Source organism: Loktanella sp. M215 (assembly GCF_021735925.1).
Classification (GTDB): Bacteria; Pseudomonadota; Alphaproteobacteria; order Rhodobacterales; family Rhodobacteraceae; genus Loktanella.
This window is the reverse complement of record NZ_WMEA01000001.1, coordinates 3,361,189-3,418,859: the sequence shown is the minus strand read 5'-3', so window position 1 is coordinate 3,418,859 and position 57,671 is coordinate 3,361,189. Positions and strand designations below refer to the sequence as shown.

The window sequence follows — 57,671 nt, the reverse complement described above, 5'->3', positions numbered from 1 at the left end:
GGATCGGCGTCGATCACGGCCACGCTCGGGGCCAACACCCCGGCTACGTTGACGGCTAGGGTCGATTTCCCGACCCCGCCTTTCAAGTTCGCCAGTGCGATGATTGCCATTTGCCGCCCTCTTTTTCCGTTATCTGTAACGGATAGCGTAGGCAGGCTGTCAACAGTTATTGGGACTAGGCTTGCTGGTTGCTGGCAGGCGTATGGTAACTGCGTCGTATGTGATGGTGGCCCCAAGGCTTTCCATCACGGCCACGGCGCGGTCGTCTCGTCATGGTCATGGTCATGGTCATGGTCATGGTCATGGTCATATCCTAGCTTGCAGCATTATGCTGCCGTTGCGCGGAAAATACACCTATCCATGCTGTTCAGTTTTTCCGAGCCACCTCTGATAGAATCCTTGCGTGAGTGTGGGTTTTAGTCAATACTATTATATTAATAGTATAATCAGTAAGTTATTCCTAAACCGCTATTATTGATAAGGATCTGATTGTGACAAAATACTACGTTCAGTATTCAATATATGACTGGAATGATGAAAATCCGATTCCGACAGAATATACCTCATTGGGCGGCGTTCAGGTAAAATCGCAATTTAGCAGTACAACATACTATAATGGCGACTATTCTGGACCTATTGGATATAACTACGTCCGGTTATTAGGAATTACACCAGTAGGTGAATTAGTTACGAATTCAGAATTTGGGTTTTCTAATGAAAATGTAGGCACCACTTACTATTCATATAATACGATTGAGATAAGCGATGGAGCCGAAATCGACCCGGCGTATTTGATAACAAAAACAGATGTAATTTCGAGCGGAAATCTAGGTTTTGAATGGTCTTTGAATTCGGGTGAAGCGACGGTAAGTTGGGCTGACCTTTCGGCTAGTGCCTCGCCGAATTTTGATCTTCGGGATGCCATCTCTTATGTAGTAGACTATGCCAGCAATCGTCTGGGCTATGATTTCCGACCTCTATATGAGACCTTTGATCGGGTCTTAGGTGTAAAAGTTGCCCTTGACGAAGTTATGCGAAATTCATTTACGCTTCTGGAAGACGGAATCGCGAACTTTGAAACAATGTCCGCTAAGGAATTTTCGGCTCGTGCCGATGCGCTACTTGAGGATAGTTATCAGACTTTTGTCAATGAGCTAAGTCGACAATCCGAGATTGCAGGTGATGCGATTGATTTACTTCAAGAGACCAATATCCTTTCGGGCGGAGAAAATATTGATATCACGTTGAGAGCCAGTGCCCCAATTCTTGGAGGGGTTGCGATTTTAGGCGTCGATGTTCGCGGATTTCATGGAAGTGATGTCAGAGATTTAGTCTTGGCTCGTGCACATTCTGGACAATTAAGTGAAAATACTATGCGAGTTTACAGTCTTGGTGATGGTAACGACGTATTTGCCGGATCTGACAATGCCCGCGAAAAATTGATAGGAGGAGAGGGTGACGATGATGCTTACATGGGTGGCGGAAGTGATGTTGCTCTCGGCGGACTCGGAAATGACAAGCTTGAAGGTGGTGATGGCAACGACGTCCTTAGGGGTGGTAGCGGACGCGATACATTGCTTGGCGGTGGCGGACGCGATCTGATATTAGGTGGATCTGGGAATGACCGTTTAGAAGGGTCGCAGGGCAAAGATGTACTAAAGGGCGGTGGCGGACGCGATAATTTGCTTGGCGGTGGCGGACGCGATAATTTGCTTGGCGGCGGCGGCAATGATAAGCTAAATGGCGGACCGAACAAGGATATCTTGACAGGGGGCGGCGGTGCCGATGATTTCATCTTTAATGATGGGCATACTACAAAGTCGAATTTTGACATTATAAAAGACTTTTCTGGAAATGACGATTTGGACCTTCGCCAAATGGATGCAAACACGAACACGAGCCGCAACGACGCTTTCTCTTTCAATGGGCAAGTAGCAGCTCCACATTCAGTGTGGTACTATAATAGTGGTGACAGCTTAATTATTTTGGGAGATTCGGATGGTGACGGGATTGCTGATTTTAAATTAAGATTACTGCATGTTCATGAGTTGGGTGTTGACAATTTTTTACTTTAAAATAGCAGCTGCTGCACGCCAGTGAACGGCTGCCTTTTTAGTTTGGATTTTTGCGAGTTTCAATTTCTCGAGTGAGCCTGTCGCGAGCTTTAATTACATTTAAGGCTGTCTTCCACACAGGACAATCGCGTTTTGCATCAAGCTTCTTGTAGCCCATTGAGAACGCTGCATAAGAATGCCTCGTCCCAACCAGCCCGCGCCAAGTCGGCATCGCTCTACAGGCAGAACTCTACGAATATTTCGGATCAATAGGCTTCGATCTCAAACCACGATTTCCGAAGAATGATCCCCGTCCTGATCGCTTGGAGACTGACGCCTATAAGGCGGCAATGGACGCGGCCTTGGAAAACAGAGCAGGAGAGTTGCAGCATCAACTGGATGCAACAGCTGAACGCCCAGAGGACATGTCAGAACCCGAAGAAGGCCATAGCGGTGGCCCCGGCATCTAAGGGTTAGGGCGCTGCCTTCGGAGGGCATAGACCGGCTGAAAAAAAAAGCGATTACCCCCTACGCAGGGGAGGGACACACACCATGAAAGCAATGATGATTATGGCGGGGTTAGCGGCGGGACCTGTTGCGGCACAAGACGCAATGGATGCCGTCTTTACCAGTCCGTGCAGCAATGAAGAACCTGCAGAAGGCTCTTCCGAATGGTCCGCTAAATATGCCTACAACATTGGCCTTGCTGCAGGCATAGCCGGATCCCGAGGGCATAGCCTAGACAGTCCAGAAATGGTTCAAACCATATTGATCGTAAATTCCCAACTTAGTCGGTTATGCGAACTATCTGATGGCGACCTAAGCCAGTTTGAACTGAGCAATGAGCTTATGAAGTTGATCAACGAAGGATTTGAGCTGCCATAAAACGCCTATTCTTTGTCATAACGGGACAGACCAATCACCCTACCAATATATTCTGATAGGATATTAAATAGTGACCCCGATATCCTTTGAAATATGGCAGAGGTGACAGCCTAAGCCATGCCTTTAAGGCCTGACAAAATTGCCTGCGCCGCTATCCGCCGCGCCCGTGCTGCCCGCTTGCGGCATCCCTCGCAGCAGTACTGCGCATCGGCCCTGCGCCACACCGGCAGATCATCATTACACCACACGCAGCGCCACGTCCGGGCCTTCAGCCGCTTAGCTATAGTGGCAACGCGCACGGCGCGGTGGCCAGCCTTTCCAGTCCAAAAGTACCTCTCAAAATAGATCGAGAAGCCTCCGTTTGTGCAATCCTCGATCCATATGGCTTGCGGGTCAGGTCCAGGCACGGTTTGAAATCCTTTGATTAAATCGGGATCCACAGACGGGCTATCCCATTGGCGTTGCATGTCGGCTGTTAACTAACTGGTCCGTCGATACCATGAATTTCCATGTGCAGATCACGCGCCGCCTGTGGTCGGGCCTGCCGAAAAGCCCCGCGTCCTTATGTGCGGGCGAAGGTGGTGCAGGGAGGCGTTGCGGTTGCACATCTCGGCCATGTCAGCGGGTGCGCCGGGGGTGTAGATGTGGCGCAGGCTGTATGTGCCGCGCACGTCCGGGTCCAACCCTACGGCAAGGTAAGGGTGTGCGCCTTTCAGATCCGCTCCCTTGCGCGGGAAAGCCTCGGCCTCGGCAAGGGTCAACCGCATTACCTGGGGTTCACCCCCGTTCTGCAATAGCCGGTGGAAGGCCCGTTGCAGCGCCGCTACCGCCTTGGGGTGGTCAACAGGGGTAAGCTGACCATCCGGGCCATAGTCGGTGCAGACGCGGGCGAACAAGGCGGCGGTCTTTGCTGCTGTCGCCTTCACCTTGCGGCGTTCCTGTCTGGTCATGGTCTGGCCCTTTCATAATGGGGCAAATAGGCGGTCTGACTGTCAGCATTGGTCAACACCCGCGCGGCCTGTTGCTGGCGATAGGTGGCCCATCTGGCCCGCTGTGCGGCGGCGATCTTGGCCTTGCCTTCATCAGTGCGGGGTCCGGTCGATTTACCGCCGTGAAACTTGCAGCGGTTACGGCCCGGTTCGGATTTCAGACGGCACGGCTGGCCCTTGCGGGTGCGGGCTGCGCAGATCACGCGGCGGGTGGCGTTGTAGTGTGCGATCCGTTCGGCAACGCGAGCATTGCAACGATCGAGGGATGCTTGTTCCAGACCTTGCCACGGTAAGACCCCATCCCCCCGCGCGCGCGTATGGGTCCGATAATCCGGCAACGGGTGGCCCATCGCTTGCAGCATCTTTGCGGGTATGCCCCAACGGACGGCATGACGGGGCAACAGACCCTTGCATTCCCAATAGCTGACACTGTGCCGGGTGCAGCCGATCTTCGTCCCCATGTCGGCCTGATTGATCCCTGCGGCGCGGCGTAGCGCCTGCAACTCTGCTCCGGTCATGTCTCCACCCAAGTGTTCGCCACCTGACATAAAATTCCCCTCGGAAGCAGGATATAGAACACCGACCCTTATTCCCGCGCGAAACCGTCAGATGACGGCCCTGAGCCCCTTACTTGCCCTCTGGCAAGGTTGCGAAGTATTTGCTGCCAAATTCTTTGACCGTGTCCAAAATCAGAGTGTTTGAGTTCTCTGTACGCAAAAATGGTCTGTCAAATCCTAACAGTTCAACGTAGGCGCGACCGTCTTTCCAGTCTACCCAGCCTTCCAAAGAGACTTTAACATTTCCATAACAAGCCCCGTTTTGCATTCGCTCCGACAAGACTTCCACTGCAAGGTAAGTTCTTGCAGCATGAGGTGCCCCCCGAAAACTGGACACTGACGTAAGCTCCGATTTGCTGTCTGTTGATCTTCACCACGAAGGAGATCGAAGATGTCGAAACGAAAGCAGCACGCCCCTGAGTTCAAGGCGAAGGTGGCGCTTGAGGCGCTGAAAGGTGAGGCGACGGTGTCGGAGCTGGCGAGCCGGTTCGGCGTGCATCCGACGATGATCAACCAATGGAAACGTGCGCTGCTGGATGGCGCGTCCGGTGTCTTTGAACGCGGCGGCCGCAAGACGCCGGTCATCGATGAAGACCAGGTCAGGGATCTGCATGCCAAGATCGGGGGAGCTGGCGGTGGCCAACTCTTTTTGGAAAGAAAGCTCAAACCTTGGGGCGGGAAGTGAGGCGCAGCATGGTCGAGCGCGACCATCCGGACCTGTCGATTGGCCAGCAGTGCGCGCTGCTACAGGTTTCTCGGTCGTCGTTTTACTATACGCCGCAGGGTGAGACGGAGCAGAACCTCGCGCTGATGCGGCTGATCGACGTGCAATTCCTGGAGACGCCCTTCTTCGGCGTGCGCCAGATGACGTGGCACCTGCGCAACGAGGGACACGCGGTGAACGAAAAGCGCATCCGTCGGCTTATGCGCCTGATTGGTTTGATTCCAATCTACCAGAAACCCAACACCAGCAAGCCGGCGAAGGGGCACAAGACCTATCCCTACCTCTTGCGCGGGCTGCGCGTAGAGCGGCCCAATCAGGTTTGGTGCGTGGACATCACCTACCTGCCGATGCGCAGAGGGTTTCTCTATCTGGTGGCGATCATGGACTGGCACACCCGAAGGGTTCTGGCCCGGCGGATCTCGAACACGCTGGACGCCGACTTCTGCGTCGACGCGCTGAACGAGGCAATCTATCGGTTCGGGCCACCTGACATCATGAACAGCGATCAGGGATCGCAGTTCACATCGTTTGCTTGGACAGACCGCCTGCGGCGGTCGGGCGTCCGTATATCGATGGATGGCAAGGGCCGCTACTTGGACAACATCTTCATCGAGCGCCTGTGGCGCACGCTGAAATACGAGTGCGTCTATCTGCATGTCTGGGAGACCGGGTCTCAGGCCCGCGCGGGTGTCCGGACATGGATGGGGTTCTACAATCACCGCCGCCCGCACAAAGCCCTTGGCGGCCAACCACCGGCCGTAGTCTACTCGCTGAAAGTCGAAGCAACGCAACCCGATCAGCAGGAGCAGATCAGAGCTTAGAAAGCGCCAGATCCTGTCCAAGGGAAGGGGAGCACCTCAGGATTCCGCTTTCGTCACTGATGCGGTGCCAGTTTGTCCTTGCCCGCTGTGTTCAGAAGAAGCTGGACGCAATCTATGAAGCTGAAAGTGAAAAGTCTTATCAGTTGAACCTGTTTGGCAATGAAGCTGCTCCAAGCATCAGCTTTGACGATGGTTTCAGGTTCTTTGACGGCATGTTTCAGGGCGTGCGGCTGTATCGCGGGCGGCAACGCTTTTCCAAACACTTCACAGGAAATGATCAAGTCCCGGCGTTCGATGGGAAGGGCGAAAACGGCAGTGAAGGTGAAGAGCTGCAATGTGCCATTGTCTTGGACAGTATCCCCGATGTGAAACACTGGATTCGAAATGTCCCTAAGCATCACAATGCATTCTCTCTGCCACGGGCAGGTGGCTTTCATTATCCTGACTTCGTGGCGGAGCTGCACGACCGACGGGCACTGGTGGTCGAGTATAAGGGGCAGCGCGGCAAGTCAGACCCGAAGGAGATTGAAAGCCGGAACATTGGCAAGAAGTGGCAAGCGGTGTCAGGCGGAAAGGCGATCTACTGCCGGGTTGAAAAGGAGCTGGATGGCTTGGATATGCGAGAACAGATTCTACGGGCGATCAAGTGAGGTGTGACGAAAAAAATAAGTAAAGGGTGGTATTTTATGTGGTACGATAATCCTATATCTGTATAAAATCTAATAAGAGCAATGCGTTGTATTGTTAGTTCGGGGGACTGATCCTCCGCCATACTAGCATTTCATAGCATTTCATAGCGTTTCACCGGGCCGCCTCTGGCGGCATTTTTTCTTTTTAACATTGATGCTTGGTGCGATTCGCGATTAGTTTTGTTTGTCTTTTATCCGTTCATTGCGTCGTATGAATGGTGGTCCGGATGTGGGCGCTATCTGGCAAATTCACAAGACGCTTGGGAAAAACCTTGGCCCCGGTCGCCACGGCGACGGGTGCGGTCTTTAACTCGTCGTCGATCGGTCCGGTGCGCGGCGCTGGGTTGTGAGGGTCACGGTGAAGGGTCAGAACACTAAACTCGGCGCGCCGCTCTGCACTGACTTCGGTTTGGGTGGTGCTGATGCCCGCGACATCGCGAAGACGGAGCAAACGCCGTCTCAATGCGGCTTTAGGAGGAGCTGGGATTCATGTGACCTTGAAACCGGGTTTTTCTCTGCACTGCCGTAAGGCCGTTGAGCGCCTTATTTCTTCTCCTTTTTTAGAGCAACCAATGACTGTTATGCGAAATAGCGATTATCTTACATTTGGGACCGACGCTGCGAACTGTGTTAAGCTTGTGTGTAACGGAGGACGATCAAATGAGTTTTGTTTCAATCACAACCTGGCGCATGGTAGGCGAGACCGAGACCCTGCAGCATGTGACGAATCTGATGGTGCAGAAATACTTTCCGGGACTGCTGGCTTTGGGCGCGACGCATTCCATGCTTGTGGATGCTGAACTCGACCGTTTTGCCATTGTGACGGTCTACCCCAGCCGCGCGGTACGTGATGACGCGATCGCCCATATCTCAGCCCTCAGGAGCGAAGGGGCCGAGGAATTCGGAGCGGAGCTGATGGACGCTTGCGGCGGCGAGATGTTGGCCTCGTCCGACGGGTAGACGGCCCTGATTATCATGTGCGCACGGCATGCCCTGAGGCATCGTAAAACGAACGGCGGCTTGCTGATCCTATGCACCGCAGCGAAGGTCCGGTCTTGGGGTGGCGTGTTAGTGATTGCGCCAAATGCGCGAAGTATGCGAAGGGCTCAGTCGAAAACTTGAGAGCCAAGCTTGTGCCATATAATCAGGCACAACGCAGGGGCGATGCCTCTCATCGCCCATGGCTCTAGCCAAGAGTGTCGTCTCGTAGAAAGTGCCCATCTTGCAAACACCTTACTATCTCATCGACAAATCCCGACTGCTTCCCAATCTTGAAAAGATCGATTGGCTGCGTGACGCATCGGGAGTCAAATGCTTGCTGGCGCTCAAGTGTTTTGCGACGTGGTCGGTCTTTGACTTCATGGCAGCGTATATGGACGGTTCCACGTCTTCATCCTTGTTTGAGGTTCGCTTGGGTCACGAGAAATTCCCGGGTGAAACCCATGCCTACTCTGTGGCCTATGCGGATCACGAGATTGATCAAGTGCTGGAATGCTGTGACAAGATCATCTTCAACTCTATCGGCCAATTGACCAAATTCGCCGACAAATCCAACGGCCATATCCGTGGATTGCGAGTCAATCCGGGGGTGTCGACGTCTGAGTTTGATTTGGCCGATCCCGCACGCCCGTTCAGCCGGTTGGGCGAACATGATCCGGCGGCGATTGATGCGGTTGCGGATCAGATCAGCGGATTGATGTTCCACAATAACTGCGAAAACGACAGCTTTGAGCGGTTTGACGACATGCTCACGCTGATTGAGCATCGCTTCGGTGCGGTGATCGGCAAGATGCAATGGGTCAGTCTGGGTGGCGGCATCCACTTTACGGGTGACGGGTATCCGCTGGAACGCCTTGCCGCGCGCCTCAAGGGTTTTGCAGAAACCTTCGGCGTTCAGGTCTACCTTGAACCCGGTGAGGCCGCCATCACAGGGGCTGCGACGCTTGAGGTCACCGTCCTGGACACCATGCACAACGGCAAGAACCTTGCCATCGTCGACAGCTCGATCGAGGCGCATATGCTGGATCTGTTGATCTACCGCGAACCTGCTAAGATATCCCCCGACACTGGCGATCAGGAATGGATGATCTGCGGAAAGTCCTGCCTTGCTGGCGATATTTTTGGCGAATTTCGATTTTCCGCGTCATTGAAATCGGGCGATCGACTTTCGTTTCAGGACGCGGCAGGCTACACGATGGTCAAGAAGAACTGGTTTAACGGCGTGAAGATGCCAGGCATCGTGGTTCGTGAACTTGATGGAACGATACGCATGGTGCGCGATTTCGATTACAGCGATTTCGCGGCGGCGCTGTCTTAATTCACACGCGAAAGAGGCCTATTCGATACATGAAACGCAACGTTCTGATCATCGGCGCCGGTGGTGTCGCACAAGTTGTCGCGCATAAATGCGCGCAGAACAACGATGTTCTGGGCGATCTTCATATCGCAAGCCGGACGATCGCGAAATGCGATGCGATCATTGCCAGCGTGCACGACAAGAAAGCGATGAAACAAGACGGCGTTATCCAATCCCATGCGGTTGATGGCATGGATACGGATGCCGTCGCGGCCCTGATCACATCCACAGGCGCGCAGATCGTGATCAACGTCGGCTCGCCTTTCGTGAACATGACCGTGCTAGAGGCCTGCATCCAGACAGGCGCCGCCTATATCGACACCGCGATCCACGAAGACCCGGCCGAAATCTGCGAAACGCCGCCTTGGTATGGCAACTACGAGTGGAAGCGCCGCGAGGCTTGTGCCGCTGCTGGCGTGACGGCCATCTTGGGTGCCGGCTTTGATCCGGGTATGGTCAACGCCTTCGCCCGCTTTGCAGTGGACGCGTTCATGGACACGGTCACATCGATCGATATCGTCGACATCAATGCAGGCAGCCATGGCAAATATTTCTCGACCAATTTCGACCCCGAAATCAATTTCCGAGAGTTCACCGGCACAGTCTACAGCTGGCAGCAGGGCGCGTGGCAGGAAAACAAGATGTTCGAAGTTGGCCGCGAATGGGATTTGCCCGTCGTCGGCAAGCAAAAGGCGTATATGTCGGGCCATGACGAAGTCCATTCGCTTGCCGCCAACTATCCAGAGGCCGACATCCGGTTCTGGATGGGCTTTGGCGATCACTACATTAATGTGTTTACCGTGCTGCAAAGCCTCGGGCTATTGTCGGAACAGCCAGTGACCACCGCAGAGGGCGTCGAAGTTGTGCCGCTCAAAGTGGTGAAGGCCGTCTTGCCGGATCCATCCAGCCTTGCACCCAATTACACCGGCAAGACTTGCATCGGTGACCTTGTGAAGGGCATCAAGGATGGCGAAGAGGTCGAAGTGTTCGTCTACAATGTCGCGGATCACAAGGATGCCTACACCGAGGTTGGCAGCCAAGGTATTTCCTACACAGCGGGTGTTCCCCCGGTGGCTGTGGCGATGCTGATTGCCGATGGCACCTATGACAAAGGCGTAATGCTGAACGTCGAAGAGCTTGACCCCAAGCCGCTATTCACACTGCTCGACACCATCGGTCTGCCCACGCGCGTCAAAGACGCAACAGGCGACCGCCCATGGAATCGTGCATAGCCCGAGGGCTGAGTGGCCGACCGACAAGATTTCTTGGACTGCAAGGAAGACCCTTGAATTGGCCTAAGGTGATGATCCGACATGAGTGCAACGGTTGCGAACGAGGGACACGTCCTGCTCAGCAGCGCTTCGGCATCCTTTGGTCAGCGTCTGCAATGCTTTGCGAAGCGGATAATGCGTGACGGGTCGGGGGGTTAGACCTTCAGTTTGCTGGCATGGTATTCAATGGCGCTCGCCAACCCCTTGAAGGACCTCTTTTCTTCGTCAGTCATATCGCCGATGGCGGCTTCCGTTTCTTCAAACAGGACCTCCAGCTCTCGCATCTTGTCCTTCAGATGAGCAAGTTGCACCGTTCGTTCTGCAAGGTTCATCATCTCAATCCCCCAAAAATGTGGTGATCATTGCTGACTTTGAATTGTAGCTGACAAACCGGTGCCCGTCATCCAGCTTGAGACCTGACGTCTGCTGCCACGCGAAAAGGTCCAAGGCGATCGTGAGTCTGACTTGGTGCGGCAGGTTGGCCGAGGCTTCGAGCCCCGCCGCATTCCATCAACATGTCAGCTTTCAATCACGGCGCTTCTGGGGGGAGTGCCCATAAGAATAGGCAAGCGGCCATTGGCGTGCTTGTAGCGAAAATACATGTTGCCCGCGCTTCCGTCATCAGCACCTTGAAAATTCTGCGCGGTGTACGCTTGTCCGCTGTGGGGAAATTACAATGCGGCACAGCTGGGTCGGATGGACGGGGCAGGGTGACCGTATTTTCCAGCCGATCAACGGCGCATGAGACAGGCCATCATGTCGGCGCTTGCGTCCGGTCGAACTGGCCATAATCGCGCAGGATTCTGTAAATTGCGCCTTCGTCCAAACCGGGGGCGTCGATATTGTCGTTCAGCAGGGTCTCGGCCGCAGCATAGTCGTCCGTCGTGGCAAGTGCGACGAACATGCCCTTCGTGTTGACGCTTTCGAACGTAACAAATGCGGGCGCTATGATCGGAGCTGTGCTGTAGAGCGCCAAAACATGGGCGGCGCCACTGACAACCGGCTTGGCTGCCGCGGCATCCTGGTCTGTGGCCGTCCAGTGCAGAACGCGTTCGCCGACACGGATGCGGTAGTCTTCAAAATGGACTTGACGGCCGGCCGATTGAGAACGGCGGTGTGTGGTATCCCGCCGCCAGGCGATGATCGAGTCTTCGCTATCCCACAGCTGGTGCGACAGCAGCAGATCGGGATCGTTGCGTGCGGTATAACGGTCCAGAAATTTCAGGCCGGTGTGCCGAGCAAGCACCGGCCGCAACAGTGCAACGTGTTCGAAGTAATTGTCGAGATGTCCGGGTTTAGGGCGAACTTCAAAAAACAGTGCATGCATATCGCATTTCCCTCAGAGAGTGGCCTTACGGCAGAATCGAACCCGGTGGCTGAGCGATAGCCAGAAATCCAGCCAAATGGAATTGCCGGTTCGTCTGGCAATGTGCGTCGACATATCTGCGCGCAACTATGCCGCCTGACCTGCTGCCCGGAAGTTCCCTCGATCTGATGTAGTTTCTGCCCAACCTGAAGGAGCAGACGAGATGAGGAAAAGCTGTTTCACCGAAGCGCAGATAATCGGGATGATCAAAGAGCAGGAGGCTGGTTTGCCGACGGCTGATCTGTGCCGGAAGCATGGCTTGGGTCCTGCCACGTTCTACAAGCTGAAGGCCAAGTATGGCGGGATGGATTTGTCTGACGCCAAGCGGCTGAAACAGCTCGAAGATGAGAACGCGAAGCTGAAACGCCTGGTGGCAGATGTCATGCTGGACAATGTTGTGCTGAAGGATCTCTTGGGAAAGCCCTGACGACGCCGATGCAACGGCGGGACGCAGCGCTGCGGGATCATCAGATCTCTCAACGCCGGGTCTGCGTCCTGATCGGTGTCGAACCGAAAACCGTGCGGTGCGAAAGGCCGCCCGATAACCCGGAGATCCGTCTGGAAATGAACAAGATTGCTGAGAAACGTCGCCGGTTCGGTTATCCCGCTGCCCGGCAGGCGATTGCGCAGCAATCTGCCGAGAGGGGCGCATTGGCGTCCTGCTGGAGCGCGTGGGCATGATTATGAACGAAAAGAAGCTCTATCGGATTTACCGGGAAGAGGGCCTGTCAGTGCGCCGCCGTAGAGGCCGGAAACGGGCGCGAGGCAGCCGCACACCAATGCCAATGCCATTGCGCCCGAACCAGCGCTGGTCCTTGGACTTCCTGTCCGACACTTTCGGGGCCTGTCGCAAATTCCGCATCCTGGCGGTCGATGACGATTGTTGGCGCGAAAACCTATGCTTGGTCCCCGACACCAGCATCTCCGGGGCCAGGGTCGCACGAGAGTTGGATGCACTAGTCCGGATCTATGGGAAACCCGCTTGTATCGTTTCCGACAACGTCCTAGCTCGGGAACAAAACGCTGTTTAGGGCGTCAGATCACATGGCATCCGAGCTACCGGATACCTTTTGAATTGTTGCCCAGGCGGGCTCCGCCGTCAAGAAGTGGTCTCTCCCATAGCAAATACAGGGTCGGCCACGATGCCGCCCTCACCGTCCTTAAGACGAGATCCTAAATCCCAAGCGGAAGGCCCGAACATTATCTACGAGGTCAGGAACCTGCCTCCACGGCTCTACAGAGAGGGGTCCTTCCGCCTGGGCTCGTCCCCTCGAAGAAGGGACGATAGGGTTCGCCGGATTTGATCACGGCGTGAATGGTGCGGGCCATCTTTGCGGCGATGGCTGTGTAAGCCTTGCGGCGCAAATCCGGGTTGTGACGATCTTGCGCAATGTAACGCTCGAACTTGTCGCGGAAGCTGTTGGCCTTCTTCATGACCGCCGTCTGCCCTGCAAGCCACAAAGTGCGGCGCAAACGGGCGTTGCCGTATTTGGAGATCTTGCTTCGACCGCGGAACATGCCGGACTGGACGGTTGCCAGATCCATGCCGCAAAACTTCAGAAACTGCCGGTGATGACGGAAGCGGCGCAGGTCACCGGTCTCGGCCAGGATCGTCAGGGCGTTGATCGGCCCGATGCCGGGAATGGTGCGCAGCAGCAGGTAATCGGGACGATCGCCGAGCAGTTCGACGGCACGGCCTTCGATGGCATTGCGTTGGCGGATCAGGCTTCTGCCTTCGGCCAGCATCATGCGGAACATCCTGATGGCGTCAGAATCCGGCGACACGGGCAGCCCCGCGGAAGTCTTCGCCGTCTCGTAAATATCTGACAACATGAGGGTCTTCTCGACCTTGCGTCCAACCACTTCCCGGAGCCGCCTTGGTGAACTCATCCTTGGTCAGGGCAGATATCATGTGTGGAGACGGGAACATCTCGAGGAAGGCCGGGGAACCAGTCGGTGCGCGAGCTGCGGTGGAAGCGGTCGGCCTCGGGAAAATAAAGTGGCAGATAGTGGGTCAAAATCCGATGCCACAGCTCGGTCTTGGACCGCGACACCGCATCATGAGTCTTGGACAATTCCTGAATGTCATTCGTACCGGCGACCATCGGGTCCTCGGAAGATCTGCACCGCGCCGATTTGCAGCATGTGCAAGATGACTTGCGCATCCTTCGGATCATTCTTGTCCCAGCTGTTGTGTAGCGCCTCGCGTGTGCGGGCGAGGGCGACCGAGGATACCAGCTTCAGGTCGAACCCGGCGACGCCGAGATGATACATCAGCACACGGTGATAGTTGCCGGTGGCCTCAAACCCGATCCGGACCGGCAGGCCATATTCCCGCAAGATCGCGATCAGGCGCATGAAGTCGTCGGTGGAATTGGTGATCGTCATGCGCCGCCGCCGCGTCTTGCCCGGGACGGCAATCAGCACCTCGTGCCGGTGTTTGGAAATGTCGATGCCTACCAGAACGCGGGCATCCGAAGTATGTTCAACCTTGGCCATGGCCGGTCTCCTCTGTGGTGTGGTTCGCAAAACCACCATAGAGACCCGAGACCCGGTTATGGCCGCCTGCTGCGCAATTTTGGAGGCTGCGCAGGCGGCCATAACCTTGAACGGCACTTCATTCCCAACATGCTACGGAACGGAGTTCACCAGCAAAGCGATCCTGAAATGGGCAAACGACAACAAGGTCGAGTGGCATTACATCGATCCCGGCAAGCCACAGCAGAATGGTTACATTGAATCATTCAACGGCAGCTTGCGCGACGAATGCCTCAACGAGGAAATCTTCGACAGCCTGACCGACGCACGCCGAACGCTGGCCATCTGGCGCTACGATTACAACAACGTCAGGCCGCATTCATCACTCGGCAACAAGACCCCCGCAGAAGCGCGCCGAGCGCTTGAGCTACTTGATGGCACCGCGCCCGGCGCGCTTGCCACACCCGAAACCGACGAATATCAAACCCTAGGAGTCTCGTTATGAACGAGGGACGAACGGGGGGCAGGTCACCTAGAATAAGCATCCATCTTGTCGTCAACAACATGCGGTCTGGCCAGTGGTCCGTCGCGTGGGGGGCAATCCCGGTCGCCCACACCAAACAGGAGAATTCGATGACGACGCCTTCCAATTCCGATACTGTCAAATCCGGCGTCCCCGATCTGGCGACACTGAGCGTGGCGGTCATTCGTGATGGGCTCGATGCCGGGACATTCAGTGCCGAGGCATTGACCGAAGCCTGCATCGCCCAGATCAATTCATTGAATGGGACGTATAACGCCATCATTTTCCACAATCAGGATGCGGCGCTGGAGACGGCTCGTTCGATTGACCGCAGGCGCGCGGCAGGGGAAACCTTGGGGGCTCTGGCCGGGGTGCCTGTGGTGGTCAAAGATCCGATGGATATGAAGGGGTTCCCTTCGACGGCAGGGTGGCGGCTGCTTTATTCTGGCGCCGGAGGCATAGATCTGATGCCGGACCGTGACAGTCCGGTGGTCGCCAGATTGCGTGCGGCCGATGCCGTCATCTTGGGAAAGACCAACGTGCCGATCCTCAGTTGGACAGGCACCCATGCCAATGACAGCTGGGCCGGTCCGACGATCAATCCTGCGATTGAGGACCGGGCACCTGGTGGTTCGAGTGCAGGCACGGCAGCGGCAGTGGCGACCCATATGTGCGTCTTCGGGCTTGCTGAGGAAACGGGTGGGTCAATTCAGAATCCCGCATCGGCACAAGGACTGGTCGGGATCAAACCGACGATTGGTCTGGTTCCAAATGCCGGTGTTGTGCCGTTGTCGGGCAATCGGGATGTTGTCGGACCCATCGCCCGCACGGTCACAGATGCAGCATTGGGATTGGATGCAATCGCGGGGTTTACGACCGAAGATCCCAAGACTCTCGCGTCGGTCGACAAGATCCCGGAAGGCGGCTACGCCGCCGGGCTCACCCTGGATGGCTTGAAGGGCAAGCGCTTGGGCCTGTATGGCCCTGGATGGCGTCAGGACAAGTTGTCATCCGAAGCCGCGACGCTTTACGGGCGTGCCAAGCCCGAGCTGGAACAGCTTGGTGCGGTTCTTGTCGAGGATCCTTTTTCAGGAACCGATTTCGCGACGCTCCGCCAGATCACGCCTGGCACGCCATTCTTCGATGGGCGCGGATTGGAATCCATCGCCTATGACATGACCTGCTATCTGCAGCGGCTTGGACCGAACGCGGCGATCAAGACATGGGCAGAGTTCATGGACGCCACGAAGGCCGAAGATCCACTCGCGGAGGGGGCGATCCTTGGCTACCTCAACGCGCTTCCGGACTTCGTCGAGGCCGTCAAATCGCCTGGGCTCCCGCCAGATTTACCCGAGTTCACCGCGATCAAGCGAAAATACCTGCGCTTGTTTGAAGAGGTCTTTCAGCGGCACCAGTTGGATGGTCTTGTCTACCCGCAGATGCTTCAAGAATTGCCCGGCTTGCATTCGGGTGACGCCATCCTCGAAACCACCGTCGGCGAGCTGAACATTGCGGGGATTCCAGGGGTGACCGTTCCTGCGGGATACTACTCTTCTGGCGCACCATTTGAATTGATCTTTCTTGGGCTCCAGTGGAGTGAAGCGAAATTGATCCAATGTGCATATGCGTATGAGCAGGGAACGCAGCATCATAAAGCGGCCGTCTGATCGGAAATTTGGAATCGCCGCTTTATTTCGGCGCGCAAAACGGAGGTGGCTGGGGAAAATTGAAAATCAGGCGATAGATTGATTTTCTGGACCACAGCAGTATGACGCGGCCAGCGTGGCGGTGGTCATGACGGCGCTGAAAAGGAAACCTATTGAAGGCGAGCGGGAAAAACGCGTCGTGTTGAAAAAAATCCAGTCTCTTTGGGGCCTTGATGTCCTCTGAGATCATGGGCGCTGCAATTAAAGATTACGCGCCGTTCCCGCTTGCGTTCCGAAATGTCGAGGATTTGTTGCACGAATGCGGTATGCAGATCGGCCGCGAAACCGGTCCGTTCTGGTGAAAACAGATTCGGTCCACTGATTATCACAATCGCCTTTGGCCGTTTAAGAACAGCCACTGGAAATTTCGAGATGAGCCAATCCAGGCCAATCTGGAATCAAATCTGAATAAAATTTATGACGGCCGATAGGTCTGCAAACTAAAAAATGCGAATAAATACTGTCGTGTCTTGACAGTCAAAAATTTCATCGACCTACTGCAGTTGAGCGGCCATCCTTTCAGCCTCACTGCGGCAGGAATGGCCCGAGTCGGCGACCCATCTGGAACAGAAAAGGTCCGTTTATGGCATGGTTCTTCGTGATCGTTGTGCTGGTCATCGCAGCCGTTCTGATCATTCTGTTCCTAAGCAGCTACTATCGCAAGGCGACGCGCGAAATCAGCGTCGTCCGGACCGGCATGGGGGGGCAAAAAGTCGTTCTGGACGGTGGCTGCGTGGCCTTGCCCTTTCTGCACAAGGTGTCGGAAGTGAATATGCGCACCTCGAAGCTGGATATAGAACGGGCGGGTGCAAAATCCATTATCACGAAGGATCGTCTGCGGGTTGATGTGGCGGCAGAGTTTTATGTGCGCGTCAAGGACACTGTCGAAGGGGTCGCGACGGCCGCACAGGCGCTTGGTGGTAAATCCTTCCGCGCGTCTGACTTGGAAGAAATCCTCGAAGGTAAACTCGTGAACGCCATGTTGTCGGTCGCGGCGGGTTACACGATGGACGACCTGCAGGACAATCGGGCGAACTATGCCCGCGAAGTCAGTGCGATGCTGGACGATAACCTGGGGCAGAACGGCCTGATGCTGGAATCGATGTCGCTGACGCGAATCGACCAGACGCCGTTTCACGCGCTTGACGAAAACAACGCCTTCAACGCTTTGGGGATGCGGCGGCTGGCGGAAATCATTGCCGTCAACAAGAAGGAGCGTGCGGTCATCGAGGCGGATGCCGATGTGTCGGTCCGGCAAAGTCAGCTGGAGGCGACCAAGCGCAAGCTGACGATCACGCGCGAGGAAGAAGAGGCGATGATCACGCAGCAGCGCGAGATCGAGATCGCACGATCCCGGTCGGCCGCCGAGACGGCAGAAGAACAGGCCGTGTCCGAAAAACGACGCGAGGCGGCGAGGATCAACCGCGATACGGAGGTCCGGCGCCAGACGCTGGAATCGGAATTGAACTCCGCACTGAAGAAATCCGAAAATACCGTGGTGCTGGCCCGTAAACGTGGTGAAGAAGCCCTGGCCGAAGCGGACGCCATCGCCGCCAAGGGCGGAGAGGCCGAGGCTGAAGAGCGCGTGCGCACGATCCGGGAGACTGCGATGGCCGAGCGTGACAAGGCGCTCGCCCTGATCCGCGCGGCCGAACAGGCGCAGGTCGACGACACGCGCGTCAGATCCGAAGCCGACACCATCAAGTTGCTGGCTGAGGCACAGGCGAAGGCCACGCTCGACCGGGCCGGGGCGGAACGCGACAGGATGCTGTCAGAGGCCAAGGGCCGTGCCGCCATGATTGAGGCAGAGAATGCGCAAAGCCCCGCATTGATCGCAATGAAGATGGACGAGGCGCGTCTGCGGACGTTGCCGCTGGTTGTCGAACGCATGATGAAACCAGCCGAAAAGATCGAAAGCATTCGCATCAATCACATGACCGGATTCGATGGCGCCAAGGGCGGCCGCAAGAAGGGCGTAGCGTCCGCGGTCAATCAGGTCGTCGATTCGGTGTTGAGCATGGCGCTGCAGCTGCCTGCGGTTCAGAAACTGGGCGAAGAAGTCGGTATGAACATCGGCGATGGCGTGCGCGGCCTCTCGAAATCGCTCGACAGGAAAACGACCGGTGGCAAGCCGGACAAGGCAACGGACGCAGGCGCGTCCGACAAGAAACGCTGACGCCAGGCGCGTCGTTCATCACCTCAAGGAGATACTCACATGACGCTTTCCCGCAGACAGTTCGTCATCGGCTCTTCCGCTCTTGCCCTTGCGGCCCCTGCGACGATCGCACGCGCACAGTCGGATAACATCAAGTTCGCCGCGATCCTCGATCTCTCTGGCGGTCTCGATATCTACGGCGCGCCGATGGCCGAGACCACCAAGCTTGCGATCGATGACATCAACGCGGCGGGCGGCCTGCTGGGCCGCGAGGTCGAGCTCAAGATGTATGACGCGCAGTCATCCATCCAGTTCTACACCCAGTATGCCACGCAGGCCGCCGCCGGGGACAAGGCGGACGTGGTCCACGCCGGCATCACATCGGCGTCCCGAGAAGCGATCCGCCCCACGCTGGACCGGTTCAAGACGCTGTATTTCTACAATACCCAGTACGAGGGCGGCGTCTGCGATTTCAACACCTTCTGCACAGGATCGACACCCGCCCAGACGGTGGCCAAGGTCGTGCCCTATGCGATCGAAAAGTGGGGCAAGAAGGTCTATATCGTCGCCGCCGACTATAACTACGGCCAGATCACCGCGCAGTGGATGCAGCGTTTCGTCAAGGAAAACGGAGGTGAGACGCTGGACGTCGAATTCTTCCCGCTCGACGTCACCAACTTTGGCCCGACCATCAACAAGATCCAGACCGCAAAGCCCGATTTCGTCATCTCGGCGCTGGTCGGCGGCGCGCATGTATCCTTCTACCGCCAGTATGCGGCGGCTGGCATGATGAAGGAAATTCCGATCGCATCCACGACCTTTGGCGTCGGCAACGAGCAAAAGCTGATCTCGGCCGAGGAGGGCAACGGCATCGTCGCGTCCTACAGCTACTTCGAAGGCATCGACTCTCCGACCAACACGGCGTTTCTGGAACGCATCACCGCCAAACTGGGTGCGGACCGCCCGGACATGAACGAATTGGCGATCCGGACCTACGAGGGTGCGATGCTGTGGGCCGAAGCCGTCAAGGCCGCGGGTACCGCTGACCGTGATCCGGTGATCGAGGCGTTGCGGTCGGGGCTGAGCTACGACGGCCCGTCCGGCATCGTGTCGATCGACCCGCAGACCAACCACTGTTCGATGAACGTCTACATTGCCGAACTTCAGGACCAGACCTGGAACATCGTCGAGTCGTTTGAAAACCAGCCGCCTGCCGATACGCAGATGGTTTGTGACCTTGTGGCCAACCCCGATCAGGCAACCTTCCTGTTCGAAAACGGGCTGGAAGCGGCCGGCATCAAGTAACCCGATTGGCCCGGCGTGTGCCGGGCCACCCTTATCCCCCGCTGGAGAACGCCTTGGACCTGGTCGTCGCCGTCTTGTTTCAACTGATTTACGGTATCGCTAACCTCGCGCTGATCAGCCTCGGGCTTGCGATCATATTCGGCATGATGCGGGTCATCAATCTGGCGCATGGCGAGTTCCTGATGCTGGGCGGCTATACCGTGCTGGTGGCGACGAACGCGGGCGTGAACGTCTGGATCGCGATGCTGATCCTTGCGCCACTGGTCGTGGGCATCATCGGGGTCATCGTGGAACGGCTGTTGATCCGCTGGCTGTACGGCCGGATGGTCGACACGCTGCTGGCGACCTGGGGCCTGTCTTTGCTGCTGATCGGACTGGTCACGTCGATCTTCGGGGCATCGACGGCCACGACCATCTCTGCACCGCTCGGGATCATTCGCATCGGTTCCTATTCCGCATCAGGCTATGAACTGTTCCTGATCGGCGTGACCGCCGCACTCTTCGCTGCGGTCTATGCGACGTTGAAGCTGACGAAACTTGGTCTTGTCGCCCGCGCAACCATGCAAAATCCCGAGATGTCATCGGCTTTGGGCGTATCCACGACACGGATCTACATGATCACCTTCGGGCTGGGGGCTGCGGTGTCGGGCCTTGCGGGGGGACTGCTGGCCCCGGTCACGGGCGTGCTGCCCACCATCGGGTCGATCTACATCGCCAAGGCCTTCATCACGGTGATCTCTGGCGGATCGGCGATCCTCGCGGGAACGGCGGCGGGGTCCATCCTGCTGGGCGGGATCAACGGCATCTTTTCATTCATCACCGGCCCCACCATCGGCGAGGTTGCACTGCTGGTCGCGGCGATCGTCCTGTTGCGCCTGATGCCGCGCGGGATCACGGGCCGCTTCTTCAGGAAATCCTTGTGATGGGGAACGGCACGCTGACCCAGATGCGGCCCGTTCTGATCTTTGCCCTGATCGGCGTCGTGTTCATGGTCGCGGCACCCTATGCGCTACAACTCTTCACGATCATCAACCTGACGACTGCGATCTCATTGGCCGTGCTCGCGCTCAGCCTTGCGCTGGTCTGGGGATACGGTGGCATCCTGTGTTTCGGGCAGGTCGCCTTCTTTGGCCTCGGGGCCTATGCCTATACTATCGCTGCGATCAACTTCGACGGATCGACATGGGCGATTCTGGTGGCTGTCCTGGTCGCGGCGGCCTTTGCGTCGCTCTTGGGGTATTTCATGTTCTTCGGGCGGGTATCTGACGTGTATCTGGGCGTCATCACCCTGACGGTCACATTGATCTTCTTCTCGTTGATCCGGCGCACCTCTGGGCCGGAATACAAGATTGGCAAAGCCCTGATGGGGGGCTTCAACGGTATCACGTCACCACCCCTGAACCTGCCGTGGGACACCTCGGCGTTCCTGTTTCCCGAAGATGTCTTCTATGTCGCGATGGCGGCCCTGATCCTGTGCTACGTCTTCAGCGGCTGGCTGGTCACGACCCATTTCGGCAGGGTCTGCGCTGCGATCCGAGAGAACGAATTGCGCGCCGAGCTTCTGGGCTACGATTCCCGGCTCTACAAGCTGGGCATCTTCACGATTGCGGCGGGCATCGCTGCAATCGGCGGGGTGCTGTTCTGTAACGGGGTCGGGCGGATCACGCCGGATGTTTTCAGTCTGTATAACGCCGCCTTGACGATCATCTGGGTGATTGTTGGCGGTCGCGGAACCCTGATCGGGCCAATCATGGCCACCTTCGGGTTATTCTATCTGACCTCGGCTTTGGGTGGGCAGTCCCTGTTGAACAACAACCTCGTGCTGGGGATCATCCTGATCTTCTTCGTTCTTCTGGTGCCACGCGGGGTCGCACCGACCATCACCGGCTGGTTCAAAACACGCCGCAGACCGGTGTCCGGCACGCGTCGCAGGCGCCGCCGCGCCGGGGCGGGCCACTCATGACATCGAAACGCGACAGACGCGAAGTGATCCTTGAGACGCGCAGCCTGTCGATGCATTTCGGCGGGGTCAAGGCGGTCGATCAGGTCGATTTCACCCTTTACGACAGGGAATTGCGCTGTCTGATCGGGCCCAACGGGGCGGGTAAATCCACGTTCTTCAAATGTCTGACGGGTCAGCTGTCACCCAGCGCGGGCGAAATCATCATCCGCGGCCAGGACACCACCGGGATAGAGCCGCAGCAGGTGGCAAGCCTTGGCGTCGGGATCAAGACGCAGGTGCCCAACGTCTTTGACGGGCTGAGCGTGGACGAGAATATCTGGCTGTCGGCCCGGCGCTGGCACGACGCGCGGCGCGCGCGGACCCTGACGACCGAGACCATCGAACGCCTCAAGCTTGGCGACATCCGCCGCGCACTGGTCGGTCAACTGGCCCATGGCCAGCGGCAGTGGGTGGAACTTGGCATGGTCGTGGTGGCGGAACCCTGGCTGGTGCTGCTGGATGAACCCGCAGCGGGTATGACCCATGAGGAGACGGCCCGGACGGCGGAGTTGATCCACGAGATCAACGAAACTGCAGCCCTGATCGTGGTCGAGCATGACATGCAGTTCATCCGCATGATTTCGAGGCAGGTCACGGTATTTCACGAAGGTCGCATTCTGATGGAAGACACGATGGACGCGATTTCCAAGGATAAACGTGCGCGCGAAGTCTATCTGGGACACCGGGCATGAGCGCGCTGCTGAAGGTTCAGGGCTTGCAGTCCGGGTATGGCCGCGTGCCGGTGCTGCACGGCATCAACCTGAACGTGTTCGAGGGCGAAATTCTGGGCGTGCTGGGGCACAACGGCATGGGCAAGTCGACGCTGCTCAAGACGTTGATGGGCATCGTGCCTGCGACCGCGGGACAAGTCATCTTCGACGGGCAGGATCTGATCCGGACGAAGGCGTCCGGCCGTGCCCGCGAGGGGATCGGTTACGTGCCGCAGGGCAGGGGGATCTTCCCCAACCTCAGCGTCCGGGACAATCTGCGGATGGGTGTCGCCGCCCACGATGTCGACGAGACTGACGCCATCGATCGCGTGCTGGCCAGCTTTCCGCGGCTGGAACGACTGCTGGACCGCGACGGTGGCGCATTGTCCGGCGGCGAACAGCAGTTACTTGCCTTGGCGCGTTGCCTGATTTCGGAACCTGACCTGATCCTGCTGGACGAGCCGACCGAGGGGATTCAGCCGTCGATCATCGACGAGATCATCGCGCTGTTGCAGGACTTGAACAAACAGACGGGCGTGACCATCGTGCTGGTGGAACAAAGCCTTGATTTCATCTCTGCGCTGTCGGACCGCGTGCTGCTGATCCAGAAGGGTGCGATCATCGGCGAAGTCTCGGGGTCCGAGGCGTCCAACCCTGAACTGATCGACGAATTTACCGGTTTCGGGTCGTCCAGTGGCAGCACCGCCAAGCCCGCTCAGCCCAAGCGCCCCGGGGTCTCAACGCCCGCCGCAGCCCCCCTTGCACCTTCGCGCGGCCCCGCGCCGGTGGCCCCTCTCATCGAAAGGATGTCTTACATGACCGTCCAGCGCCCGACCCTGTCCCAGATGAAAGAGGTCGTGTCCGAACTGGGCATGAGCATGTCCGATGCCCGCGTTCAGGAATTTCTGGATGTGATGCAGCCGACGCTCGATGCCTACGATCTTGTGGATTCGCTGCCCGACTACCTGCCGCCGGTGCTGTACCCCCGCACATCGGGCTACCGCCCGACGGCAGAGGAAAACCCGATGAACGCGTGGTATGTCCGCACCGAGATCAAGGGCGCGCCGCGCGGACCGTTGGTCGGGCGCAGCGTCGCGCTGAAGGATAACGTCTGCCTTGCCGGTGTGCCGATGATGAATGGCTCTGCCACGCTCAAGGGCTATACACCTGATCTGGATGCGACCGTCGTGACGCGGCTGCTGGATGCGGGCGCCACGATCATGGGCAAGGCGCATTGCGAGGCATTCTGCCTGTCGGGCGGGTCCCATACCAACGCGACCGGCCCGGTGCACAACCCGCACAAGCATGGCTATTCGGCGGGGGGGTCATCGTCGGGTTCCGGTGCGCTGGTCGGTGCGGGACAGGTCGACATGGCCATCGGCGGCGATCAGGGCGGATCGATCCGGATGCCCGCGTCGTTCTGCGGCTGCTACGGGATGAAACCGACCCACGGTCTGGTGCCCTATTCCGGCATCATGCCGATCGAAACCACCATCGACCATACCGGCCCGCTGACCCAGAACGTCATGGACAACGCGCTGATGCTTGAAGTGATCGCCGGGGCCGATGGTCTTGATCCGCGCCAGTATGACGTGAAGACCGACAAGTATACCGCCGCCGTCGGGCGCGGGGTGTCGGGGCTGCGCATCGGTGTGATCAAGGAAGGCTTTGGTCAGGTCGGCGCGGAACAGGACGTCAACGACAAGGTCCGCGCGGCGGCGGAAACGTTGCGGCGACTTGGGGCTGTGGTGGACGAAATATCGGTGCCGTGGCACCTGCACGGTGTAGCGATCTGGACGCCCATCGCGCTGGAGGGGCTGACCCAGCAGATGATGCTGGGCAACGGCATGGGCACGGGCTGGGAGGGGCTTTATACGACGTCGCTTCTCGAATTCCATTCCAACTGGCGCACGCGGGCGGACGAGCTGAGCGATTCACTGAAGATTTCGATGCTGATCGGGCAGTACCACCTGAAGCATACGCGCGGCCGCTATTACGCCAAGGCGCAGAACCTGTCGCGGCAGTTGCGGGACGAATTCAACAAGGTCTTCGCCTCTTATGACCTGCTGCTGACGCCCACGACTCCGATGAAGGCGCCGCCACTGCCGCCCGCAGATGCCTCGCTCGAGCTTTATATCCAGCGCGCGTTCGAGATGATCACGAACACCGCACCTTTCGACGTGACCGGTCACCCGGCGATGTCCGTGCCCTGCGGCATGTCCGACGGGCTGCCCGTCGGTCTGCAGATCGTCGGGCGGCGCTATGACGAAAGCACCATCTACCGGGCGGCGTCGGCCTTCGAACAGGCGGGCGATTGGCGCGGGATGTAGGCTGGGGGCTGCGATGACAAGACCGATCGACGGGCAATCCCACGTCAGGGGCAGCACAGCGCGCCCGCTGATCGACGCCACGATCCCCGGCTTTCTGGCCGAGGTCCGCAAGCGGCACGGCGACCGGACGGCAGCCGTGTTTTGCCAGACGAAAGAGCGCTGGACCTATGACGATCTGGCGCGGCGGGTGGATCGCCTGGCGGCGGGGTTGCTGGCCATCGGGGCCTACAAGGGCGATCGGATCGGCATCTGGTCCCCCAACCGGCCTGAATGGGTGCTGGCCCAATTCGCCACGGCGCGGATCGGGGCAACCCTTGTCAACATCAACCCGGCCTATCAGACGACCGAGCTTGAATACGCGTTGCGGCATGTCGGTGTCAGCACGCTGATCATGGCCCCTGGATTTCGCGACAACGATTATCTGGCTAAGTTGCGTGATCTTGCGCCGGAACTGGCGCAGGCGCAGCCGGGACAATTGCGCAGTGTCAGGCTGCCCGATCTGCGCCGCGTGGTGCAATTGGGTGCAAATCCGATGCCCGGCGCGCTGTCCTTTGACGCGGTCATGGCGCGCGGCGGGCAGGGCCCAAGTCCCGGCTGGATGCCATCTGCGCGGGGCTGAAGCCGGATGATGCAATCAATATCCAGTTCACCTCCGGCACGACGGGACGTCCCAAGGGCGCGACGCTCAGTCACCGCAGCATCCTCAACAATGCCATTTCGACGGCGCGGGCAATGCGACTATCGCCGCAGGATGCGCTGTGCATTCCTGTGCCGCTCTATCATTGCTTCGGGATGGTTCTGGGTAATCTGGCGGCGGTGGCCTACGGTGCCAAGATGGTGTTCCCGGGCGAGGGGTTCGATCCTCTGGCGACGCTGCAGGCGATCGAGGCCGAAGGCTGCACGGCCGTCCACGGCGTGCCGACGATGTTCGCCGCAATGCTGGATCATCCGCAATTCGACAGCTTTGACCTGCGCAGCCTTCGGACGGGGATCATGGCTGGATCGCTGTGTCCCGCGCCGCTGATGCGTCGCGTGATGCAGGACATGCATTGCCGCGACATCACCATCTGTTACGGTATGACCGAAACCAGCCCGGTGTCGTTCCAGACCGCTCCGGACGATCCCGTGGCCCTGCGGGCCGAAACCGTCGGGCGGGTGCAGCCGCATGTCGAATGCAAGGTGGTGGACGACGCGGGCCAGACGCTGCCGGTGGGACAACCGGGTCAATTGCTGACGCGCGGGTATCTGGTGATGAAGGGCTACTGGAACGACCCGGCCTTCACGGCAGAGGCGATCCGGGACGGCTGGATGCACACCGGCGACATCGCGACCATCGACGCCGACGGTTTCGCCCGCATCACGGGACGCGCGGGCGACATGCTGATCCGGGGCGGCGAGAACATCTATCCGGTCGAGATCGAGGATCTTCTGCTGGGCCATCCCGACATCGCGCAGGCGCAGGTCTTCGGTCTGCCCGATGCCCGGCTGGGCGAGGATGTCGCGGCGTGGATCATCCTGCGCCCCGGCGCGTCCCTGACCGCCGAGGCGCTGCGCGACTGGTGCCGCGACCGGATCGCCCGGTTCAAGATCCCGCGCCACGTCCGTTTTGTGACGGACATGCCGCTGACGGCCACCGGCAAGCCGCAGAAGTTCAAGATGCGCGATGCGATGTGCAAGGACCTTGGCATCGCATCCCCGACCTGACCCGCAAAGGACGCCGCCCATGCACAGCCTGACCGCGATCATCCGTGCCCGCAAAGCCGATGTGGCGACGGTGCGGGCCGCACTGCTGAACGTGGGCGCCTACGCCCGCGATCATGAACAGGGCACCGTCGCGTTTCACGTGGCCCAGGACCCGGAAGACCCCTGCCTGTTCACCACCTACGAGCGGTTCACGGACAAGGCCGCCATGCAGCGGCACAATGACGGTCCCGGATCACAAGGGTTCTTTGCCGCGGCCGGGGCATTGCTGGACGGTCAGGTAACCGTTGTCATGGCCGAGGAAATCTGGCCCGACGCGGGCGCCTAAAGCTGCACGCCCTTCGTCAGCGCACCGTCGATCACGAGGTTCGTCCCGCTGGTGAAACTTGATGCGGGGCTTGCCAGAAAAACGACGCCACGCGCGATCTCCTCCGGTTTGGCCATGCGGCCCATCGGATTCATGCCAAGGGCTTCGGCAAAGAGGTCGGGGTTGTTCTGTTCGATATTCTCCCAGATGCCGCCCTGAAAGTAGGTGTTTCCCGGTGAGACCGTGTTGGCGCGGATGCCTTTCGGCGCCAGTTGCAGCGCAAGGCCCTGCGCATAATGCACCAATGCGGCCTTGAACGCGCCGTAGGCCGGACCGGTGAAATCGATTTCGCGCCCCGACACGGAAGAGATCAGCGTGATCGACGCTGCCTGCGACTTTTCCAGAAACGGCATCGCGGCATTCACCAGCCGGACCGAGTGCATCATGTCCACGCCGAACCCGGCTTGCCATGCCGCTTCGTCGTCGGCCACGGCGAGGGCGGATACGTTCGCAACCACCATGTCAATGCCGCCCAGGCTGGCGGCGCTGTCGGTGACCCAGGATTTCAGGGCGTGCTGGTCTGCCACATCGACGCCGCGTCCGATGGCAGTAATCCCCTTCGCCTTGAGAGCCTCGACCGTTTTGGCCACGCCAGCACTGTCGCGCGCGCAGACGGCGACACTTGCGCCTTCATCGGCAAAGATTTCGGCGCAGTGGCGGCCGATGCCCTTGGTGCCGCCTGTGATCAGTACGCGCAGTCCCTTCAGTCCCAGATCCATGATGGCACCCTTTCTAGCTGATGTATGATTTGAGCATCGACGCGCCCATGGTGTATTTGGGATCGACCATGTTCCCGACCCGCATCTTTCCGGCTTGGGTCGCGAGGAAATAGGCCTCGCTCTCCTCGAAGCCGTAATCTTCGACCAGCCAGCGCACCAAATCGCGGTAGGCCATGCGGGCCGCGTCCTCCATCGGGCGGGCACTGCCGAGCGACATGATGAAATCCTCGGTCTCGATCCGCACGCCGGGGATGGACCAGCTCTTGATCAGGTCGATCTGCACCGTCACCGTTGCTGCGATTTCGACGGCCACGCCGCACAGTTCCCCGTCGCCCTGCCGCCCGTGGCAATCGCCGATGAAGAAATGTGCCTCGTCGCGCTGCACCGGGAAATAGATGATCGCGCCGGGGGCCACGTCAGGGCAATCCATGTTGCCGCCCCAGTAATCGGGTTGCAGTGAACTGACGGCCTCCAGTTGCGGGCTGACGCCCATGGTGCCCACGAATGGTTCGTAAGGCAGAGTGATTCGGTCGGAGAATTTGACGCCCCCTTCGGGCGTCACCTCCATCTTCTTGACGCGTTCGGTGATGTGCGGGTTCAAAAACAGGTTGGGGTCCGCCACCAGCGCGCCAAAGCCGGGGATCAGCGCGGTCGTACCCGCCGGTTGTGGCCCGCGTGGCAATACGGCGTGGATATGCACGGCCAGCACATCGCCCTTCTGCGCCCCCGTGACCGCAATGGGTCCGTTCTGCGGATTCACATAGGGAAATTTCAGCACCTTGCTGGGCAGGTCGTCTTCGGTCTTGATGGCACCACCGAAGGCATCCAGCGTTTCGACCGCGACCACGTCACCGGGCGCGATGGTCAGAACCGGTGTGGCGTAGGGGCCGTAGACGTAGTGGTATTCGCCCTGCTCTTCTTCTGTCAGCGTGTGATGCTGACCCGCCTTGCCCTTTGCTACCGCATTGCGGGCCATGAAAGAGTGATCCGTCCAAGCCATTTGTCGTCGTCCCGTCACTGAATAGGTTGCGTTGCGTCAGGTCATCGGTGGTTCGAGCGTGTGCCACGCCGTCGCGTTCTGATAGGCGTCTGCCGCGCGGATGATCACGGCCTCTCCAAGATGGGGTCCGACGATTTGCATGCTAAGCGGCAGACCCGCGCTGTCGATCCCGTTGGGCAGCGTGATCGTCGGAGAGCCGGAAAAATCGAACGGCGCGGTAAAGCGCATGATCTCACTCAGGACGCTGGGATCTTCACCGTATGTCGCCATGGCGGACAGGCTGGGTGTCGGTGTCGGCATTGTGGGGCACAGCATGCAGTCGACGGTGCCGAACATCGTCGCCAGCGCCTGCGTGAATGCGATGCGCAGGTGGTGACCGTGTGCTGCATCCATCCCGGTGGCGCTGCGGCCCTCCTCGATCAGCTGGATCAGGTCGGGGCCGTAGGCATCGGCCTGCGCCGGATAGGTGTCGGCGTGGGCCACGGCGGTTTCGATGGCGCACATGCGGATCCACGCGTCCGCAAGGGCCGTGTACGGTGGCATGGTTACGTCGATGATGCGCGCGCCGAGCGTTTCGAAGACCGCGATGGCGTTTTCCAGCGCATCCGAGACCTGCGGGTCGATCCCGTCCATGGCATAGGCCCGGTCGACCCCGATACGCATGTCACGTGCGCCTTTGCCCAGTTCGGCAAGGTAGTCCGGCACGGCAGCGTCGATGGACGTCGGATCGCTGTGGTCCCAGCCCGCAATGACCTGCAGAACGGCAGCACAGTCGCCCGCTGACCGTGCCATCGGGCCGATATGATCCAGCGAATCCGCCAGCGCAAAGACGCCGTGCCGACTGACCCGACCCCAGGTTGGCTTGATACCGGTCAGGCCACAGGTGGCACTGGGATAGCGGATTGATCCCCCCGTATCGCTGCCCAGTGAGGCGAAGCATAATCCCGCAGAGGTTGCAACGCCCGATCCGGTCGATGACGAGCCGACCCAGTGATCCGCGCTCCACGGGTTCGGTGGCAGGGGGATGTCGGGGTGATGGCTGGTATAGGCGCCTTCGGTCATCGTCAGCTTGCCAAGGATCACCGCGCCCGCCGTTTCCAGCCTGTCAACGACCGTCGCGTTGTAGGGTGCGGCGAAATTCTTGTGGATCATCGTGCCTGCCCGGGTGGGCGCATAGGTGGTGTAGCAAAGATCCTTGACCGCGATCGGGACGCCATGCAGCGGCCCCTTGTGCAATCCCTTGGCTATCTCGTCGTCAGCGGCCTGCGCCTGTTGCAAGGCGCGATCCTTGCACACATGGATGTAGCTTTCGAAGTTTCGATCGACCTTTTCGATCCGGTCCAACATCGCGCGGGTGACCTTCAGCGACGTCGTTTCGCCCGACGTGATCTGGCGGGCAATATCCAGCAATCCCATGAAATGCAGATCCCGTGACGTCATCGACCGCTCCGATCGTGGATATCGTTCCTGCGATGGTAAGTCTTTATGATCCAGAGACAACAACTATGCGGGCCATGCGCAACGAAACCTGCCTGTCGTTTTGTTGGCGAGATAAATATCGAGGCGGGCAGGGCGGACCCGTCGCGTTGCGGAATGGAACTTACAGTCCCTTTCGCTTCTTCACCACATTCTCGAAGATTATGTGCCCGGCCGTGATGCTGGGCATCCGGTTCCAGCTTTCGCTCCGCATTTCGGAGGGTCTGTTGCAAGGACGCAGCATCGAAATCAGCTGCGAAACTGTTCGGTTCTGGTGGAAGAGGTTCAAGTACCAAAGGCGTGTCCTCTGCACTGAATTGTAAGCAAGCGAAGACGGTTGCAAGCTCCCGCCAGCAAATATCGAGACTGAAGTTTTGCTCCACATCGTGTTACCCAAGGTGTGAGGGGTTATCACGTATCTAATTGAATTTGCTGTGAGAAGATGTGTCGATTTAGATCCATGGCTGACGATGCCTCCGCCAGATCAAATCGACTATATTTCCAACTCATATATGAAGATCAGTGGCTTAGGGTCTGTCTTGTTATTGGCGTTGATGCTTCTGTCATGATCTGCCACCATTTCTGTCCCCACATTTTTGCGATCCGACGCATTAGCGTAGTCGAGGTCATCTGGGACAGCGTGAAGACCAATTCCCATGACGAGGCGTGCCGTCCCCGTTGTCGATCGGCCACGACGACTGCGCTGCCGGTTTCCTGGATGGACAGCGTCAAGGCTCGTGTGAGGTCGGTCGAAGGGTGTTGGCCTGCCGCTATGTCGCGAAGACGGTCTGCGGTGTCTCGATAGGCCTCCGAGGTTCTGTCGCTGCCGGGGCAGTTGCCTGATGCTGTGGGGCCCGCGCACGCGATCGCATGCGCGGCCAGTCAAAGGTTGGCATATCGGGATCGTCCGCCCGGCGCGCGGGCGCAGGTCAACAGGTCGCGGTGGCCGCCCGAACGGGATCAGGCCAGACTTCGAAGGATCTCGTTTTCGGCATCCCGGATCGCCTGTTTCGGCGATTTCCCATGGAAGACAGCATCGTGGATTTCGCGTCCCAGTGTCCGTTCGATGAGGTTGAATTGTGGGACGGGCGGCCGGGACCACGTGACCAGTTCATTTCGGCGTGCCATCTGGTCGACCATGCGCACGATGGGGGACGACGCCAGCGCCTCTGGATCGGCGCAGACGGAAAAGCGGGGGGCGACGGGAAAGCCGTTCTTGACGTGGGCCTTCATCGCCTCTGGCGACACCATCCAGGCGATCGCGTTGATGATCTGCTTTTGCCGCGCGGGGTTCACATGCGCCGGAATTGTCATCAGGAACCCGCCGATGGGGGCCGCGATCTTGCCCAGTCTGCGGGCGGGGGGCGACAGGTAGGCCACGCGCCGCGCCACGCGGGAACTGAGTTCGTGTTCGAACCGGGCCGCGCGCATCGTCCAGCAATAGGCCATGCCCGCCTGACCGGACATGAAGCAGGCGATCCGTTTTTCCCAATCCATGTTGGCGATGTCGGGCGGCGACACCTCGGCCAACTGCTTCATGTAGTCGATGACTTCGAGAGAGGCATCGCTATCGATCTGCAGCTTCAGCCGTTCGAACCGGTCAAAGCGCCAGCTGTCCTGATTGTGCAGCGGCATGTCGATGATGGTTTTCTGACAGGCCGCCAGAAAGAACATGAAGGAATTGGCGATCGGCATGCCGCGCTGGCCGTTCCAGGCGATGCCGTAGAATTCCGACGCCGGACGGTGCAGCTCGCGCGCGGCGCGGATCGTGTCGTCAAAGGTCTTGGGGTAGGTCAGCCCCTTTTCCTCGAACAGGTCCCGGCGGGCGGCCAGGATCTCGATCGTGCAATAGAGCGGGATGCCGTATTGTGTGCCGTTCCAGTTGCCGGTGCCCCAGACCGACGGGTGAAAGTCCAGCGCGTTGATCGCCGCATCGGTCAGCAGGTCGTCCAGCGGCGCAAGCAGTCCCTTTTCGGCGAATTCGCCCAGCCAGGGCATGTTGACCGATACGACGTCATAGGCGGGCGCCCGGCTTTGCCCGACGGCCAGCGCGTTGGTGTAAAGCTCGGGCAGGCGTTGCAGGTCGAAACTGCTTTTGCGGCCAAGGTCGTTGCGGAAATCCGACCACATGTTCCGCATCGAGGCGAAGTAGTTGTCGTCATTGAGCAGAAAGCGGATGTCGCTGGGTACGCTGCCGCCGATGTCGTGGGTCTGCACCGGAGAGATGATCTGAGAGGCAAAGTAGCTGCCGCCGAAGTAATATTCGTTCGCCTCCGACCCCTTGCGCAGGCCAAAGGTCTTGGCCAGATGCGCCTTGACGTGATTTGCGTAGTCCATGAAGGCGGTCAGCAAGCGTTCAGACGGTCGCAGGAAATGCGTCTTGAGCCCTTGGCCGCGCGGCACGGTCTGGATCAGGTTGTCCGCGATCATCTTGGTGACCATGCGGTTGCCAGTGCTGTAGGGCACACGGGCCAGCGTGATCAGCCCGGATTTGTCGATGGGGCGGTCGCGCAGGTGGGCATCGACCAGTTCCAGCACGACGTTCCAGAAGACGTCCGGTTTGGCGTCAGGCAGCCCGTCGTCGAACGGGGCACGCAGCTTGCGCAGGAAATCGACGATCCGCGACAGCTCGTGGCTGGTCAATTCGGCCTTGGGCGCGGCTAGGATAGTTTGCTGATCCATGTTCACCCCTTACGATTGCGCCGCGCCTCCGCGCCATTTCACCAAAGCGAAGAAATCAGCGTCATTCAACCCGGCAGCCGCCGCATCACGGTATTGTTGCAGGATCAGCCCGATGATGTGCTGCGGCGCGTCGCCGGCGCGGGCAGCGTCGGCAATCAGAGTGAAATCTTTGATCATCTGATCGACGGAAAACGCAGGGGTGAAATCGTCGGCCACGATGGTGGCGGTCTTGTAGGCCAACAGCGGCGAGGCGACGGCGCTTTCACCGATGACCTGCATCATGTCGGCGCGGGTCAGGCCGCCGCTTTCGCCAAGGGCCAGCGCCTCGGCAATGATGGCCGCTGTGGCACCGACCAGCGTGTTGATCACCAGTTTCATGAACCGCGCTTCCTCGCCCGCGCCCAGATAGAAGCGGCGGGCTGACAGATGTGCAAGATAGGGCTGAACGGTGTCCCACGCAGCCTTGTCACCTGAGGCGAGGATCGTCAGCGCCGCCGTTTCGGCCAGCGCGGTGCTGCCCGACAGCGGTGCGCGCAGATAGCTTATCCCTTTGTTTTCCAGGGCTACCGCGACCTCGGCCGAACACTCCGGAGAGACCGTGCTCATTTCGACAAGGATGGCGCCGGGGCGCAGGCTGGCGGCAAGACCCGGTTCCGCCGCGGTGCCCATGACGACGGCACGCAGGACCGCGTCGTTGGGCAGGGTCGCAAAGACAATGTCACTGCCGGCCTGTGCGGCCATGTCCGCCGCGGGGGTCGCCCCTGCGCTGGCAAGGTCCGCGACCACAGCGGTGACAGGATCGGTCACGGTGACCGGAATGCCCTGCGCCAGCAAATTGCGGATCATCGGCGCCCCCATCTTGCCCGCGCCGATCCATCCCACCGACAGTTTGTCCTGCGCCACCTTTGCGGCGTCCGTTTTGATCCCCACGATATGCTCCTTCGGGCCTGCGTCCGTGACACGTTATGCCGGGGCAGGTGCGCGCGTGCGCCGCAATTTATCCGCTTCGGACAAATCAGTCGGATAATCTCCGAAGCGGACAGATAGGGTCTTGGTGCAGGGCGATGACGGGAGCAACGTCGCTGGCAGATCGAACCGGACGATCACGGGCTGCAAGCCCAGTGTCGTCATGCAGGAGGAGAGACCCGATGAAGGCAGTGCGATTCCATGGCGCGAAGGATATCCGCGTCGAAGACGTGGCGGAACCTTCGGGCAATCTTGCCGCCGACGACGTGCTGATCGCACCCTTTGTGACCGGCATCTGCGGCACCGATCTGCATGAATATATCGCCGGCCCTATCGTGACACCGCAGGAGCCCCATATTTACACGGGCGCCACCAACCCCCAGATCCTCGGGCATGAGTTTTCGGCACGGGTGCTGGCGGTTGGCTCTGGCGTCACCCACGTCACCGCAGGCGACCGCATCTCGGTCCAGCCGCTGCTGTCGCCGCGCAATGACTATTACGGCAAGCGGGGGCTTTATCATCTGTCGCCGTCCATGGGTTGCGTCGGTCTGTCGTGGGCCTGGGGCGGCATGGGCGAAAAGGCCGTCGTCAAGGATTACAACGCGCAGCCGGTCCCCGATAACATCACCGACGAACAGGCGGCGATGATCGAACCGGCCGCCGTGGCGCTGTATGGTGTGGACCGGGGTGGCGTGACCGCAGGGAGCACGGTGCTGGTATCTGGGGCCGGTCCCATCGGTGCGCTGACGGTGCTGGCGGCCCACGCCGCAGGTGCGGCCACGATCATCGTATCCGAACCCAACCCGAACCGCCGCCGCATCATCAAGGACATCGCGCCCTACGCCCATGTCGTCGATCCCCGCAGCAGCGACCTCGTCGCTATCGTCGGCGATCTGACCGAGGAAGGTGTCGGCGTTGACGTAGCGCTCGAATGTGTGGGGCAGGAGGCATCCTTGAACGCCTGTGTCCACGCCGTGCGCCGTCAGGGCAAGGTGGTGCAGGTAGGTCTGCACATGAAGCCTGCCAGCATCGACGCGATGCTCTGGGCGCTCAAGGACATCACGGTCGAGGCGACCTGGTGCTACCCCACCCAGATCTGGCCGCGCATCGCCCGGATGATCGCCGCGGGGACCTTCCCGGTGGAACGCGTCATCACCGCCCGCATCCAAGCCGAGGATGTCGTCGCCAAGGGGTTCGAGGCGCTTCTCGATCCCGCAGGCGAACACCTGAAGATCCTCGTCACCACCTGAATTGACTGAACCCACGAAAGACCTGACCACATGACCAAGAACATCGCACTGATCGTCGGCGCGACCGGCCTGTCCGGCAGCTACACCGGGCGTTTCCTGAAGGATAACGGCTGGACGGTCGTGACCCTGTCGCGCAGCGCCGTGGACCTCGACTTTTCCGACCGCCATATTGCGGCCGATCTGGAAGATGCCGCAGGCAGCAAGACCGCGCTGGCCGCAGCACAGGACGTGACGCATGTGTTCTATTGCACGTGGTCCCGGCAGGCGTCAGAGGATGAAAACGTCCGCGTCAACGCGGCGATGATCCGCAACCTCTTTGACGGGATCGCCGGTGCGCCGGTGCAGCACGCGGCCCTCGTGACGGGGTTGAAGCATTACCTTGGGTCCTTCGACGACTACGCCAAGGTCACGCCCTACACCCCGTTTCTGGAAAGCAGCCCGCGCCTGCCGGGGCCGAATTTCTATTACGCGCAAGAGGATGTCCTGTTCGAGAAGGCCAAAGAACAGGGGTTCACCTGGTCCGTCCACCGCCCGCACACGATGATCGGCTTCGTCGTCGGCAACGCGATGAACATGGCCGTGACGCTGGCGGTCTATGCCGCGATCTGCAAGCACACCGGACGGCCCTTCGTCTATCCCGGCTCGCCCGAGCAGTATAACGCCGTCACCGACGTGACCGACGCGCGCATCCTTGCCAAACAGCTGCACTGGGCCGCGACCACGCCAGAGGCCGCCGATACGCCGTTCAACATCGTCAACGGCGACGTCTTCCGCTGGACATGGCTCTGGGCGCAGATTGCCGACTACTTCGGCCTGCCTGTCGCCGACTACCCGGGACACACCACCCCGTTGGAGGACACGATGGCCGACGCCCCCGCCGTCTGGGCCGAGATTGTCGCCAAGCACGATCTGCAGGACATCCCCGTGGGCAAGCTGGCGTCGTGGTGGCACTCGGACGCGGACCTGAGCCGGACGCTGGAATGCTTTACCGACATGACCAACAGCCGCGTGCTGGGCTTCGACGCCTATCAGCCGACGCCCGCCAGCTTCTTTGACGTGTTCGTCGCGCTGCGCGCCCAGCGCATCATCCCCGCCTGAAGGACCAGACAGATGCATTACGTGATCCATTGCCTTGACCATGAAGGCGCCGTCGAAAAACGGCTGGCCAACTACGACGCGCACAAGGCCTATCTCGCCGCCGCGACCGTGAAAACGTTAGTCTCCGGTCCGCTGCTGGCCGATGACGAGGAAACGATGATCGGCAGCTGCTTCCTGCTGGAAGCGGACTCTCTGGCCGAGGTGGAGGCGTTCAACCACAACGACCCGTTCCATCATGCGGGCCTGTGGAAGACCGTGTCGATCCGGCCCTTCGCCAAGCGCGTGGACAATCGCTGATGTCCGACATGCAGAAAACCGGGCCAGTTGGTATTGCACTGGTCGGCATGGGCTGGTGGGGGCAGAAGATGCTCAACGTCCTGCAGGCCGCCCCCGACGACATCCGCGTGGTCCGCGCGGTGGAACCCAACGTGGCGTCGGTGCAGGAGGTCTGCGACGGCAAGGGCATCCCGCTGTCCGCCGATTACGCCGACGCGCTGAATGACCCAGCCGTCGAGGCCGTCGTGCTGGCGACACCGCACAGCCTGCACACCGACCAGATCGCGCGGGCCGTGGCGGCGGGCAAGCATGTGTTCTGCGAAAAGCCCCTTGCGCTGACCAAGGCCGAGGCGGAGGCATCAGTGAAACTCTGCGCCGACGCTGGCCTTGTGCTGGGCATGGGGCATGAGCGCCGCTGGGAACCCCCCGTCGCCGCAATGCTGGCCCGCGCGGACGCGGGTGAGTTGGGCCGCATCCACCAGATCGAATCCAACTTCAGCCACGACAAGTTCCTGTTGCTGGATCGCGACAACTGGCGGCTGAAGGCCGATCAGGCCCCCGCTGGCGGCATGACGGCGACGGGCATCCACCTGCTGGACCTGTCCGTGCGCCTGCTGGGCCGGGCCTCCTCCGTGTTGTGCATCTGCGAGCAGCTGTCCAGTGATCTGCCGCAGGGCGACACCGTCGCGGCCTACGTCAAATTCGCGGGCGGTGGCACGTCCTATGTTTCCGCCTCGCTGGCGAACCCGTTCATGTCGCGGTTCACGGTTTACGGGTCCAAGGGCTGGATCGACATCCGCGACAAGGCGCATGTCGAAAGCCCGGACGGCTGGATCGTGACATCCGCCATGGCGGGCGGCCCGATCGAGACGGTGGAGATCGGCAAGGCCGAACCGGTGAAGGACAACCTCGTGGCCTTCGCCCGCGCCGTGCGCGGCACCGAGACCTATCCGATCACCGGCGACCATCTGGTGAACAACATAGCCTTGCTGGAGGCGGTCTTTGCATCGGCCATCAGCGGCAAGATCGAACAGGTGGCCTGAGGGCCAGCGGGAGGAGACGACATGAAAGCCCTGATCTTCGACAAGCCCAACGCCCCCGTCGTGACCGACGTGCAGTCGCCGTCCATCACGGACAACGAGGTGATGATCCGCACGTCCCGCGTCGGGATCTGCCATTCGGATTACGAACTGCTGTCGGGCAATTACATTATCCCGATCAGCTATCCCGTCACCCCCGGCCACGAATGGGTGGGCGAGGTGGTCGAGGTGGGCCGCAACGTCAAGGGCCTGGCCCCCGGTGACCGCGTGGTGGGCGAATGTGTGATCAACACGCCGGAACGCATCCACCACTTCGGCTTTTCCATGGACGGCGCGGACCGCGAATATTTCGCTGCCCGCCCGGAATGGCTGCACAAGCTGCCCGACGGCGTGGATGACGCCAAGGGCGCGTTGATCGAACCTTTTACCTGCGGCTATTACGCCGTGCTGCGACACGGCGGCGTCGATGCGTCCCAGACCGTCGTGATCTCGGGCGGCGGCACCATCGGTCTGGTGTCGGCGGCGGCGGCCATCGGGATGGGTGCGCGAGTCATCGTCGTCGATCCGGTCCCCTTGCGGCGCGAGATTGCGATGAAGCTGGGCGCGGATGCAGTCGTCGATCCCACCGCCGGCGACCCCATCGAGGCCATTGCCGAGATGACCAAGGGCGGTGCCGATCTGGTCGTGGAATGTGCGGGGCATCCGGCGTCGCTGGCCAATGTCTTCGATTACGCGCGGCCCGAAGGGTTCGTGTCGATGGTCGGCATCAACATCGGCCAGAAATTCCCGGTGGAGCTGGGCAAGATCCAGATCAAGGACCTGACCGTGCGTGGCTGCATCGGCTCGCCCGGTGTCTGGCCCGGCGCGATCCGGTTTCTGGAACGTACCGGCCTCGATCTATCACCGATCCAGACGCACAGCTTCGGCCTCGACGATGCACTGGCGGCCTTCGATCTGGGTAAGGACCCGCAAAAGGCCGTCAAGGTCACGCTGAACATCGGCTGACGTCGGAAAGAGGGGGGATTCAAGATGACACAGACCGCAAACATCACGGCCCCCCGGACGGGGCTGACAGCAATCCCGCTGGCGCGGGGCTTCGTTACCGTGGCTGCATCGACCGTCGTGCTGGTGATCCTGTGCCTGATTTTTGCCCCCTCGGCCGTGTCATACGGCGGGCTAGCGGGTAGTCTGCCCTTTGCCGCCGTGATCGCGATCGTGGGTCTTGGGCAGATGCTGGTCGTCCAGCAGGGCGGGTTCGACCTGTCGCTGGCGGGCGGCGTGTCGCTGGCGGTCGTGCTGGTCACGCATATGCCGTCAGGCGATAACGCGCAGCTTTTGCCTGCGGTGCTGGCAGCCCTCGCCCTGGCGATTGTGGCGGGGTTGCTGAACGGTTTTCTGGTGGGCGTCATGCGGCTGAACGCCATCATCGCGACGATCGGGATGAATGCGCTGCTTTATGGTGTCGTCTTTGCCGTGTCCGGCGGGGTGCCGCGCACCACCACGCCGCTGCTGGCACAGATTGCGGGCGGCAAGACGTTTGGCATCCCCCATGCGGTGTTCTTTGCACTGGCGATCCTGACCATCGTGACCTTCGTCATGAAGAAGACCGCGCAGGGCCGCCGGTTCGAGGTGATCGGTGCCAACCCGGCCGCCGCCCATGCAGCCGGCCTGCCGGTGCGCCGATATCAGGCGATGGCCTATGTGCTGGCGCAGCTGCACTATTGCGTGGCGGGCATCATGATCGCGGGCATCACCCGCGAGCCGACCGCCTTTCAGGGCGACGCGCTGCTGCTGCCGTCCGTCGCCGTCGTCGTGCTGGCGGGCACATCGCTGCTGGGCGGACGGGGCTTTCCGATCACCACGGTGATTGCGGCGTTCTTTCTCAACCTTCTCAGCCAGTTCGCACTGTCGGTCGGTGTGCCGTTTTCGGCGCAGACCATCATTCAGGCCTTGGCGCTTGTCTTTGGCATCGGAGTCTATTCGATCCAGTGGCGCCGGCCGACACCCATCAAAGAAACGTCCAAAATGGAGGATACGGACAATGCTTGATAACACATTCAAAATCGCGGTGTCGGCGCTGGCGCTGACACTCGGGGCCACCGGCGCCATGGCACAGGACGTGCCAAGCTGGTGCGGACCCAACGAATCCTCGCTGGCGCTGCTGGACGGCTTTGGCGGCAACAGCTGGCGTCTGGTCACCACCGCATCGGGCAAGGAAGAGGTTGCCAAATGCCCCAGCATCACGCAGTTCGAATATGCGGACGGGCAGGGTGACACGCAAAAGGCGATCTCGGACATCAATTCGATGGTCGCGCGCGGCATCAAGGCGCTGGTCGTCTTCGGTGACGCTGGTCCCGCCGTGCTGCCCGCGCTGACGAACGCCTACCGCGCCGGTGCCATCGTGGTGCCCTACCGCGTGAACGTCGGCGGTGAGGCCGGCAAGAACTACACCAAGTTCATCGGCTCTTCGTTCAAGGAAGACGGCGTCAACTGGGGCAACTGGATCAAGGCGCAACTGCCGGAAGGTGGGAACCTGCTGTTCATCTCTGGTCCCGCGGGCAACAGCCAGGGCGTGGACGAGCTGGCGGGCATGAAGGAAGTGCTGGACGACAGCTATGTCTTCATCAACCCCGACCCCTTTGCCGTCACCAACTGGGACCCGTCGCTGACGCAGCAGGTCCTGTCGGCCGAAATCGCCAAGAACGACAAGATCGACATGATAGTATCCGACTTCGGCCCGTCCCTCGTCGGCGCGCTGCCGGTGTTCAAGGAATTCAATCGCTCGATCCCGGCGATCGCCACGTCTGACGGCAATTCGCTGTCCTGCTTCTGGGCCGACAACAACGCCGACAACCCCGACTTCAAGCTGTTCACCGTCGCGACCGGCAACGACAACGTGCGCCTGGCCGTCCAGTGGGCCGTGGCCGAGGCGACGGGCGGCACGCCACCGACCGACGAAATCTTCAAGGCCCCGGTCTTTGAAGACTCCGTCAGCGGCACGCCGAGCGCCGTGGATTGCCGTCCGGAGCTGCCGGGGTCGATCTACCTCTCTGCCGAGATGGCGGGCGAGGATCAGGCCAAGGCCGTCGGGCAGTAGACCGAACATAGCGTCCGGGCGCGGTGTGCGCCCGGACCACCCCCAATGCCCGGCCAATGCAGGACAGGATATGACCGTCGTCGAAACAATCCCCAGAACCGACACGCGCCACAGCCCGGTCGCAGCCCCGGCCTTGCAGCTGACGGCCGTGTCCAAGTATTTCGCCAGCGTCGCGGCCCTTGTCGAGGTGTCCGTCGATATCTTTCCGGGCGAGGTGCACGCCATTCTGGGCGAGAACGGCGCGGGCAAATCGACGTTGATGAACATCATCTCTGGCGTGCTGCAACCGACCGCTGGCACGATCCATGTCGCGGGTGACGCGGTGTCGCCGATGACGCCCGCGCGATCCACCGCCCTTGGTGTATCCATCGCCTATCAGCACCCCGCCGTGCTGAACGATCTGACCGTGCTGGAAAACCTGACGCTGGCGCTGCCGGGTCACGTCTTTGCGGACGGCGACACGGCTGATATCGCGCGGCGGATGCTGGACGCCGTCGGCCTGCACGTGCCGCTGAAGGCGCGCGCCGCCGATCTGACCGTGCCGCAGCGCCACCTGCTGGAAATCGCCAAGGCGCTGGCGGTGCAGCCGCGCATCCTCATCATGGATGAACCGACCGCGGCCCTCGATCAGGACGCGACGGACATGCTGTTCGCCCGCATCCGCGCCCTGGCCGCACAGGGCACGGCCGTCATCTACATCACCCACCGCATGGCCGAGTTGCGCCAGATCGCCGACCGCGTGACGGTGCTGCGCGACGGGCGCATGCGCGGGACGGCATTGGTGCGCGACGTCAGCGATCAGGACCTGCTCGACATGATCGTCGGGCGGTCGCTGGTGTCCGCCTTTCCGCCGAAGGCGAGCGGCGATGCATCGGATGTGAATTTCGCCATCAACGGGCTGACGGGCCATAACTTTACCGACGTCAGTTTCGAGGTCGCCCGCGGCCGGATCATCGGCATCGCCGGGGTCGATGGCAATGGGCAGGCAGAGCTGATGCGCGCCCTTGCGGGTTTGTTGCCATTCTCGGGTCAGGTGCTGCTGGACGGTGCACCGCTGAAGGCCGACCGACTTGCCCGCACCGCCGCCTACATGCCCGCCGACCGGCACGAGGAAGGCCTTGCCACCGACCTGACCGTGCGCGAAAACGCGACCTTTACGGCGCTGGGCTGCTTTGCCACCGGCGGCGTCATGAGCCGGGGCCGCGAACTGGCCGCCGTGCAGGACATCTTTGGCCAGCTGGCGGTCAAGACGCCGGGTCTCGACGCCAAGGTGCTGTCGCTGTCGGGCGGCAACCAGCAAAAGATCGTCATGTCCCGCGCGCTGCTGTCGCAGCCCGGCTACATCATCGCGGACCAGCCCACCCAAGGCGTCGACGTGGGCGCGCGGTTCGAAATTTACCGCATCCTGCGCGAAGTCTCTGCCGCCGGCACGCCGGTCATCGTCAACTCGTCGGACGCGGCAGAGCTGGAAGGGCTTTGCGACACCGTCGTCGTCATGTCGCGGGGCCGGGTGACGCAGGTGCTGGAAGGCGACGCGATCACCGAGGAGCGCATCGTCGGCGCCGCCGTTCAGGCAGAGACCCATGCCCCTAGCGTTGGCGAGCCGACGCCGCAGGTGCAAAAGGCCCGTGGTGGCTGGCGGCATCTGGTCCAAAGCGACAATGCGACCGCGATCCCGCTGGCGGCGGTGATCGTGGTGCTGGGGCTGTATGTCTACGGGCAGAACGCGAACTACCTGTCGGCCTTCAACATTTCCAACATCCTGCTGCTGGCGACGGCCTTGGGCTTCATCGCGATGGGGCAGACTGTGGCACTTCTGATGGGCGGCATCGATCTGTCGGTCGGGCCGCTGGCGGGGTTTCTTGTCGTCGTCGGGTCGTTCTTCATCAATGACGGGCAGGCGGTGCCGACCATGGCGCTGGGCTTTGCGATGATGTTCGCCTGTGCCGCCGTGGTCGGTGCCGTGAACGGCAGCCTGATGCGTTACGCCAACTTCACCCCCATCGCGGCGACGCTGGCGATGTATATCGGCCTGCAAGGCCTCAGCTTCGTGCTGCGGGACGGGCCGGGCGGCTATATCAACTTCACCGTCATGGATTGGCTGACATGGAAGCTGGGGCCGATCCCCGTTGCCTTCATCGTGCTGGTCGCTTTTGCGCTCGTGGGCGAGGTGCTGCTGCGCCGGTCCCGTAGTGGATGGCAGCTGCGCGCCGTGGGGTCAGAGGAAGGCGCCGCCCGCCGCCTTGGCGTCCGCGTCGACCGCGTGTTCATCCTGGGCTATGTCGCCGTGTCGCTGCTGACCGCCTGCGGAGCCGTCATGTTGATGGCGCAAATTGGCGTGGGCGATCCCGCACAGGGCATCACCTACACCCTGTCCAGCATCACGGCGGTCGTTCTTGGCGGCACCAGCCTGCGCGGCGGGCGTGGCACGTTCATCGGCACGATCCTTGGCGCGGTGCTGCTGACCGAGGTGCTCAATGCGGTGTCCTTTCTGGGGTTGTCGCAGGCCTATCAATACTTCTTTCAAGGCGCGCTGATCGTCGTGGCGGCCTTAATCTACGCAACAGCCCGCAGCCGCGCAGAGGTGCCCGCATGATGCGTGATTTCGTTTATCAGGTCGCCCCGAGCCGCGTGATCTTCGGCCCCGGCACGTTGGCGCAGGTGGACGCGGAGATCGAACGGCTGGGCTGCAAACGGGCGTTCCTGCTGTCCACGTCGTTTCAGGCGGCGGACCTTGCGGCCTTGGCCAATCAGTTGGGACCACTGGCCGCAGGGCAGTTCACCGATGCGACCATGCACACGCCCCTCGCCGTCACCGCCCGCGCCTTGGCGGCCTATGACGCCTGCGGGGCCGATTGCATCGTGGCGCTGGGCGGCGGATCCACGATCGGGCTGGGCAAGGCCATCGCATACCGCAACGATGCCCCCCAGATCGTCGTCGCCACGACCTACGCCGGGTCAGAGGTGACGGACATCCTGGGCCAGACCGAGGATGGCGTGAAATCCACCGTACGCGGACCCAAGATCAGGCCAGAGGTGGTGATCTACGACCCCACCCTGACCACCGGCCTGCCCATCGCGATGAGCGTCGCCAGCGGCCTGAACGCCATGGCCCACGCGGTCGAGGGGCTTTATGCCCCCGACGCCAACCCGGTCACCTCGCTGCTGGCGGTCGAAGGCATCCGCGCCCTGCGGGATGCGCTGCCCGCGATAACCCGCGACCCCGCCGATATCGATGCGCGGGGCGAGGCGCTTTACGGGTCGTGGTTGTGTGGCGTGGTGCTGGGGTCCGTCGCCATGTCGCTGCACCACAAGCTCTGTCACACGCTTGGCGGCAGTTGTGACCTACCGCACGCGGAAACCCACGCGATCCTGCTGCCGCACAGTGCCGCCTACAACGCCGCTGCCGCGCACGATGCGCTGGCCCCCGCGGCTGCCCTGTTCGGTGGCGACCTCGCCGGCGGGCTGCATGATCTGGCCCGCAGCCTTGGCGCGCCATTGGCGCTGAAGGACCTTGGGCTTGCGCGCGACGACCTTGACCGTGTGGCCGACATGGCCGTGAAAAATCCCTATGCCAACCCGCGCCCCGTGACGCGCGACGGCATCCTTGCGCTACTGACGCGGGCCTACGACGGCACCCGCCCCGCGACCTGACCCATTGAGAGGCCCTGCCATGACCGACCCCGCCATCGCCTATTTCACCGAAGACGCCTCTGTCGCCGCCGTCACCGCGCGGGTGGGCGAGAGGGCCGATCCGCGCCTGACGCGCGTGATGGGCGCGTTGGTCACGCATCTGCACGCCTTCATCAAGGACGTGGAGCTGACGCAGGCGGAATGGGCGCTGGCGGTGGAATTCCTGACCCGGACCGGCCAGATGTGCGACGGCAACCGGCAGGAGTTCATTCTGCTGTCCGACGTGCTGGGCGTGTCGATGCTGGTCGATGCGATCAACAACCGCCGGCCGGACGGTGCGACCGAGAACACCGTCCTTGGCCCGTTTCATGTCGACGGCGTGCCGGATCTGCCGATGGGCACCAACATCAGCCGCGACGGCGTCGGCGAAAGCTGCCTCTTTCAGGGGCGCGTGACCGATCTTGACGGCGCGCCGGTGGCGGGTGCGCGGATCGACGTGTGGTCGGACAATGCCGACGGGTTCTACGATGTGCAGCAGCCCGAGAGCCAGCCGCAGCCGAACAACCGGGGTGTTTTCGTCACCGGCGCCGACGGGCGCTATGCGTTTCAGGGGATCAAGCCGGTGTCCTACCCGATCCCCGACGACGGCCCCGTGGGGCAGATGCTGGGTCAGTTGGGCCGCCATCCCTACCGGCCCGCCCACATGCACTTCATCGTCACGGCACCGGGGCACCAGACGGTCGTCACCCATACCTTCGTGAAGGGTGACGATTACCTGACCTCGGACGCGGTGTTCGGCGTCAAGAAGACCCTGATCGCGGACTACACGGCCACTCCAGAGGGCCCGACCGACTGGCAATCGACCTTCGATTTCATCATGACGCCGGAGGGCACGCAATGAAGGCCAATCCGCGCATCGCATTCCTTGGCACCGGCGCGCAGGGTGCGTCGATCGCCGCCGATTTCACCCGCGCGGGCCTTGATGTCACCTTCATCGACCAGTGGCCCGCCCATGTCGAGGCGATGCGCGCGAACGGCCTGACAGTCCACATGCCGACCCGCACGATCCACACCGCCGTCACCGCGCTGCATCTGTGCGAGGTGGCCGAGGTCAGGCAGCCCTTCGACCTCGTGTTCCTGGTGGTCAAGGCCTACGACACCCGCTGGGCGGCGGAACTGATCAAGCCGGTGCTGGCGCCTGACGGCTTTGTCGTCGGCCTGCAGAACGGCATGACGCACGAGGACATCGCGTCCATCGTCGGGCGGGACCGAACCATCGGTGCCGTGATCGAGATCGCGTCGAACATGTGGACCCCCGGTGTGACGACCCGCCAGAACGACCACGACGAAAGTTGGTTCGCGCTCGGCGCTCTCGACCCCGCCAAACAGCCCGAGGTGGAGGATGTGGCGACACTGCTGCGCCACGCGGGCCGGGTCGAGGTGACGGACGACATCCATTCCGCCAAGTGGATGAAGCTGGTGGTGAACGCCGCCGAACTGATCCCCTCAGCCATTGTCGACACGGCGCTGAACGACGCCGCACGGCTGCCGGGCATGCTCGATCTGATGCGGCGCGCGGGTTACGAGGCGATGGACGCGGCGCTGGCCGACGGAGCCACGATCATGCCGATCATCGGGATGCCGCCGGTCATGAGCAATCATCCCGAACGCTACGTGGACGAGATCTTCGACGAGGTGCTGAAGACCTTTTCGCGCGACGATACGCTGACCACGTCCCTGCAGGACTGGCGCAAGGGGCGCCGGGCCGAGATCGACGAGGTCAACGGCTGGGTCGTGAAGACGCTGGCAGCCCACGGCAAGGCCGCACCGGTCAACGACCACGTGGTCCGGCTCGCGTGCGAGATCGAACAGGGGCGGCGGACCTTGACGGACCAGAACCGCGACGATCTTCTGGCGGTCTTCAGGTCAACCTGAAGGAGGGTAAGTGACCAAGGTCGCACTGTCCAGTAACCCACGTTCCAGAAAGCACCACTAGTCGGGGGATGGGTGCCGATTTGTGTCGCACCATCCAACAGATGACCCGACACTTCCAGACGACGGCCATGCGCGGCACCGTCTTTGTGTCCGACGACTTGGTCGACGTTCAAGTGCAGCACATCGGCTGGCGGCCATCTGGCGTCAAAGAGATGGCCACGGCACTTTTTTGTACGGGCTTTCTTCAGCAATCGGCTTGCATGCTCTGATCCGCAAACATGCGTTTCAGCCGGCAGTTCTTGTCCTCCAGACTCTGTATCTGGCGGATCATCGCGGCATCCATACTGCGCTTGCCACCTGTGGAACGCCGCCGTGCTCATGCCATGCTCGCGGCAAAGCGCGGCCTTCGGTTTGACGCAGGATCGCGAGGATATGGGGTTTGCTAAATCTCGTCGTCTTTATCAGAGTCCCCTCAGTCACCATGGCGCGACAAATTTCTAAATGCGCATCGCTTCAAGATCTGGCGGGATCGCAATCGCACCTGCATCTTGCAGGCATCCCACCTCTTTGATCCATCTCAGGCGCCTCGATTCTTGAAAGCCGGACATGCTGCGCATCAATCTTCGGCACTGTCCCGACCACGATCTGCGAAATGCCTGCATACCGGTCATGCCGTGCGGCATTTTTCGACGATATCCGCGTGCATCGCCAATTTTTGTGCGTCACGACGCATGAAAAACAGCGCCTCTGTGATCCGATCTTGCCAATGTGGGTCAGGGCTGCTCACGCTGCAGCGATGCAGCGACACCTGAAAATCACCATTGTCGAAAGTGATCCGGCGCGCGCCGCTCTGATCGAGGAAAGCCTTGCACGGGTCGGGCACTACGATCTGAATATCGTCATGGACATGACCCGCCTCACGGCCACGATCAAGACCGTCAACCCTGACATTGTGCTGATCGATCTCGACAATCCCTCTCGCGATGTGCTGGAGGAACTGACGCTGGCGACCGCGCCTTTGGAACGGCCGGTGGCACTCTTCGTGGACCAGAGCGATGCGAACCTGACCAAACTCGCGATCGAGGCGGGCGTGTCCGCCTATGTCGTGGACGGGCTACGCGCGGATCGGCTGAAGCCGATCATCGATGCCGCCGTCGCGCGGTTCAACATGTTCCGCCAGATGCGCACGGAACTGGCCGCCACCAAGCGCGCACTGGAAGAGCGCAAGGTCATCGACCGCGCCAAGGGTCTGCTGATGAAGGCCAAGGGCATCGACGAGGAGGCGGCCTATGCCTTGCTGCGCCGGGCCGCGATGGATCAGGGGCGCAAGGTCGTCGACGTGGCAGAGGCTCTGGTCAGCACGGCGGCGCTTTTGTCATGACGACGCGCATGCCCGTAGGCTTTGTGCCGCTGATCGACGCCGCTCCGCTGATCGTCGCCGCCGAGATGGGGTTCGACCGGGCCGAGGGCATCTCGCTCGACCTGCGGCGGGCGAATGCGTGGTCGGCGTTGCGCGATATGGTCTCGTTCGGGCAGGTCATGGCGGCGCAGATGCTGTCGCCGATGCCTGTCGCCACCGCGCTTGGTCTGGGCGGGGCTGGGGCGCCGCTGGCGGCCGTCGCCGTCTTGTCCACCAATGGCGAGGTCATCTGCGTCAGCACTGCGGTTGCGGACCGGATGCGCGGCGCAGGCTACGGGTTCGACTTTGACGATGCCCATGCGGCGGGCAGCGCCTTGATCGCCGCGGCAACGGGGCCGCTGCGCATCGCGGTTCCGTTCCCGTTTTCGATGCATGCCGAGCTGTTGTATCACTGGCTGACGGCACTTGGGCTGCCGTCGCCCGCCGCCCTCGATATCCGCACCGTGCCGCCACCCCTGATGGCGGCAGCGCTGGCCTCTGGTGACATCGATGCGTTCTGCGTGGGCGAGCCGTGGGGGTCGATGGCGGTAGAGCGGGGCGCGGGGACGCTTCTGCTGCCGGGATCAGCCATCTGGCCCGGAGCACCGGAAAAGGTGCTGGGCGTGCGGGCGGATCTGGCGGACACCGAACCGGAGCCGCTGCGCGCGCTGATCCGGGCCTTGTGGCACGCCGGTCAGTGGCTCGCCGATCCCGGCAGCCGTATCACGGCCTGCGAGATGCTGTCGGGGCGCGATCGCCTGGACGTGCAGAGCGAGGTGATTGACCGCGCCCTGTCCGGGCACCTGACGATCTCGCCCCGGGGCGACAGCCGTATCGTCAAGGATTTCATCGATTTCGGTCGTTACATGCCGCAACCGGATCACGCCGCCTGGATCGGCGTGCGACTGGCCGCACGGCTGGGCCTGGACCGCGCGACCGCGCGTGCCGCCGCCGTCGCCACGTTTCGGACGGACTTTCATACGGCCACGCTGGGGGCGATTCCCGGATATGTCGCCTGCCTGATGTCCGATGACCGTTCTTTCGACGGTCAGGAATTCAGCCGCGATGCCGCTGATTGACCACAAATGCGGCACAACCATGCCGCGATGCAGAAATTTGCGATGCTGCGGGTGCGAATTTGTCTTTGTCGTTGATTAACAGGTTGTCCTGCGCGCTACTGAATCTCAGGCAGGCAATGGCGTCCGCCTGATCCCATTCCCAAAGTCCGGGTTATCCGAGCAGAGCCGCTCGACCCTTCGTGCCAGCGCATGAGGTTAGTCAGCGGCTATTTTTCGTATGTCCGGGCAAAAGTCCCGGACCCTAAAGGGACGACCACATGAAATATGTTACCGCCTGTCTTCTGACAACGACGCTGCTGGCCAGCCCGGCCTTTGCCGAGATGCTGGACCTTGAAAAGGACGAGTTGAAGTTCGGGTTCATCAAGCTGACGGACATGGCGCCGCTCGCCGTGGCCTACGAAAACGGCTATTTCCTCGACGAGGGACTGTTCGTCACGCTGGAGGCGCAGGCGAACTGGAAGGTGCTGCTGGACGGCGTGATCGGCGGTCAACTTGACGGCGCGCATATGCTGGCGGGCCAGCCCCTTGCCGCGACCATCGGCTACGGCACGGAAGCGCATATCATCACGCCTTTTTCGATGGACCTGAACGGCAACGGGATCACCGTGTCGAACGCCGTCTGGGCCGAGATGAAGCCGAACGTGCCGGTAGATGCCGACGGCAAACCGCAGCACCCGATCAGCGCCTCTGCGCTGGCCCCAGTCGTGGCGTCCTACAAGGCGGCGGGCAAGCCGTTCAACATGGGCATGGTGTTCCCGGTCTCCACCCACAATTACGAATTGCGCTACTGGCTGGCCGCCGGTGGTCTGAACCCCGGCACATACACGCCTGACGATACCTCTGGCACCATCGGTGCGGATGTCATGCTGTCGGTCACGCCACCGCCGCAGATGCCCGCCACGATGGAGGCAGGTACCATCGACGGCTATGCCGTGGGCGAGCCGTGGAACCAGCAGGCTGTCGTCAAGGGGATTGGCGTGCCGGTCATCACCGATTACGAGCTGTGGAAGAATAATCCCGAGAAGGTTTTTGGCATCACCGCCGCGTTTGCAGAAGCCAACCCGAACACGACCATCGCCCTGACCAAGGCGCTGATCCGCGCGGCCATCTGGCTGGACGAAAACGACAACGCCAACCGCGAAGAAGCCGTCGACATGCTGGCGCGTCCGGAATACGTGGGTGCCGACCGCGCGGTTATCGCGGCGTCGATGACCGGCACGTTCGAGTATGAAAAGGGCGATGTGCGGGATGTGCCGGACTTCAACGTCTTCTTCCGTCACAACGCGACCTATCCATTCTATTCCGACGCGGTCTGGTATCTGACCCAGATGCGCCGCTGGGGGCAGATCGCCGAACCCAAGGACGACGCGTGGTTCGATGAGACTGCCAAATCCGTCTATCGTCCCGACATCTACCTGCAGGCCGCCCGCATGCTGGTGGACGAAGGTCTGGCGACCGAGGCCGATTTCCCCTTTGATTCAGACGGCTACAAGGCGCCGACGCCCGCTGCCGACATCATCGACGGCATCCCCTACGACGGCAAAACCCCCAACGCCTACATCGACAGTCTGCCCATCGGCCTGAAGTCCGGCGATGTGGCCGGCGGCTGACATGACGCGGCCGCCCCCAACCGGGGCGGCCCCCCTATCCTTGATCCGATCAAAGAGGCCCACGCCATGACGACCGTCGATCCCGACCACATCGCAGCCCAGCACCGCGAAGCCCGCCGCGCCGTCTGGTTCACCCGTATCAACAAGGCGGACGCATGGTTCGCCGTTCTTGGCCTTGGCTGGATCACACCGCTGATGAAGGCCGCCGCCGGTGACAACCCCCGCGCGCAGATGAAGGACGTCTGGCGCCTGCTGGGTGTGCCGCTGCTGTCCATCGCGGTGTTCCTGATGCTGTGGTCGGCACTTGCCCCCAAGGTCGTCACGTCGCTGGGCGCGATCCCCGGTCCCGTCGCCGTGTGGGCCGAGGCGCGCGGCCTGCACGCCGACGCGATCGCCAAGTGGGACAAGAAGGCGGTCTTCGAGGAACGTCTGGCCGAGCGCAACGCCAAGTTGGTCGAGGCAGGTCGCAGCGCCGACGTGAAGGACATCGCCTACACCGGACAGCCCACCTATTACGGGCAGATCTGGACCTCGATCAAGACGGTGTTCTTCGGCTTTCTGATCGCGTCGATCATCGCGATCCCGCTGGGCATCGCGGCGGGCCTGTCGCCCACTGCGAACGCGGCGCTCAACCCGCTGATCCAGATCTTCAAGCCCGTATCCCCGCTGGCGTGGCTGCCGATCGTCACGATGGTCGTCAGTGCGGTCTATGCGACGAATGACGGGTTCTTCTCCAAATCCTTCCTCGTGTCGGCCATCACCGTGACCCTGTGTTCCCTGTGGCCCACGCTGATCAACACGGCTTTGGGCGTCGCATCCATCGACCGCGACCTGATCTCGGTCAGCCGCGTGCTGAAGATGGGACCCTACGCCAAGATCACCAAACTGGTGCTGCCGTCGGCCCTGCCGCTGATCTTTACCGGATTGCGTCTGTCGCTGGGTGTGGGCTGGATGGTGCTGATCGCGGCCGAGATGTTGGCGCAGAACCCGGGCCTTGGCAAATTCGTCTGGGACGAGTTCCAGAACGGATCGTCGCAAAGCCTTGCGCGGATTATCGTCGCGGTGCTGACCATCGGCATCATCGGCTTCCTGCTGGACCGCGTGATGTTCGCGATGCAGTCGTTCTTCACCTTCTCTGCGCAGCGATGAACGGCATGAGCATCCTGCAATTCAAAGACGTCGGCAAAGGGTTCGGCGAAGGCACGCAGCGCACCGAAATCCTGCACCACATCGACCTTGAAGTGAAAGAGGGCGAATTCCTCGCCATCCTCGGGTTTTCCGGCACCGGGAAGTCCACCCTGATGAACCTGATCGCGGGGTTGTCGATGCCCGATAGTGGCAGCCTGACGTTTCGCGGCGCACCCATCACAGGCCCCGGCCCGGACCGGGGGCTTGTGTTCCAAAGCTACAGCCTGATGCCATGGCTGACGGTGCGCGGCAACGTCATGCTGGCGATCGAAGCGGTGCACGGCAAGCTGTCCAAGGCCGAAAAAACCGCCAAGGCCGACCACTACATCGGCATGGTCGGTCTGCCCCACGCGGCGCAGCGCTATCCGTCGGAACTATCGGGCGGCATGCGCCAGCGGGTCGCCGTGGCGCGGGCGCTGGCGATGGAACCGGACCTGCTTTTGCTGGACGAACCCCTGTCAGCGTTGGACGCCCTGACGCGGGCGAACCTTGCGGACGAAATTCTGGAGATCTGGGAGGCCGACAAGAAAACCTGCATCCTGATCACCAACGACGTGGATGAGGCGATCCTGCTGGCTGACCGCATCATCGTGCTGAACCCCGACGGCACGCTGGCCGATCCGGTGGCGGTCACCATTCCCCGCCCGCGCAACCGTGATGCGATGAATCACGACGCAGGGTTCAAGAAACTGCGGGCCGAGGTCACGCAATACCTGATGGACGTCGGTTTCGCTGCCAAAGTCGCTGAAACAAGGCACCTGCCCAACGTGACACCGATCCACAAGATGATCCCGGCCGCCGTGCGCGACAGCCGCGAGGGGATGATCGAAGAGCGCTTCCTCGACTTTTCCCAGCTACACAAGATCTATCCCACGCCCAAGGGACCGCTGACGGTCGTGGAAAACTTCGATCTGAAGGTCAATCAGGGCGAGTTCATCTCCCTGATCGGCCATTCCGGCTGCGGCAAGTCCACGGTGCTGACCATGGCTGCCGGTCTGAACGACATTTCCAAGGGCGCGATCCGTCTGGACGGACGCCACGTCGAAGGCGCCGACCCGGAACGCGCCGTGGTCTTCCAATCCCCCAACCTGTTCCCCTGGCTGACCGCCAAGGAGAACGTCGCGATCGGCGTGGACAAGGTCTATCCCAAGGCGACGCAGGCGGAACGGCAGGAGGTGGTGGAATACTACCTTGAACGCGTGGGCCTTGCCGATGCGATGGACCGGGGCGCGCATTCCATGTCGAACGGCATGAAACAGCGCGTCGGCATCGCGCGGGCCTTTGCCCTGAGCCCCAAGCTGCTGCTGTTGGATGAACCCTTCGGGATGCTGGACAGCCTCACGCGGTGGGAGTTGCAGGAGGTCCTGATGGAGGTCTGGTCCCGCACCAAGGTCACCGCGATCTGCGTCACCCATGACGTGGACGAGGCGATCCTGCTGGCCGACCGCGTGGTGATGATGACCAACGGCCCGCAGGCGACCATCGGCAAGATTACGGACGTCAAACTGCCACGGCCCCGCACCCGAAAGGCGCTGCTGGCGCATCCCGACTACTACGAATACCGGCAGGAAGTCCTTGATTTCCTGACCGAATACGAACACGGGGCCAAGCCCGCCCCCAAATCCATCGCGGCGGAGTAGCACATGACCAAGAAACTTGTCGTCATCGGCGCCGGCATGGCGTCAGGCCGGATGCTGGAGCATCTGTTCGACACGCAAGCAGGCCGCTGGGACGTGACCCTGTTCAACGCGGAACCGCGCGGCAATTACAACCGGCTGATGCTGTCGCCGGTGCTGTCCGGGGACAAGACCTACGCCGAGATCGTGACCCACGACGCGGATTGGTATGAAACCCACGGTGTCACCTGCCGCTTTGGCGAACGGGTGCTGCGCATCGACCGCGAGGCGCGTGTCGCCTACGGAGCGAATGGCCCGGTGCCCTATGACCGCCTTGTCATTGCAACCGGGTCCAACCCCTTCATGATCCCGCTGCCCGGCCACGATCTGGCGGGGGTGATCCCCTACCGCGATCTGGAAGACACCGAACGCATGATGGGCCTTGGTGCGAAACCGGGGTCAAAGGCCGTCGTCATCGGCGGCGGCCTGCTGGGGCTGGAAGCGGCGGCCGGCATGGCGGCACAGGGTGTTCACGTCACCGTCGTGCACGTCATGGGCCATCTGATGGAACGGCAGCTGGACGAGGCGGCGGGCTATCTTTTGAAAAAGGCGCTGGAAGCGAAGGGGATAACGGTCCTCACGTCTGCCAACTCCAAGGAAATCATCGGGACGAACGGTCATGTCAGCGCGCTCCTGCTGGACGACGGCACCGAACTCACCTGTGACCTGCTGGTCATGGCTGTCGGCATCCGGCCCAACGTGGCCTTGGCGAAAGAGGCCGGTCTGGCCGTCGGGCGCGGCATCCATGTGGACGACACAATGGTCACATCAGATGCGCACATATTGGCGCTCGGTGAATGTGTCGAACATCAAGGCGCCATCTTCGGGCTCGTGGCGCCGCTTTATGATCAGGCCAAGGTGGCCGCCGACACGCTGGGCGACACCCCCGCAAGCTTCGTGCCCAAGGAGGTCGCGACCAAGCTGAAGGTCACCGGCTGCGACCTGTTCAGCGCCGGCGACTTTGCGGAAGGTGAAGGCCGCGATGACATCGTCTTCCGTGACCCGTCGCGCGGCATCTACAAACGCCTCGTGCTGGAAGGCGAGAGGTTGATCGGCGCGGTCATGTATGGCGACACGGCGCACTCTGCCTGGTTCCACGGGCTGATCAAGGATCATACCGACGTGACCGCGATGCGCGACACGTTGATCTTTGGCCCTGCCTTTCAGGGGGGTGCCCAATCGGACCCTTTGGCGGCCGTTGCAGCCTTACCGGCTGACGCAGAAATCTGCGGCTGCAACGGCGTATGCAAATCCCGGATCGTGGACGCCATTCAGGGCGGGGCTACGACGCTGTCCGACGTCCGCGCGCAGACCAAGGCGAGTGCCAGTTGCGGCACCTGCACCGGTTTGGTGGAACAGGTCATGTCTCTGACATTGGGCGACGATTTCGCGCCGCAGACGGTCAAGCCGATGTGCCCCTGCACGCCGCTGACCCACATGGATGTGCGTCGCCTGATCAAGTCTCAGGGCTTGAAATCCATGGCCGCCGTCATGCAGGAATGTGGCTGGACCACCTCTTGTGGCTGCGCGTCCTGCCGGCCTGCGTTGAACTACTATCTGCTGTGCGACTGGCCCGGCGAATACGATGACGACGACCAGAGCCGTTTCGTGAATGAACGGATGCATTCCAACATCCAGAAGGACGGCACCTATTCCGTCGTGCCGCGCATGTGGGGCGGGATCACGACGCCGGATGAACTCCGTGCGATTGCCGATGCCGCCGAGAAGTATGAGGTGCAGACGGTCAAGGTCACCGGCGGCCAGCGCATTGATCTGCTGGGCGTGAAAAAGCAGGACCTGCCCGACATCTGGGCCGACCTGAACGCGGCCGGCATGGTCAGCGGTCAGGCCTATGCCAAGGGCCTGCGGACCGTGAAGACCTGTGTGGGCACCGACCATTGCCGGTTCGGCACGCAGGACAGCACCGGTCTGGGCATCCGCATGGAAAAGGCGCTGTGGGGGTCTTGGACACCCGCCAAGGTCAAGATGGCCGTGTCCGGCTGCCCGCGAAATTGCGCGGAATCGACCTGCAAGGACGTGGGCGTGATTTGCGTCGACTCGGGCTACGTCCTGCACATTGGCGGGGCGGCGGGTCTGCATATTCAGGGCACGGTCGTGATGTGCACGGTGAAGACCGAGGACGAGGTGCTGGAATACACCGCCGCCGTCGTGCAGCTGTATCGCGAGGAAGCCGCCTACCTCGAACGGATGTACAAGTGGATGGACAACGTCGGCCTGCCGCACATCGTGGAACGGGTCGTGACCGACGCGGATAGCCGCCGCGCACTCGCCGACCGTTTCTACTTCGCCCAGCAGTTCATGCAGCAGGATCCTTGGGCCGAACGCACCAAACCCGCCTACCGCGCGCTTTACGCGCCGCTTGCCGATTTGACACTGGAGGCTGCAGAATGACCGACTGGACCGATATCGGCGCGCTGAGCGACATTCCCGAACGCGGCGCGCGCGTGGTCAAGACGCACATGGGCTGCGTCGCCGTTTTCCGCACCGTCGATGACGAGGTTTTTGCGATTGACGATGCCTGCCCGCACAAGGGCGGTCCGTTGAGCGAGGGGATCGTGCATGGCCGGTCCGTCACGTGCCCGCTGCACAACATGGTGCTGCGGCTGGACACGGGTCAGGCGCAGGGCGCGGACGAGGGATCGGTCAACACTTACGCGATCCGTGTCGAATCCGGCCGCATCATGCTGGATACTGCGCGGCTGCGGCGCGGGCAGGTGGCGTGATGGATGGGTCTTCGGCCCGCGAAATCCGCACGACCTGTGCCTATTGCGGCGTCGGCTGCGGCGTGTTGGCCCGCCCTGACGGCGCGGGCGGCGTGACCGTGCGCGGCGATCCGGACCATCCCGCGAACTTTGGCCGCCTGTGTTCCAAGGGCGTAGCACTGGGCGAGACCCTGTCGCAGGACGACCGCCTGCTGGCCCCCCGCGTCGACGGGGCAGACACCGATTGGGACACGGCGATGGGCACGGTCGCGCACCGCTTTGCCCAGACCATCGCGCGTCACGGCCCGGATTCCGTGGCCTTCTACGTCTCGGGCCAGTTGCTGACCGAGGATTACTACGTCGCCAACAAGCTGATGAAGGGCTTCATCGGGTCGGCGAATATCGACACAAATTCGCGCCTGTGCATGGCGTCCACTGTGGCGGGGCAGAAACGCGCCTTTGGCACCGATACGGTGCCGGGCACCTACGACGACCTCGAACTGGCGGACCTTGTGGTGCTGGTGGGCAGCAACCTCGCGTGGTGTCATCCGGTGCTGTATCAGCGGCTGGCGGCGGCCAAGGCCGCACGGCCCGCCATGAAGGTCGTCGTGATCGACCCGCGCCGCACGGCGACCTGCGATCTGGCGGACCTGCATCTGGCGCTGGAACCCGGTAGCGATGTGGCCCTGTTCAACCGCCTGCTGGCCGCGATCCACGAAGGCGGTGCGGTTGATGGCGCCTACCTGCGTCACGTCAATGGCTTCGACGAAACCCTGCGTGCCGCGATGGCGCAGGACAGCCGCGTGACCGGCCTTGACCCTGCGCAGATCGCCGCCTTCTGCCAGATGTGGCTGCGGCATGAAAAGGTCGTCACCGTCTTCAGCCAGGGCGTGAACCAGTCGTCGTCGGGCACCGACAAGGTCAACGCGATCATCAATTGCCACTTGGCCACGGGCCGCATCGGCAAGCCCGGCATGGGGCCGTTTTCCGTCACTGGCCAGCCCAACGCCATGGGCGGCCGAGAGGTCGGCGGCCTGTCCAACGCGCTGGCCTGCCATCTGGATATCGAGGATGCGGTCCACCGCGATCTGGTGCGCAATTTCTGGGATGCGCCCGCGATGCCCGAAGGGCAGGGACCAAAGGCCGTCGACATGTTCGACCGGGTCAGCGACGGGCGCATCCGCGCGCTCTGGATCATGTGCACCAACCCCGCCGTGTCGATGCCCGACGCGGACCGTGTGGCGGCGGCGATCGAAGGCTGCGAGTTCGTCGTGGTCAGCGACGTGACCGCCAACACCGATACCGCGCGTCTGGCCCATGTGCTGCTGCCCGCGACCGGCTGGGGCGAAAAGGACGGGACCGTCACCAATTCGGACCGCACGATCAGCCGCCAGCGCGCTGTCCTGCCCGCACCGGGGTTGGCAAGGCCCGACTGGGCGATCATGGCGGATTTTGCCCGCCGCATGGGCTGGGGGGCAGCGTTCGACTATAGCTCACCGGCCGAGATCTTTGACGAATATGGCGTTCTGTCGGGCCTTGCGGCGGCGATGGGGCGGGACTTCGACATCTCTGGTCTGACGGGCTTGGGGCAGGGGGGCTATGATGCGCTGCCGCCGACGCGCTGGCCGGTCACGGCGTGGGGCCAGACGGAACGTTTTTTCGCGGAGGGCCAGTTCTTTACGTCCGATGGTCACGCCCGCATGGTGCCGGTGACGCACCGCGCCCCTGCCGCGCGCACCGGCCCACGCTATCCCTTCCGTCTGAACACCGGGCGCATCCGCGACCAGTGGCATACCATGACGCGCACGGCAAAATCCCCCCGTCTGAACCAGCAT

Annotated in this window: 46 protein-coding genes and 5 pseudogenes (2 of these 51 only partly in view); 39 read left to right on the top strand and 12 right to left on the bottom strand. The window is 61.3% G+C overall.

What is annotated here, in order from left to right; genetic code table 11:
* Positions 1-110: the beginning of a ParA family protein gene (locus tag GLR48_RS16795; protein WP_237063099.1), read on the bottom strand. 532 nt of this gene lie to the left of the window's left edge; the window shows 110 of its 642 coding nt (coding positions 1-110); it begins with the start codon at positions 108-110; its stop codon lies off the left edge, out of view.
* Between the two features lie 381 nt (positions 111-491).
* On the opposite strand from GLR48_RS16795, the gene GLR48_RS25970 reads away from it, so the two are divergent.
* Both GLR48_RS25970 and GLR48_RS16785 read left to right on the top strand, forming a co-directional pair.
* Positions 492-2,075 (top strand): calcium-binding protein, encoded by a 1,584-nt coding sequence (locus GLR48_RS25970; protein ID WP_237063097.1) that lies wholly within the window; start codon positions 492-494, stop codon positions 2,073-2,075.
* A gap of 531 nt (positions 2,076-2,606) precedes the next feature.
* Positions 2,607-2,939 carry a hypothetical protein gene (locus tag GLR48_RS16785; RefSeq protein WP_237063096.1) on the top strand — a complete coding sequence of 111 codons (333 nt, stop codon included), beginning with the start codon at positions 2,607-2,609 and terminating at the stop codon, positions 2,937-2,939.
* A gap of 518 nt (positions 2,940-3,457) precedes the next feature.
* Here the strand turns inward: GLR48_RS16785 and GLR48_RS16780 are convergent.
* Positions 3,458-3,889, bottom strand: coding sequence for a hypothetical protein (locus GLR48_RS16780; RefSeq protein WP_237063095.1), 432 nt, complete (start codon positions 3,887-3,889; stop codon positions 3,458-3,460).
* Positions 3,886-4,476: a helix-turn-helix domain-containing protein gene (locus GLR48_RS16775; protein ID WP_237063094.1), complete on the bottom strand. Its 591-nt coding sequence runs from the start codon at positions 4,474-4,476 to the stop codon at positions 3,886-3,888. The genes GLR48_RS16780 and GLR48_RS16775 overlap by 4 nt, the downstream gene beginning before the upstream one ends.
* A gap of 400 nt (positions 4,477-4,876) precedes the next feature.
* Between GLR48_RS16775 and GLR48_RS16770 the strand changes: the two are divergent.
* The 5 genes and pseudogenes from GLR48_RS16770 (at position 4,877) to GLR48_RS16750 (ending at position 10,307) form a co-directional block, all read left to right on the top strand.
* A pseudogene (locus GLR48_RS16770) lies at positions 4,877-6,030 on the top strand (IS3 family transposase).
* Between the two features lie 143 nt (positions 6,031-6,173).
* Positions 6,174-6,680, top strand: a complete 507-nt coding sequence (locus GLR48_RS16765; protein ID WP_237063093.1) for a hypothetical protein — start codon at positions 6,174-6,176, stop codon at positions 6,678-6,680.
* A 699-nt stretch (positions 6,681-7,379) separates the two neighbouring features.
* Entirely contained in the window at positions 7,380-7,679 is a 300-nt protein-coding gene (locus GLR48_RS16760; RefSeq protein ID WP_237063092.1) for a hypothetical protein, read from the top strand.
* Between the two features lie 262 nt (positions 7,680-7,941).
* A complete protein-coding gene (locus GLR48_RS16755; protein WP_237063091.1) occupies positions 7,942-9,036 on the top strand; it encodes a carboxynorspermidine decarboxylase in 1,095 nt (364 codons plus the stop codon).
* A 29-nt stretch (positions 9,037-9,065) separates the two neighbouring features.
* A complete protein-coding gene (locus GLR48_RS16750) occupies positions 9,066-10,307 on the top strand; it encodes a saccharopine dehydrogenase family protein (protein ID WP_237063090.1) in 1,242 nt (413 codons plus the stop codon).
* 194 nt (positions 10,308-10,501) lie between these two features.
* Here the strand turns inward: GLR48_RS16750 and GLR48_RS16745 are convergent, their stop codons facing one another.
* Positions 10,502-10,678, bottom strand: coding sequence for a hypothetical protein (locus GLR48_RS16745; RefSeq protein ID WP_237063089.1), 177 nt, complete (start codon positions 10,676-10,678; stop codon positions 10,502-10,504).
* 422 nt (positions 10,679-11,100) lie between these two features.
* Positions 11,101-11,673: an antibiotic biosynthesis monooxygenase family protein gene (locus tag GLR48_RS16740; protein WP_237063087.1), complete on the bottom strand. Its 573-nt coding sequence runs from the start codon at positions 11,671-11,673 to the stop codon at positions 11,101-11,103.
* A gap of 202 nt (positions 11,674-11,875) precedes the next feature.
* On the opposite strand from GLR48_RS16740, the pseudogene GLR48_RS16735 reads away from it, so the two are divergent.
* Positions 11,876-12,713, top strand: a pseudogene (locus tag GLR48_RS16735) (transposase); the annotation flags it as partial.
* A 211-nt stretch (positions 12,714-12,924) separates the two neighbouring features.
* Here the strand turns inward: GLR48_RS16735 and GLR48_RS16730 are convergent.
* A pseudogene (locus tag GLR48_RS16730) lies at positions 12,925-14,211 on the bottom strand (IS110 family transposase).
* Positions 14,212-14,347: 136 nt separating this feature from the next.
* Here GLR48_RS16730 and GLR48_RS16725 point away from each other — a divergent pair.
* From GLR48_RS16725 to GLR48_RS16680, 11 genes and pseudogenes are all read left to right on the top strand, one after another.
* A pseudogene (locus GLR48_RS16725) lies at positions 14,348-14,695 on the top strand (integrase core domain-containing protein); the annotation flags it as partial.
* Positions 14,696-14,823: 128 nt separating this feature from the next.
* Positions 14,824-16,380 carry an amidase gene (locus tag GLR48_RS16720; protein WP_237063085.1) on the top strand — a complete coding sequence of 519 codons (1,557 nt, stop codon included), beginning with the start codon at positions 14,824-14,826 and terminating at the stop codon, positions 16,378-16,380.
* A 622-nt stretch (positions 16,381-17,002) separates the two neighbouring features.
* A complete protein-coding gene (locus tag GLR48_RS16715; protein ID WP_237063083.1) occupies positions 17,003-18,595 on the top strand; it encodes a flotillin family protein in 1,593 nt (530 codons plus the stop codon).
* Positions 18,596-18,634: 39 nt separating this feature from the next.
* Positions 18,635-19,879 carry an urea ABC transporter substrate-binding protein gene (locus GLR48_RS16710; RefSeq protein WP_237063081.1) on the top strand — a complete coding sequence of 415 codons (1,245 nt, stop codon included), beginning with the start codon at positions 18,635-18,637 and terminating at the stop codon, positions 19,877-19,879.
* A gap of 53 nt (positions 19,880-19,932) precedes the next feature.
* Positions 19,933-20,802, top strand: coding sequence for a branched-chain amino acid ABC transporter permease (locus tag GLR48_RS16705; protein WP_237063080.1), 870 nt, complete (start codon positions 19,933-19,935; stop codon positions 20,800-20,802).
* Positions 20,802-21,842: a branched-chain amino acid ABC transporter permease gene (locus GLR48_RS16700; protein ID WP_237063079.1), complete on the top strand. Its 1,041-nt coding sequence runs from the start codon at positions 20,802-20,804 to the stop codon at positions 21,840-21,842. The genes GLR48_RS16705 and GLR48_RS16700 overlap by 1 nt, the downstream gene beginning before the upstream one ends.
* Positions 21,839-22,573 (top strand): ATP-binding cassette domain-containing protein, encoded by a 735-nt coding sequence (locus GLR48_RS16695; protein WP_237063078.1) that lies wholly within the window; start codon positions 21,839-21,841, stop codon positions 22,571-22,573. The genes GLR48_RS16700 and GLR48_RS16695 overlap by 4 nt, the downstream gene beginning before the upstream one ends.
* Positions 22,570-24,921: an amidase gene (locus GLR48_RS16690; protein WP_237063077.1), complete on the top strand. Its 2,352-nt coding sequence runs from the start codon at positions 22,570-22,572 to the stop codon at positions 24,919-24,921. Before GLR48_RS16695 ends, GLR48_RS16690 begins: the two co-directional genes overlap by 4 nt.
* A gap of 13 nt (positions 24,922-24,934) precedes the next feature.
* The gene (locus tag GLR48_RS25965; protein WP_336886645.1) at positions 24,935-25,540 is read left to right on the top strand and encodes an AMP-binding protein; all 606 of its coding nucleotides are present in this window, start codon (positions 24,935-24,937) and stop codon (positions 25,538-25,540) included.
* A complete protein-coding gene (locus GLR48_RS16685) occupies positions 25,516-26,625 on the top strand; it encodes an AMP-binding protein (RefSeq protein WP_336886653.1) in 1,110 nt (369 codons plus the stop codon). The genes GLR48_RS25965 and GLR48_RS16685 overlap by 25 nt, the downstream gene beginning before the upstream one ends.
* A 19-nt stretch (positions 26,626-26,644) precedes the next feature.
* On the top strand, positions 26,645-26,950 hold the full coding sequence (locus tag GLR48_RS16680; protein ID WP_237063076.1) for a putative quinol monooxygenase: 306 nt from the start codon (positions 26,645-26,647) through the stop codon (positions 26,948-26,950).
* Here GLR48_RS16680 and GLR48_RS16675 read toward each other — a convergent pair.
* The 5 genes from GLR48_RS16675 to GLR48_RS16655 form a co-directional block, all read right to left on the bottom strand.
* Entirely contained in the window at positions 26,947-27,708 is a 762-nt protein-coding gene (locus GLR48_RS16675; protein WP_237063074.1) for an SDR family NAD(P)-dependent oxidoreductase, read from the bottom strand. The genes GLR48_RS16680 and GLR48_RS16675 overlap by 4 nt on opposite strands.
* A 13-nt stretch (positions 27,709-27,721) precedes the next feature.
* Positions 27,722-28,708, bottom strand: a complete 987-nt coding sequence (locus tag GLR48_RS16670) for an acetamidase/formamidase family protein (protein ID WP_237063072.1) — start codon at positions 28,706-28,708, stop codon at positions 27,722-27,724.
* A 36-nt stretch (positions 28,709-28,744) separates the two neighbouring features.
* Entirely contained in the window at positions 28,745-30,148 is a 1,404-nt protein-coding gene (locus GLR48_RS16665) for an amidase (RefSeq protein WP_237063071.1), read from the bottom strand.
* A 996-nt stretch (positions 30,149-31,144) separates the two neighbouring features.
* The gene (locus tag GLR48_RS16660) at positions 31,145-32,866 is read right to left on the bottom strand and encodes an ABC transporter substrate-binding protein (protein WP_237063070.1); all 1,722 of its coding nucleotides are present in this window, start codon (positions 32,864-32,866) and stop codon (positions 31,145-31,147) included.
* 9 nt (positions 32,867-32,875) lie between these two features.
* Entirely contained in the window at positions 32,876-33,796 is a 921-nt protein-coding gene (locus GLR48_RS16655; protein WP_237063069.1) for an NAD(P)-dependent oxidoreductase, read from the bottom strand.
* A 218-nt stretch (positions 33,797-34,014) separates the two neighbouring features.
* Here GLR48_RS16655 and GLR48_RS16650 point away from each other — a divergent pair, with 218 nt between their 5' ends.
* From GLR48_RS16650 to GLR48_RS16595, 12 genes are all read left to right on the top strand, one after another.
* Positions 34,015-35,082, top strand: a complete 1,068-nt coding sequence (locus GLR48_RS16650; RefSeq protein WP_237063068.1) for a 2,3-butanediol dehydrogenase — start codon at positions 34,015-34,017, stop codon at positions 35,080-35,082.
* Positions 35,083-35,112: 30 nt separating this feature from the next.
* Positions 35,113-36,180: an SDR family oxidoreductase gene (locus GLR48_RS16645; RefSeq protein WP_237063067.1), complete on the top strand. Its 1,068-nt coding sequence runs from the start codon at positions 35,113-35,115 to the stop codon at positions 36,178-36,180.
* A 12-nt stretch (positions 36,181-36,192) separates the two neighbouring features.
* A complete protein-coding gene (locus GLR48_RS16640) occupies positions 36,193-36,477 on the top strand; it encodes a YciI family protein (RefSeq protein WP_237063066.1) in 285 nt (94 codons plus the stop codon).
* Complete coding sequence (locus GLR48_RS16635) at positions 36,477-37,499, top strand: Gfo/Idh/MocA family protein (RefSeq protein ID WP_237063065.1); 1,023 nt, start codon at positions 36,477-36,479, stop codon at positions 37,497-37,499. Before GLR48_RS16640 ends, GLR48_RS16635 begins: the two co-directional genes overlap by 1 nt.
* A 21-nt stretch (positions 37,500-37,520) precedes the next feature.
* The gene (locus tag GLR48_RS16630; RefSeq protein ID WP_237063063.1) at positions 37,521-38,501 is read left to right on the top strand and encodes a zinc-dependent alcohol dehydrogenase; all 981 of its coding nucleotides are present in this window, start codon (positions 37,521-37,523) and stop codon (positions 38,499-38,501) included.
* A gap of 24 nt (positions 38,502-38,525) precedes the next feature.
* The gene (locus tag GLR48_RS16625) at positions 38,526-39,545 is read left to right on the top strand and encodes an ABC transporter permease (protein WP_237063061.1); all 1,020 of its coding nucleotides are present in this window, start codon (positions 38,526-38,528) and stop codon (positions 39,543-39,545) included.
* Entirely contained in the window at positions 39,538-40,593 is a 1,056-nt protein-coding gene (locus GLR48_RS16620; protein ID WP_237063059.1) for a substrate-binding domain-containing protein, read from the top strand. Before GLR48_RS16625 ends, GLR48_RS16620 begins: the two co-directional genes overlap by 8 nt.
* Before the next feature lie 70 nt (positions 40,594-40,663).
* Positions 40,664-43,189 (top strand): ATP-binding cassette domain-containing protein, encoded by a 2,526-nt coding sequence (locus GLR48_RS16615; protein WP_237063058.1) that lies wholly within the window; start codon positions 40,664-40,666, stop codon positions 43,187-43,189.
* Positions 43,186-44,247, top strand: a complete 1,062-nt coding sequence (locus GLR48_RS16610) for a maleylacetate reductase (protein WP_237063057.1) — start codon at positions 43,186-43,188, stop codon at positions 44,245-44,247. The genes GLR48_RS16615 and GLR48_RS16610 overlap by 4 nt, the downstream gene beginning before the upstream one ends.
* A 19-nt stretch (positions 44,248-44,266) precedes the next feature.
* On the top strand, positions 44,267-45,127 hold the full coding sequence (locus GLR48_RS16605) for a dioxygenase family protein (protein ID WP_237063056.1): 861 nt from the start codon (positions 44,267-44,269) through the stop codon (positions 45,125-45,127).
* Positions 45,124-46,161 carry a ketopantoate reductase family protein gene (locus tag GLR48_RS16600; RefSeq protein WP_237063055.1) on the top strand — a complete coding sequence of 346 codons (1,038 nt, stop codon included), beginning with the start codon at positions 45,124-45,126 and terminating at the stop codon, positions 46,159-46,161. Before GLR48_RS16605 ends, GLR48_RS16600 begins: the two co-directional genes overlap by 4 nt.
* Positions 46,162-46,289: 128 nt before the next feature.
* A complete protein-coding gene (locus tag GLR48_RS16595; RefSeq protein WP_237063054.1) occupies positions 46,290-46,430 on the top strand; it encodes a hypothetical protein in 141 nt (46 codons plus the stop codon).
* Here GLR48_RS16595 and GLR48_RS26085 read toward each other — a convergent pair.
* Positions 46,412-46,623: pseudogene (locus tag GLR48_RS26085) on the bottom strand (transposase); the annotation flags it as partial. The gene GLR48_RS16595 and the pseudogene GLR48_RS26085 overlap by 19 nt on opposite strands.
* A 334-nt stretch (positions 46,624-46,957) precedes the next feature.
* On the opposite strand from GLR48_RS26085, the gene GLR48_RS16590 reads away from it, so the two are divergent.
* From GLR48_RS16590 to GLR48_RS16555, 8 genes are all read left to right on the top strand, one after another.
* A complete protein-coding gene (locus GLR48_RS16590) occupies positions 46,958-47,542 on the top strand; it encodes an ANTAR domain-containing response regulator (protein ID WP_237063053.1) in 585 nt (194 codons plus the stop codon).
* Positions 47,539-48,639 (top strand): ABC transporter substrate-binding protein, encoded by a 1,101-nt coding sequence (locus tag GLR48_RS16585; protein ID WP_237063052.1) that lies wholly within the window; start codon positions 47,539-47,541, stop codon positions 48,637-48,639. The genes GLR48_RS16590 and GLR48_RS16585 overlap by 4 nt, the downstream gene beginning before the upstream one ends.
* Before the next feature lie 257 nt (positions 48,640-48,896).
* Entirely contained in the window at positions 48,897-50,249 is a 1,353-nt protein-coding gene (locus GLR48_RS16580) for a CmpA/NrtA family ABC transporter substrate-binding protein (RefSeq protein ID WP_237063050.1), read from the top strand.
* A 66-nt stretch (positions 50,250-50,315) separates the two neighbouring features.
* Positions 50,316-51,398: an ABC transporter permease gene (locus GLR48_RS16575; RefSeq protein WP_237063048.1), complete on the top strand. Its 1,083-nt coding sequence runs from the start codon at positions 50,316-50,318 to the stop codon at positions 51,396-51,398.
* A gap of 5 nt (positions 51,399-51,403) precedes the next feature.
* Complete coding sequence (locus GLR48_RS16570) at positions 51,404-53,077, top strand: ABC transporter ATP-binding protein (RefSeq protein WP_237063047.1); 1,674 nt, start codon at positions 51,404-51,406, stop codon at positions 53,075-53,077.
* Positions 53,078-53,080: 3 nt separating this feature from the next.
* Positions 53,081-55,525 carry a nitrite reductase large subunit NirB gene (gene nirB, locus GLR48_RS16565; RefSeq protein ID WP_237063046.1) on the top strand — a complete coding sequence of 815 codons (2,445 nt, stop codon included), beginning with the start codon at positions 53,081-53,083 and terminating at the stop codon, positions 55,523-55,525.
* On the top strand, positions 55,522-55,857 hold the full coding sequence (nirD, locus tag GLR48_RS16560; RefSeq protein ID WP_237063045.1) for a nitrite reductase small subunit NirD: 336 nt from the start codon (positions 55,522-55,524) through the stop codon (positions 55,855-55,857). The genes nirB and nirD overlap by 4 nt, the downstream gene beginning before the upstream one ends.
* On the top strand, positions 55,857-57,671 hold the 5' portion of the coding sequence (locus GLR48_RS16555; RefSeq protein WP_237063044.1) for a nitrate reductase. Its footprint extends 816 nt past the window's final position; the window shows 1,815 of its 2,631 coding nt (coding positions 1-1,815); its start codon is at positions 55,857-55,859; its stop codon lies off the right edge, out of view. The genes nirD and GLR48_RS16555 overlap by 1 nt, the downstream gene beginning before the upstream one ends.

Coding starts and splice junctions, on each gene's coding strand:
- GLR48_RS16785 (WP_237063096.1), top strand. CDS start 2,607: ATGAAAGCAATGATGATTATGGCGGGGTTAGCGGCGGGACCTGTTGCG.
- GLR48_RS16780 (WP_237063095.1), bottom strand. CDS start 3,889: ATGACCAGACAGGAACGCCGCAAGGTGAAGGCGACAGCAGCAAAGACC.
- GLR48_RS16775 (WP_237063094.1), bottom strand. CDS start 4,476: ATGTCAGGTGGCGAACACTTGGGTGGAGACATGACCGGAGCAGAGTTG.
- GLR48_RS16760 (WP_237063092.1), top strand. CDS start 7,380: ATGAGTTTTGTTTCAATCACAACCTGGCGCATGGTAGGCGAGACCGAG.
- GLR48_RS16750 (WP_237063090.1), top strand. CDS start 9,066: ATGAAACGCAACGTTCTGATCATCGGCGCCGGTGGTGTCGCACAAGTT.
- GLR48_RS16745 (WP_237063089.1), bottom strand. CDS start 10,678: ATGAACCTTGCAGAACGAACGGTGCAACTTGCTCATCTGAAGGACAAG.
- GLR48_RS16740 (WP_237063087.1), bottom strand. CDS start 11,673: ATGCATGCACTGTTTTTTGAAGTTCGCCCTAAACCCGGACATCTCGAC.
- GLR48_RS16720 (WP_237063085.1), top strand. CDS start 14,824: ATGACGACGCCTTCCAATTCCGATACTGTCAAATCCGGCGTCCCCGAT.
- GLR48_RS16715 (WP_237063083.1), top strand. CDS start 17,003: ATGGCATGGTTCTTCGTGATCGTTGTGCTGGTCATCGCAGCCGTTCTG.
- GLR48_RS16710 (WP_237063081.1), top strand. CDS start 18,635: ATGACGCTTTCCCGCAGACAGTTCGTCATCGGCTCTTCCGCTCTTGCC.
- GLR48_RS16700 (WP_237063079.1), top strand. CDS start 20,802: ATGGGGAACGGCACGCTGACCCAGATGCGGCCCGTTCTGATCTTTGCC.
- GLR48_RS16695 (WP_237063078.1), top strand. CDS start 21,839: ATGACATCGAAACGCGACAGACGCGAAGTGATCCTTGAGACGCGCAGC.
- GLR48_RS16690 (WP_237063077.1), top strand. CDS start 22,570: ATGAGCGCGCTGCTGAAGGTTCAGGGCTTGCAGTCCGGGTATGGCCGC.
- GLR48_RS25965 (WP_336886645.1), top strand. CDS start 24,935: ATGACAAGACCGATCGACGGGCAATCCCACGTCAGGGGCAGCACAGCG.
- GLR48_RS16680 (WP_237063076.1), top strand. CDS start 26,645: ATGCACAGCCTGACCGCGATCATCCGTGCCCGCAAAGCCGATGTGGCG.
- GLR48_RS16675 (WP_237063074.1), bottom strand. CDS start 27,708: ATGGATCTGGGACTGAAGGGACTGCGCGTACTGATCACAGGCGGCACC.
- GLR48_RS16670 (WP_237063072.1), bottom strand. CDS start 28,708: ATGGCTTGGACGGATCACTCTTTCATGGCCCGCAATGCGGTAGCAAAG.
- GLR48_RS16665 (WP_237063071.1), bottom strand. CDS start 30,148: ATGACGTCACGGGATCTGCATTTCATGGGATTGCTGGATATTGCCCGC.
- GLR48_RS16660 (WP_237063070.1), bottom strand. CDS start 32,866: ATGGATCAGCAAACTATCCTAGCCGCGCCCAAGGCCGAATTGACCAGC.
- GLR48_RS16650 (WP_237063068.1), top strand. CDS start 34,015: ATGAAGGCAGTGCGATTCCATGGCGCGAAGGATATCCGCGTCGAAGAC.
- GLR48_RS16645 (WP_237063067.1), top strand. CDS start 35,113: ATGACCAAGAACATCGCACTGATCGTCGGCGCGACCGGCCTGTCCGGC.
- GLR48_RS16640 (WP_237063066.1), top strand. CDS start 36,193: ATGCATTACGTGATCCATTGCCTTGACCATGAAGGCGCCGTCGAAAAA.
- GLR48_RS16635 (WP_237063065.1), top strand. CDS start 36,477: ATGTCCGACATGCAGAAAACCGGGCCAGTTGGTATTGCACTGGTCGGC.
- GLR48_RS16630 (WP_237063063.1), top strand. CDS start 37,521: ATGAAAGCCCTGATCTTCGACAAGCCCAACGCCCCCGTCGTGACCGAC.
- GLR48_RS16625 (WP_237063061.1), top strand. CDS start 38,526: ATGACACAGACCGCAAACATCACGGCCCCCCGGACGGGGCTGACAGCA.
- GLR48_RS16620 (WP_237063059.1), top strand. CDS start 39,538: ATGCTTGATAACACATTCAAAATCGCGGTGTCGGCGCTGGCGCTGACA.
- GLR48_RS16615 (WP_237063058.1), top strand. CDS start 40,664: ATGACCGTCGTCGAAACAATCCCCAGAACCGACACGCGCCACAGCCCG.
- GLR48_RS16610 (WP_237063057.1), top strand. CDS start 43,186: ATGATGCGTGATTTCGTTTATCAGGTCGCCCCGAGCCGCGTGATCTTC.
- GLR48_RS16605 (WP_237063056.1), top strand. CDS start 44,267: ATGACCGACCCCGCCATCGCCTATTTCACCGAAGACGCCTCTGTCGCC.
- GLR48_RS16600 (WP_237063055.1), top strand. CDS start 45,124: ATGAAGGCCAATCCGCGCATCGCATTCCTTGGCACCGGCGCGCAGGGT.
- GLR48_RS16595 (WP_237063054.1), top strand. CDS start 46,290: ATGCGCGGCACCGTCTTTGTGTCCGACGACTTGGTCGACGTTCAAGTG.
- GLR48_RS16590 (WP_237063053.1), top strand. CDS start 46,958: ATGCAGCGACACCTGAAAATCACCATTGTCGAAAGTGATCCGGCGCGC.
- GLR48_RS16585 (WP_237063052.1), top strand. CDS start 47,539: ATGACGACGCGCATGCCCGTAGGCTTTGTGCCGCTGATCGACGCCGCT.
- GLR48_RS16580 (WP_237063050.1), top strand. CDS start 48,897: ATGAAATATGTTACCGCCTGTCTTCTGACAACGACGCTGCTGGCCAGC.
- GLR48_RS16575 (WP_237063048.1), top strand. CDS start 50,316: ATGACGACCGTCGATCCCGACCACATCGCAGCCCAGCACCGCGAAGCC.
- GLR48_RS16570 (WP_237063047.1), top strand. CDS start 51,404: ATGAGCATCCTGCAATTCAAAGACGTCGGCAAAGGGTTCGGCGAAGGC.
- nirB (WP_237063046.1), top strand. CDS start 53,081: ATGACCAAGAAACTTGTCGTCATCGGCGCCGGCATGGCGTCAGGCCGG.
- nirD (WP_237063045.1), top strand. CDS start 55,522: ATGACCGACTGGACCGATATCGGCGCGCTGAGCGACATTCCCGAACGC.